The sequence below is a fragment of the Exilispira thermophila genome, from assembly GCF_055389015.1.
In genome coordinates this window covers 922742-980412 of sequence record NZ_AP042476.1, presented here as the reverse complement: position 1 = coordinate 980412, position 57671 = coordinate 922742, and the positions used below count along the sequence as shown (strand labels likewise).

General features: G+C 22.3%; 48 protein-coding genes and 2 tRNA genes (1 of these 50 cut by a window edge). 41 read left to right on the top strand and 9 right to left on the bottom strand.

The features are described 5' to 3' along the window. The 17 genes from ACZ5EC_RS04240 to ACZ5EC_RS04160 form a co-directional block, all read left to right on the top strand. Window positions 1–340, top strand: partial view of a radical SAM protein gene (locus ACZ5EC_RS04240; protein WP_464303717.1) — the 3' portion only. It extends 686 nt beyond the left edge of the window; the window shows 340 of its 1026 coding nt (coding positions 687–1026); the start codon falls outside the window, past its left edge; the stop codon is at window positions 338–340. Between the two features lie 30 nt (window positions 341–370). Next, window positions 371–1189 (top strand): glutamate racemase, encoded by an 819-nt coding sequence (murI, locus tag ACZ5EC_RS04235; RefSeq protein WP_464303716.1) that lies wholly within the window; start codon window positions 371–373, stop codon window positions 1187–1189. A gap of 71 nt (window positions 1190–1260) precedes the next feature. Further along, window positions 1261–2250, top strand: coding sequence for a SurA N-terminal domain-containing protein (locus ACZ5EC_RS04230; protein WP_464303715.1), 990 nt, complete (start codon window positions 1261–1263; stop codon window positions 2248–2250). Window positions 2251–2363: 113 nt separating this feature from the next. Continuing rightward, window positions 2364–2954, top strand: a complete 591-nt coding sequence (nusB, locus tag ACZ5EC_RS04225; RefSeq protein ID WP_464303714.1) for a transcription antitermination factor NusB — start codon at window positions 2364–2366, stop codon at window positions 2952–2954. A gap of 125 nt (window positions 2955–3079) precedes the next feature. Further along, window positions 3080–3397: a 50S ribosomal protein L21 gene (gene rplU / locus ACZ5EC_RS04220; RefSeq protein ID WP_464303713.1), complete on the top strand. Its 318-nt coding sequence runs from the start codon at window positions 3080–3082 to the stop codon at window positions 3395–3397. 12 nt (window positions 3398–3409) lie between these two features. Beyond that, complete coding sequence (locus tag ACZ5EC_RS04215) at window positions 3410–3718, top strand: ribosomal-processing cysteine protease Prp (protein WP_464303712.1); 309 nt, start codon at window positions 3410–3412, stop codon at window positions 3716–3718. Between the two features lie 2 nt (window positions 3719–3720). Beyond that, window positions 3721–3981, top strand: a complete 261-nt coding sequence (gene rpmA / locus ACZ5EC_RS04210; protein WP_464303711.1) for a 50S ribosomal protein L27 — start codon at window positions 3721–3723, stop codon at window positions 3979–3981. A 186-nt stretch (window positions 3982–4167) separates the two neighbouring features. Further along, the gene (obgE, locus tag ACZ5EC_RS04205; protein ID WP_464303710.1) at window positions 4168–5166 is read left to right on the top strand and encodes a GTPase ObgE; all 999 of its coding nucleotides are present in this window, start codon (window positions 4168–4170) and stop codon (window positions 5164–5166) included. A 499-nt stretch (window positions 5167–5665) separates the two neighbouring features. Next, window positions 5666–6739, top strand: coding sequence for an IS110 family RNA-guided transposase (locus ACZ5EC_RS04200; RefSeq protein WP_464301847.1), 1074 nt, complete (start codon window positions 5666–5668; stop codon window positions 6737–6739). A 261-nt stretch (window positions 6740–7000) separates the two neighbouring features. Beyond that, complete coding sequence (locus ACZ5EC_RS04195; protein ID WP_464303709.1) at window positions 7001–8347, top strand: radical SAM protein; 1347 nt, start codon at window positions 7001–7003, stop codon at window positions 8345–8347. Beyond that, window positions 8334–10118: an ATP-binding cassette domain-containing protein gene (locus ACZ5EC_RS04190; RefSeq protein WP_464303708.1), complete on the top strand. Its 1785-nt coding sequence runs from the start codon at window positions 8334–8336 to the stop codon at window positions 10116–10118. Before ACZ5EC_RS04195 ends, ACZ5EC_RS04190 begins: the two co-directional genes overlap by 14 nt. Window positions 10119–10419: 301 nt before the next feature. Then, window positions 10420–12204 (top strand): ATP-binding cassette domain-containing protein, encoded by a 1785-nt coding sequence (locus tag ACZ5EC_RS04185; protein WP_464303707.1) that lies wholly within the window; start codon window positions 10420–10422, stop codon window positions 12202–12204. Window positions 12205–12461: 257 nt separating this feature from the next. Continuing rightward, window positions 12462–13109: a nicotinate (nicotinamide) nucleotide adenylyltransferase gene (gene nadD, locus ACZ5EC_RS04180; RefSeq protein ID WP_464303706.1), complete on the top strand. Its 648-nt coding sequence runs from the start codon at window positions 12462–12464 to the stop codon at window positions 13107–13109. A 139-nt stretch (window positions 13110–13248) separates the two neighbouring features. Further along, a tRNA-Met gene (locus ACZ5EC_RS04175) sits at window positions 13249–13321 on the top strand. Between the two features lie 669 nt (window positions 13322–13990). Further along, entirely contained in the window at window positions 13991–15064 is a 1074-nt protein-coding gene (locus ACZ5EC_RS04170; protein ID WP_464303705.1) for an IS110 family RNA-guided transposase, read from the top strand. Between the two features lie 82 nt (window positions 15065–15146). Next, a complete protein-coding gene (locus tag ACZ5EC_RS04165; protein WP_464303704.1) occupies window positions 15147–15617 on the top strand; it encodes a flavodoxin family protein in 471 nt (156 codons plus the stop codon). 137 nt (window positions 15618–15754) lie between these two features. After that, window positions 15755–16207, top strand: a complete 453-nt coding sequence (locus ACZ5EC_RS04160; protein WP_464303703.1) for a hypothetical protein — start codon at window positions 15755–15757, stop codon at window positions 16205–16207. 3 nt (window positions 16208–16210) lie between these two features. Here ACZ5EC_RS04160 and ACZ5EC_RS04155 read toward each other — a convergent pair whose 3' ends face one another. Next, window positions 16211–17071: a tetratricopeptide repeat protein gene (locus tag ACZ5EC_RS04155; protein WP_464303702.1), complete on the bottom strand. Its 861-nt coding sequence runs from the start codon at window positions 17069–17071 to the stop codon at window positions 16211–16213. Further along, window positions 17071–17364 carry a hypothetical protein gene (locus ACZ5EC_RS04150; RefSeq protein ID WP_464303701.1) on the bottom strand — a complete coding sequence of 98 codons (294 nt, stop codon included), beginning with the start codon at window positions 17362–17364 and terminating at the stop codon, window positions 17071–17073. The genes ACZ5EC_RS04155 and ACZ5EC_RS04150 overlap by 1 nt, the downstream gene beginning before the upstream one ends. A 104-nt stretch (window positions 17365–17468) precedes the next feature. Between ACZ5EC_RS04150 and ACZ5EC_RS04145 the strand changes: the two genes are divergently transcribed. After that, window positions 17469–17861 (top strand): hypothetical protein, encoded by a 393-nt coding sequence (locus ACZ5EC_RS04145; RefSeq protein WP_464303700.1) that lies wholly within the window; start codon window positions 17469–17471, stop codon window positions 17859–17861. A gap of 293 nt (window positions 17862–18154) precedes the next feature. Beyond that, window positions 18155–20134: an ATP-dependent helicase gene (locus tag ACZ5EC_RS04140; RefSeq protein WP_464303699.1), complete on the top strand. Its 1980-nt coding sequence runs from the start codon at window positions 18155–18157 to the stop codon at window positions 20132–20134. 80 nt (window positions 20135–20214) lie between these two features. On the opposite strand, the gene ACZ5EC_RS04135 is transcribed toward ACZ5EC_RS04140, so the two are convergent. After that, a complete protein-coding gene (locus tag ACZ5EC_RS04135; protein WP_464303698.1) occupies window positions 20215–21756 on the bottom strand; it encodes a hypothetical protein in 1542 nt (513 codons plus the stop codon). Between the two features lie 71 nt (window positions 21757–21827). Between ACZ5EC_RS04135 and dinB the strand changes: the two genes are divergently transcribed. From dinB to ACZ5EC_RS04100, 7 genes are all read left to right on the top strand, one after another. Further along, the gene (dinB, locus tag ACZ5EC_RS04130; RefSeq protein WP_464303697.1) at window positions 21828–22979 is read left to right on the top strand and encodes a DNA polymerase IV; all 1152 of its coding nucleotides are present in this window, start codon (window positions 21828–21830) and stop codon (window positions 22977–22979) included. A gap of 74 nt (window positions 22980–23053) precedes the next feature. Next, entirely contained in the window at window positions 23054–25282 is a 2229-nt protein-coding gene (locus tag ACZ5EC_RS04125) for an alpha-hydroxy-acid oxidizing protein (protein ID WP_464303696.1), read from the top strand. A 230-nt stretch (window positions 25283–25512) separates the two neighbouring features. Continuing rightward, the gene (locus ACZ5EC_RS04120; protein ID WP_464303695.1) at window positions 25513–26604 is read left to right on the top strand and encodes an ABC transporter permease; all 1092 of its coding nucleotides are present in this window, start codon (window positions 25513–25515) and stop codon (window positions 26602–26604) included. Between the two features lie 12 nt (window positions 26605–26616). Then, the gene (locus ACZ5EC_RS04115; RefSeq protein WP_464303694.1) at window positions 26617–27855 is read left to right on the top strand and encodes an ABC transporter permease; all 1239 of its coding nucleotides are present in this window, start codon (window positions 26617–26619) and stop codon (window positions 27853–27855) included. Window positions 27856–27884: 29 nt separating this feature from the next. Continuing rightward, window positions 27885–28859: an ABC transporter ATP-binding protein gene (locus ACZ5EC_RS04110; protein ID WP_464303693.1), complete on the top strand. Its 975-nt coding sequence runs from the start codon at window positions 27885–27887 to the stop codon at window positions 28857–28859. A 9-nt stretch (window positions 28860–28868) separates the two neighbouring features. Further along, the gene (locus ACZ5EC_RS04105) at window positions 28869–30056 is read left to right on the top strand and encodes an ABC transporter ATP-binding protein (RefSeq protein ID WP_464303692.1); all 1188 of its coding nucleotides are present in this window, start codon (window positions 28869–28871) and stop codon (window positions 30054–30056) included. 427 nt (window positions 30057–30483) lie between these two features. Next, window positions 30484–31392, top strand: coding sequence for a lysophospholipid acyltransferase family protein (locus tag ACZ5EC_RS04100; protein WP_464303691.1), 909 nt, complete (start codon window positions 30484–30486; stop codon window positions 31390–31392). 194 nt (window positions 31393–31586) lie between these two features. Here ACZ5EC_RS04100 and ACZ5EC_RS04095 read toward each other — a convergent pair whose 3' ends face one another. After that, the gene (locus tag ACZ5EC_RS04095) at window positions 31587–33026 is read right to left on the bottom strand and encodes a sodium/glutamate symporter family protein (protein ID WP_464303690.1); all 1440 of its coding nucleotides are present in this window, start codon (window positions 33024–33026) and stop codon (window positions 31587–31589) included. Between the two features lie 233 nt (window positions 33027–33259). After that, window positions 33260–33343 (bottom strand) — tRNA-Leu (locus ACZ5EC_RS04090). Between the two features lie 158 nt (window positions 33344–33501). Between ACZ5EC_RS04090 and ACZ5EC_RS04085 the strand changes: the two genes are divergently transcribed. After that, the gene (locus tag ACZ5EC_RS04085) at window positions 33502–33852 is read left to right on the top strand and encodes an ArsR/SmtB family transcription factor (RefSeq protein ID WP_464303689.1); all 351 of its coding nucleotides are present in this window, start codon (window positions 33502–33504) and stop codon (window positions 33850–33852) included. A gap of 10 nt (window positions 33853–33862) precedes the next feature. After that, complete coding sequence (locus ACZ5EC_RS04080; RefSeq protein WP_464303688.1) at window positions 33863–35719, top strand: oxidoreductase; 1857 nt, start codon at window positions 33863–33865, stop codon at window positions 35717–35719. Window positions 35720–35739: 20 nt separating this feature from the next. On the opposite strand, the gene ACZ5EC_RS04075 is transcribed toward ACZ5EC_RS04080, so the two are convergent. Then, entirely contained in the window at window positions 35740–36534 is a 795-nt protein-coding gene (locus ACZ5EC_RS04075) for a nitrilase-related carbon-nitrogen hydrolase (RefSeq protein WP_464303687.1), read from the bottom strand. A 306-nt stretch (window positions 36535–36840) separates the two neighbouring features. On the opposite strand from ACZ5EC_RS04075, the gene prfB reads away from it, so the two are divergent. The 3 genes from prfB to ACZ5EC_RS04060 all read left to right on the top strand — a co-directional run bounded on the left by prfB (window position 36841) and on the right by ACZ5EC_RS04060 (window position 39793). Continuing rightward, complete coding sequence (gene prfB, locus ACZ5EC_RS04070; RefSeq protein ID WP_464303686.1) at window positions 36841–37968, top strand: peptide chain release factor 2; 1128 nt, start codon at window positions 36841–36843, stop codon at window positions 37966–37968. Window positions 37969–38076: 108 nt separating this feature from the next. After that, window positions 38077–38451, top strand: coding sequence for a response regulator (locus ACZ5EC_RS04065; protein WP_464303685.1), 375 nt, complete (start codon window positions 38077–38079; stop codon window positions 38449–38451). Between the two features lie 4 nt (window positions 38452–38455). Next, window positions 38456–39793, top strand: coding sequence for a PEGA domain-containing protein (locus tag ACZ5EC_RS04060; protein WP_464303684.1), 1338 nt, complete (start codon window positions 38456–38458; stop codon window positions 39791–39793). 391 nt (window positions 39794–40184) lie between these two features. On the opposite strand, the gene ACZ5EC_RS04055 is transcribed toward ACZ5EC_RS04060, so the two are convergent. The 3 genes from ACZ5EC_RS04055 to pheS form a co-directional block, all read right to left on the bottom strand. After that, complete coding sequence (locus ACZ5EC_RS04055; RefSeq protein WP_464303683.1) at window positions 40185–40721, bottom strand: hypothetical protein; 537 nt, start codon at window positions 40719–40721, stop codon at window positions 40185–40187. 95 nt (window positions 40722–40816) lie between these two features. Next, the gene (gene pheT, locus ACZ5EC_RS04050) at window positions 40817–43225 is read right to left on the bottom strand and encodes a phenylalanine--tRNA ligase subunit beta (RefSeq protein ID WP_464303682.1); all 2409 of its coding nucleotides are present in this window, start codon (window positions 43223–43225) and stop codon (window positions 40817–40819) included. A 213-nt stretch (window positions 43226–43438) separates the two neighbouring features. Continuing rightward, window positions 43439–44485: a phenylalanine--tRNA ligase subunit alpha gene (gene pheS, locus ACZ5EC_RS04045; RefSeq protein WP_464303681.1), complete on the bottom strand. Its 1047-nt coding sequence runs from the start codon at window positions 44483–44485 to the stop codon at window positions 43439–43441. A 272-nt stretch (window positions 44486–44757) separates the two neighbouring features. Between pheS and ACZ5EC_RS04040 the strand changes: the two genes are divergently transcribed. From ACZ5EC_RS04040 to ACZ5EC_RS03995, 10 genes are all read left to right on the top strand, one after another. After that, entirely contained in the window at window positions 44758–45459 is a 702-nt protein-coding gene (locus ACZ5EC_RS04040) for a hypothetical protein (RefSeq protein ID WP_464303680.1), read from the top strand. A 208-nt stretch (window positions 45460–45667) separates the two neighbouring features. Beyond that, window positions 45668–46792 (top strand): GNAT family N-acetyltransferase, encoded by a 1125-nt coding sequence (locus tag ACZ5EC_RS04035; RefSeq protein WP_464303679.1) that lies wholly within the window; start codon window positions 45668–45670, stop codon window positions 46790–46792. A 117-nt stretch (window positions 46793–46909) separates the two neighbouring features. Continuing rightward, complete coding sequence (locus ACZ5EC_RS04030) at window positions 46910–47581, top strand: fumarylacetoacetate hydrolase family protein (RefSeq protein ID WP_464303678.1); 672 nt, start codon at window positions 46910–46912, stop codon at window positions 47579–47581. Window positions 47582–47703: 122 nt separating this feature from the next. Continuing rightward, window positions 47704–50337 carry a TIM-barrel domain-containing protein gene (locus ACZ5EC_RS04025; RefSeq protein ID WP_464303677.1) on the top strand — a complete coding sequence of 878 codons (2634 nt, stop codon included), beginning with the start codon at window positions 47704–47706 and terminating at the stop codon, window positions 50335–50337. A gap of 32 nt (window positions 50338–50369) precedes the next feature. Continuing rightward, entirely contained in the window at window positions 50370–52022 is a 1653-nt protein-coding gene (locus tag ACZ5EC_RS04020) for a radical SAM/SPASM domain-containing protein (protein ID WP_464303676.1), read from the top strand. Next, window positions 51997–53025 (top strand): hypothetical protein, encoded by a 1029-nt coding sequence (locus tag ACZ5EC_RS04015; RefSeq protein WP_464303675.1) that lies wholly within the window; start codon window positions 51997–51999, stop codon window positions 53023–53025. The genes ACZ5EC_RS04020 and ACZ5EC_RS04015 overlap by 26 nt, the downstream gene beginning before the upstream one ends. Window positions 53026–53107: 82 nt before the next feature. Beyond that, complete coding sequence (locus tag ACZ5EC_RS04010) at window positions 53108–53869, top strand: cytidylyltransferase domain-containing protein (RefSeq protein WP_464303674.1); 762 nt, start codon at window positions 53108–53110, stop codon at window positions 53867–53869. Then, complete coding sequence (locus tag ACZ5EC_RS04005; RefSeq protein ID WP_464303673.1) at window positions 53838–55709, top strand: class I SAM-dependent methyltransferase; 1872 nt, start codon at window positions 53838–53840, stop codon at window positions 55707–55709. The genes ACZ5EC_RS04010 and ACZ5EC_RS04005 overlap by 32 nt, the downstream gene beginning before the upstream one ends. Next, a complete protein-coding gene (locus ACZ5EC_RS04000) occupies window positions 55693–57012 on the top strand; it encodes an N-acetylmuramoyl-L-alanine amidase family protein (RefSeq protein WP_464303672.1) in 1320 nt (439 codons plus the stop codon). Before ACZ5EC_RS04005 ends, ACZ5EC_RS04000 begins: the two co-directional genes overlap by 17 nt. Beyond that, a complete protein-coding gene (locus tag ACZ5EC_RS03995; protein WP_464303671.1) occupies window positions 56969–57460 on the top strand; it encodes a hypothetical protein in 492 nt (163 codons plus the stop codon). The genes ACZ5EC_RS04000 and ACZ5EC_RS03995 overlap by 44 nt, the downstream gene beginning before the upstream one ends. Window positions 57461–57671 lie beyond the last annotated feature (211 nt).

Genomic DNA, 57671 nt, shown 5'->3' with positions numbered 1-57671 from the left:
GGAAAATTCGCCTAAAATCTCAATTAGAAGATATAGAATACTCCAATTTTTAATAACTTTAATGAAATTAGATAACCCCATAAATATATTCAATAATATTGATTTTAATGAATCAGGATATGTTAAAAGTTTAAATGATTTTGGTTATTATTTTAATAAATACAAAAAAGATTTTGAAAAAGGTAATTTTTTAGTTACAATGGGGTGTCCATATTGTAATAGACCTTTTTATAATGATAAACCTTCTGATAAAAGATTGTTCAATTATCCGATTGCACCTTCCAAAAATGTTGTTTTTGAGGAACTTAAAGAATTAAAAACCTTTTTTCAAACTAATTGACAATTTAAAATTTCTGTATATTTTCAATGTATGAAATCAAAAGCTATTGGTGTTTTCGATTCTGGTGTAGGAGGATTAACTGTACTCAAATCTTTAATCAATGTCCTGCCAAATGAAAATTTTATTTATTTTGGGGATCTTGCAAGATTACCATATGGAACAAAATCAAAAGAAGCAATAAAAAGATTTTCTCTTCAAAACACAACTTTTCTTATTGAAAAAGGAGTTAAATCAATAGTAGTTGCTTGTAATACCTCTACTGCTACAGCAATAGATTATTTGCAAGAAATTTTTTCATTACCTATTATAGGTGTAATTGAGCCTGCTGTAACAAAAGCATTGGAAATTTCTACATCGTATAGAATAGGTGTAATTGGAACTTCTGCTACAATAAGATCAAACAAATACTATGAAAAAATAAAATCTTTTGCAATTAAAAATAATATAAAAAGTATTGAAATTTATCAAAAAGCAACCCCATTGTTTGTTCCATTGATTGAAGAGGGATGGTATAATCATAAAATAATGGATGAAGTTATTGCTGAATATCTTAATGAATTGAAAGATAAAATTGATACATTAATTTTAGGGTGTACACATTATCCAATTATAAAAGAAAAAATCAATAAATTTTTTGAAAACAAAGTAAATATTGTAGATTCTTCTATTAATACAGCTATCCATTTAAAAAAACTTTTAGAAAAAAATAATTTACTTTCAAAAAGTACAAAAAATGGAAAGATAAATATTTATGTGTCTGATGTTACTGATTCCTTTAAATTATTGAAAAATTATATTTTAGGAGATCATTTTAAATTCAAAAAGGTTGTTTTATCAGAATATTTATAAAAAAACAAATTTATTGGTATATAGCTTTATTGTATTATTATTATAAATTATTAAGTTATGAAAGGGGAAGTATGAAAATTAAAAAGTTAATACTTTTATTATCTGGTTTATTGATAATTATATTCTTTTCAATTTCATTTTATTCTTTAGAAGCTGATTTTATTATTTGTACTGTTAATGATACTCCAATTACTTATATCCAGTTTATGAGAGAATTAAATAGATATAAAATAGCTTTACAATCACAGGGCCAAAAAATTCCTGATAATGTAAAAGAAGTTGTTTTAAACAATTTAATTGAAATTAATCTTATTCTTCAAGAAGCTAAACGTCAAAATATTCAAGTAAATGATGATGAAGTAAAACTAAATATAGAATCAATTAAAAAAAGATATGGAATGAGTGATGAACAGTTTATTGAACAATTAAAAATGGAAGGCTTTAGCTATAATGAGTTTTTTAACAATTATAAAAATCAGATGATTAGATATAGATTTTTAAGTACATATATAAAAAAATTGGTTAAAGATCCAACCGAAAATGAAATAGAAAAATTTTATAATGAAAATAAAGAAAAATTTAAGGGTTCTAAAAGGTTTGATACAATTGTTTTTTATTCGGATTTGGATAAAGATGCTAAATTGTTTGACAAGTTAAATGCTAAAAAGATTTTAATTAAATTTCATGATGAGGTAACAATAGATAATTTTAAAGATTTATTGAAAAAATTTAATGAAACTAATAAGATAAAAATTAAAGATTATAATAAAATTATTTACCCTGAAATTGAAGATAAAGATTTTGTAAAAGTTTTAGAAACAAATTTAAATGATAATAAAAGTTCTGTATTTTTTTATAATAGTGATTATTATTTTTTCTTAATTAAAAATGAAAAAGAAATTGACTATATTCCCTTAGAAGCTATTAGAGAGAAAATTGTGTCCTATTTAGAACAAACAAAAATGGAAAAAGAATTTAAAAAATGGATTGATGAACAAAAAAGCAAAGCATTAATAAAGTGGTATAGAAAAGATATTATTTATGGGAATAATTCAAATTAAAAATTAATGCTAAAATTCAGAAAAATTAAGATATAATTTTAATAAATTTATAAAAAAATAAAAATTAGTAATATCAAAAATTTATTAAAGATAAAATTGTTAAGAGATAAAATATGAAAAAAAAAGAAATTGCTACTAGAAGGAAAGCAAGAGTTCTAGCATTGGAAGCTTTATTTCAATATGAATTTCGTCCTGAAGATATTGATGATATTTCTAAGTTTGATTGGAAAGAAGAAGAAGTGCCAGCTAAAAGTTTAGAATATGCACAGATTTTATTTTCTGGAACAATAAGAAATATAGATGAGATTGATTCTATTATTAAAAGGTTTAGTAAAAATTGGGATTTTGATAGACTTAATAAACTAGATAAAAATATTTTAAGATTATCAATTTACCAGCTTTTATATGAAAAAAAGTTAAATCATAAAATTATTATAGATGAAGCTGTTGAAATTTCCAAAAGTTTTTCAACTGAAAAGTCTTATAAATTTATTAATGGCATTCTTGATAATATTTATAATGATTTGAAAAAAAAGAATGAAATAACAGAAAATGATGTTGATGATATTAATATAAAAGATAAACCAAAAAAAGAATATAGCAAAGTAGAAAAGAAAAAAGAAAATAGTATAGTAAAAAATAAAGAAATTAAAAACTTTTATAAAAATACAAATGATAATAGTGTAATTGAAAAAGATGATTAACTAAAAATTTAAAATTAACAAAATTGTAATAGCTTATCTAATAAAAAATTTGACAAATTACCTAATTATGGTAATTTCTATCGAGGTTAGAAAATAAGACAATATTTAATTCTGGAGGAAAGTTAATGTATGCAATATGTGAAATAAAAGGAAAACAGTATAAAGTGGAAACTGGAAAAGAATATAGAGTAGACCTTTTAAATTTAGATGAAAATACTAACTATGAAGTAGATAAAGTATTATTAGCTAAAAATGATGATGGAGAAGTTAAGATAGGGACTCCATATATTGAAAATGCAAAAGTTATAACAAAAGTAGTTAACCCATTGATAAAAGGTGAAAAAGTTTATGCTTTTAAATATAAAAGAAGAAAAGGGTTCCATAAAAAAATTGGTCATAGACAGAAATATAGTGTAATTAAAGTTGAAAAAATTGAAATATAAAAAATTATAATTGTGATTACAATAAAAATTTTAAAAAAAGATAATACCCCTTTAAAACTTATTGCAAAAGGACATGCTAATACAGGAAAAAAGGGGGAGGATATTGTTTGTTCTGCTTTCTCTTTTCTAATTCAATCAATCTCTGCTTATTTTTTAAATAAGGGAATTAAAGTTGAATTAAGAAAAGATGATAAGATTGAGATTGATTTAAATAAAATCAGAAATTATAATAAAGAATTATATAATTATTTATTATTTTCAATAAAAATATTGGAAATAAAATTTCAAAAAAATATAAAAATTTTAGAAATTGAGGAGTAGTTATGGCACATAAAAAGGGTGGTGGTAGTTCTAAAAATGGTAGAGATTCCAAATCTAAAAGATTAGGTGTTAAAAGATTTGCAGGACAAATTGTTAATGCAGGTACTATTCTTGTAAGACAAAGAGGAACAAAATTCTATCCTGGTAAAAATGTAGGCAGAGGAAGAGATGATTCTTTATTTGCTAAAACTACTGGTGTTGTTAAATTTGAACCTGTTAAAAATAAAAGGGATAGAAGACAAATATCAGTTTATCCTGCATAATATGCAAAATTTTGATTAAATTTATAAAAATTTAAATTTAAATTGATATTATTAACTAACAATAATTAAGTTAGAATCTAATTAAATTAAAATTTTTATTAAACTACTGAAAATATAAAATGAAAAATAAAACTCTTTCTAACCTTATTGAGTTAGAAAGAGTTTTGTTTTATAGAGAGAGACAATATGAAACCATTTTTAGATGAAATACATATAAAAGTAAAATCAGGAAAAGGCGGTGATGGGAAAGTTTCTTTTCATCGTGAAAAATTTGTTCCTAAAGGTGGACCAGATGGTGGTGATGGAGGAAAAGGTGGTGATGTAATATTTGTATCTACATCACATTTAAATACTTTAAGCCACATTAATCCAAGAAAATGGTATAGAGCAAAAAATGGAGAAAATGGAAAAGGTGATAAAAAAAGTGGTAAAAAAGGTGAAGATTTAATTATTCCTGTTCCAGTGGGAACTATAGTATATGATTTGAAGAATAATAAAATTTTTGATTTTGATAAACTTGATATGAAATTTATTGCTGCAAAAGGTGGCAAGGGAGGTAAAGGAAATCAACATTTTGCAACCCCTTCTAATCAAACACCAGCAATTGCTACTAATGGACAGGAAGGTGAAGAAAAGGAATATATTCTTAAACTTAAAATAATTGCGGACATAGGTATTGTTGGGTTTCCAAACAGTGGAAAATCTACTTTTTTAAAAGCAACTACAAATGCAAATGCGAAAATAGCACCATATCCATTTACCACTTTAAATCCAAATCTGGGAACTTTTAGTTATGATGGTATAAAATACTATATAATAGCAGATATCCCTGGTATTATTGAAGGTGCGTCTTCTGGTAAAGGATTAGGAATTAGATTTTTAAAACATATTGAAAGAACCAATTTGTTGTTTATATTTTTAAATGGAGAGGAGTTTGATTATATTAAGCAATATGATACATTAATGAATGAGTTGAGTAATTATAGTAAAAATCTTTTAGAAAAAAAACAGGTTGTTGCAATTTCCAAAATTGATATTACAGAAGTAAGGGAAAATATTGAAAATAATATTAAAAAGCTTGAAAATCATATTAAAAATAAAGTATATACAGTATCCTCCTTTAGTAAAGAAGGATTAAAAGAACTATTAGAAGCATTATCCAGCAAATTAAAAGATTTGAATTAAAGAAAAATGGATAATCATTTAACCATTTTTTTAAAAATTTTCATCTTTAAAATTAGAAAGAATATCCCAAAACATTTTCACTTTTTTTTTAATTAGTTTCTTAAAAATTATAACATTTTTGAAAAATTAAAAAAAATTTTAATGTACTAAAAAAATCTTGACATTTTTTTTTTTTGTCCAATGATTTCAAATGAGGTTACTTAAACAAAACTGCAGTTTTGTTTAAAAAAATAATTATTTAGGAGATGTGATAAAAATCAATAGCAGGGGATAAAGAAACTGCTTTCAGGCAACGAAAATAAACCTGAAAGCAGATAGGCTTAGGTTCGACATTTAATTTGGTCAAAAAGACCGTTTAGGAGAATGAAGAGCCTACAGCCGAATCAACATAATAATCGGATTTTAACAATCCAGATTGAATAGGAGAATGGATTATTCTCTGTAATAAATATCGTAAAGAATCTGCTTTCAATTAAAAAAAAATAATTGGAGGAGGCAGATGAAACTATCAGTTGGAGTTGATTTACACAAGCATCAAATGACGGTATGTATAAAAAATTTAGAACAAAGGATTGCAGATATTAATTGGAAATTTTCTACAAAAAAAGAAGGATATATGGAATTTGTAAGATTGTTAAAGAAATTATCCCAACCAGAAGAAATTGAAATAGCAGTAGAATCTACAGGAAATACAAGATATTTCAAAAGAGAAATGGAAAATTATGGATTTAAAGTACATGTAGTAAATACCTTAAAGTTTAAAGTAATAAATGAATCAATAAACAAAACAGATAAACATGATGCAAGGACATTAGCAGAATTTTTATCAAAAGATATGATACCAGAAGTAAATTTATGTAAAGAAGATAGTAAAAATTTAAGAGATTTATTAAAGCATAGGTCAGTATTAAAAAAGACCAATGTAAGTTTAAAGAATCAAATACATGGAATAATGTTAGAAATGGGTATAGAAACAAAGAATGGACAGCTTAACACAAAAACAGGAAGGGTAAAAATTATAGAACAAATATCGGACCCAATAAAAAAAAGTATAGTATCAGGGATAATAAAAACAATAAATAGTATAGAAAGTTTAATATCAGAAATAGAGAAAGAGCTTTCAAAGATGACAGAAAAAGATGAAGCAGTAAGAATACTAAGGACAATACCAGGATGTGGATTGATAACTTCAATTACTTTAAGGGCTTACATAGATGACATAAATAAATTTAGTTCATATAAAAAGCTTTCTTCTTATTGTGGATTGGTACCATGGGTACAAAATTCAGCAGACAAAGAAAGATATGGGAATATAACTAAAAGAGGTTCACAAGAATTGAGAACAGCATTTGTACAGATGACAATGGGTATGATAAGGGTAAAAAGAGAAAGAGAAAATAGATATATGAAATCTTATAGAAATATGAAAAAAATAAAAGGAAGTGGAAAAGCAATAATAGCAACTTCAAGAAAGTTAAGTAAATTGGTATGGACATTATTAAAAAATGGTTGTGAATATGATCCAGTAAAATCAAATGATATATTGTTAAATAAAGATTATTCCGTTGCCTGAAAGCAATGATTTGAGGTTTTACCTCGTTTATATAAATTAGCAGATTTTTTGATATTTAATATTGATTTTTATAGGAGGGAAGTATGATTTTATTACAAAAAAAGAAAATTAGCCTTAAAGAGTTTGGAGTTAATAGTATTTTATTAGATCCAGATCATTGCGACATTTATTGTGGTATGATGCACTAAACTTTAAGGTGTCTATTAATAAAGAGGGATTTATTCCCTCTTTATTTTTAATATATTATACGAGGAGTATTTTATGAAAATAAATAAATATACAATATTAGTAAATGATAAAGAAAATAATTTTTATTTATTTAATTCATTTAATTTTTCAATTTTAAAAATTTCTAAAAAAAATATTATTGAAATGTTTCAATATAATGATATAAAAAAAATTGATACATTATCTGAACAAGAAAAAAAAATTTTAATAGATCAAGAATTTATTATTAAAGATGAAATTAATGAAAAGAAAATGTTGAATATTTTTTATAATTATAATAAATTTGATTTAAAAAGTTCAAGTATAGTCATATCTTTAACAGAAGAATGTAATTTTAATTGCTATTATTGTTATCAAAAAGATATTAATAAAAAAAGTAGTATATCTACTAAAATATTAAAAGAAAAAATTTTAAATTTTATAAAATTTCTTATCTTATCAAAATATTGTAATAAAAATTTATCTATAACCTGGTATGGAGGAGAACCTTTATTAAAAATTAATTATATAGTTGAATTAAGCAAATCATTAATAAATTTATGTGATAACAATAATATTGAATATTCTGCAAGTATTATTACTAATGGATATTTAATTGATAATTCTATAATAGAATATTTTAATAAATTAAAAATTAAATCAATTCAAATAACTATTGATGGAAATAAAAAATATCATGATTCAAGACGAGTGTTAAAAAATGGAAAAGGAACGTATGATGAGATAATGAGGAATTTAAAATTATTAGCAAAGAATTATAATGGAAAAATAACTATAAGAATAAATATAGATGAAAATAATATGAATGATATAGATGAACTTATAGATGATTTATTAAAAATTGAAAATATTAAAGATAAATTTATTATTAGTTTTGCTCCAGTTACAAAGTCATGCAAATCCAATAATAAAGATTATTATTTTCAACTTAATAATTATTATAACTTTGAATATAAAATGAAAAAAAAATATTCTAAATTATTAAATATTAATATATCAAATGATTTAAATTTTATTTATTCATGTTATTGCTCTGCTGAATTATTTAATTCTTTTTTAATTGATTCTAAAGGTAATCTATATAAATGCTATGAAGAAATAGGTAAAGAAGAATATAAAATAGGAAATTTGTTAAATATGGATAATAATTACAATTTATTTTATATTAATTCTAAATCAAAAATTTTTAATAATTTTGATATTTTTAGAGGGAATGATAAATGTTATAATTGTAAATATTTTTTATTATGTAGAGGTGGATGTCCTTACTTCTATAATTATAATAATATAAAAAATGAACCAATGTATTGTGAAGTTATTAAAGATAATATAAATAATAAAATTATTAATTTTGCAAGAGAGCTTTATGAAAATCTATAATAGAAAAGAGCTATTTAAAAATAGAAATCTAATTTTATGTTCTTTTATATTTATTTTATCATCAATCTGTATAAGTGTTGTTCCATATTTTTATAAATTAGCTGCTAACATTTTATCTATTAATAAAAATATAAACTCTTATTTTCCATATATTATTGCAATAATTTTTTTATATATTTTTAATATTATTTTAAATCATTATGGATATATATTATTAATAAAAGAATCAAGAGAGATATACCAGAAGAAAAGATTATTTATTGTTAGAAAAATATTAAATCTTAATATTGATAAAATAAAAAAAATTGAAAGTGTTTATTATTTTAATTCCCTTTTCGATGATTTGTTTAAAATAAGATTTGATATTCCATTAATATTTTATAATATACCTTACTATTTATTAAATATTGCTATTTATACAATTTTAATAATAAAAATTAACTTTATTTTTCTTATATTACTCCCTATAGTTTTTATCTCTTTATATTTAAAAACTACATTTCTATATAAAGAACTCAAAAAAAGAGATTATTCTGCTTTTGAGAGTTACAAAAAATCAAAATCTTTATTATACGATTTTATAAATTCAATAAATTATTTGCAATATAAACCAAAAAAAATAAAATATGGTATTAAAAACTATTTAAAAAAATTTTTTAAAGAAGAAAATGAAAGTACTTTGTCATTTCATAAACTCAATGAATTAAGCAATTCTTTAAAATATACTATTTATTATATCTTATTGATATTTGTTTTTATTTTTTCTGGATATTTTTTTATTAATGGAAAAATAACTTTTGGTGATTTCTTTGCACTAATTTTTATAGTTTCAGGACTAATTCAACCTGTTTCTAAAATTCTACAATTAAGAGAACAATTTATTATAAATAATTGTGCTTTTAAAAGAATAAATGATATTCTTGCAAAAGAGATTGATATTGAAGAAGGAAATATAAAATATAAATTAAAAGAAAAAAATGTTAAAGAAACAAAAATCATATTAAAAGAGGACATAATAAAACAATTGAAAAAAGGGGATAAAATTATATCTTTTGAAAATGTAGAATTTAGTTATAATAATCCTTCTAAAATTAAATTTTCATATAATTTTAAAATTTATCATGAACAGAGGATAGGAATAGTTGGAGAAATTGGTTCAGGTAAATCAACAATTATAAGATTACTTTCAGGTATGTATAAAAATTATAAAGGTTTAATAAAATTATTTGATATTGATTTAAAAAATATTGATAAAAATTATATTATTTCAAATGTAAACATTTTAACTCAACAAAAATATATATTTACTTCAACATTAAAAGAAAATTTAACTTTTTTTATGGATGAGTATGATAAAAAAAGATATGAACTTTTATTCAAATTACTTGAAATAGATAAATTATTAAGTAAAAACAATATTTCAGAAGATACATTTTTAAAAAACAATGGTTCAATTTTATCAGGAGGAGAGAAACAAAAAATATGTATTTTCAGAGAATTATTATATGAAAAACCAATCTACATATTTGATGAAGCATTTTCAGAAATGGATCAGGAAACAGAAAAAAGGTTAATAAAAAATATTATAAATAATAGTGATTTTAAAAATTCAACTTTTATATTTATAACACATAGGTTATCCATAACATCTTTTCTTGATAACATATTTGTGTTGAGGAATGGTGAAATAATTGAACAAGGGAAACATGAAGATCTTTTGAAAAATGATAATTACTATAAAACATTGTATAATAAATATTTTGAGAAATAGTACATATTATTATAGTTTATTATAATTTTTAACAAAAAATTTTAATAAAAAAATTAAATTGTTGTATTATAAAGATAATTTTTTGAAAAATTATAAAAATGTCTGGAACTATTTTAGATGTAATTTTAATATGATAAAAGAAAACTTTATTATAAAGAAGTAATTTTTATTATAGAATATTAGGTTACTAGTAAAATTATATGGTAAATTGCATTTATAATAATATAATGAATAATAAATAATTCTATTTATTTTAAAATAATTAAAAATATTTAAATAATTAATTTTTTAAGGGATTTTTATGAAAATCTATAATAGAAAAGAGCTATTTAAAAATAGAAATCTAATTTTATGTTCTTTTATATTTATTTTATCATCAATCTGTATAAGTGTTGTTCCATATTTTTATAAATTAGCTGCTAACATTTTATCTATTAACAAAAATATAAACTCTTATTTTCCATATATTATTACTATAATTTTTTTATATGCTTTTAACTTAGTTTTAAATTATTATGGAAATATTTTAATAACAAAAGAAGCAAGAGATATATATCAGAACAAAAGACTTTTTATTACTGGAAAAATATTAAATCTTAATATTGATAAAATAAAAAAAATAGAAAGTGTTTATTATTTTAATACCCTTTTTTTAGATATTTATAAAATAAGACAAGATATCCCATTATTATTTTATAATATTCCATATTATTTTTTGAATATTATAATTTATACAATTTTAATTATAAAAATTAATTATCTTTTTTTAGTATTGATTCCTATAGTTTTTATATCTTTATATTTAAAAACTACATTTCTGTATAAAGAAATTCGTAAGAGAGAAAATACTGCATTTGATTATAAAGAAAAATCAAATTCTTTACAATTCGATTTTATTAATTCAATAAATTATTTGCAATATAAACCAAAAAAAATAAAATATGGTATTAAAAACTATTTAAAAAAAGTTTTTAAAGAAGAAAATAAAAATATTGTAAATTATTATAAAATCAATCAATTAAGCAATTCTTTAAAATATACTATTTATTATATCTTATTGATATTTGTTTTTATTTTTTCTGGATATTTTTTTATTAATGGAAAAATAACTTTTGGTGATTTCTTTGCACTAATTTTTATAGTTTCAGGTCTTATTCAACCTGTTTCTGAAATTTTACAATTAAGAGAACAATTTATTATAAATAATTGTGCTTTTAAAAGAATAAATGATATTCTTGCAAAAGAGATTGATATTGAAGAAGGAAATATAAAATATAAATTAAAAGAAAAAAATGTTAAAGAAACAAAAATCATATTAAAAGAGGACATAATAAAACAATTGAAAAAAGGGGATAAAATTATATCTTTTGAAAATGTAGAATTTAGTTATAATAATCCTTCTAAAATTAAATTTTCATATAATTTTAAAATTTATCATGAACAGAGGATAGGAATAGTTGGAGAAATTGGTTCAGGTAAATCAACAATTATAAGATTACTTTCAGGTATGTATAAAAATTATAAAGGTTTAATAAAATTATTTGATATTGATTTAAAAAATATTGATAAAAATTATATTATTTCAAATGTAAACATTTTAACTCAACAAAAATATATATTTACTTCAACATTAAAAGAAAATTTAACTTTTTTTATGGATGAGTATGATAAAAAAAGATATGAACTTTTATTCAAATTACTTGAAATAGATAAATTATTAAGTAAAAACAATATTTCAGAGGATACATTTTTAAAAAACAATGGTTCAATTTTATCAGGTGGAGAGAAACAAAAAATATGCATTTTTAGAGAATTATTATATGAAAAACCAATCTATGTATTTGATGAAGCATTTTCAGAAATGGATCAAGAAACTGAAAAAAGATTGATAAAAAATATTATAAATAGTAATGATTTTAAAAATTCAACTTTTATATTTATAACACACAGGTTATCCATAACATCTTTTCTTGATAACATATTTGTGTTGAAAAATGGTGAAATAATTGAAGAAGGTAAACATGAAGAGCTTTTGAAAAATGAGAATTATTATAAAATGTTGTATAATAAGTATTTTGAGAAATAGTACATATTATTATAGTTTATTATAGTTTTTAACAAAAAATTTTAATAAAAAAAATTAAATTGTTGTATTATAAAGATAACTTTTTGAAAAATTATAAAAAATGTTTGGAAAATATTTTTATTGAATTTTTAAAAGTTTTATATACCTTTTTTCAGGAAAGTCATTAATTAAAATAATTTGATTATTTTAATTCAATTTTTTTGAATATGTTGAGTTAAAACAATTTATGTTTTAAATTATTTTTCTGGAAATAATAAATGAAAATAGCTATTTTTCCTGGGAGTTTTAATCCTCCACATATGGGGCATTTATATATTGCCCTGGATGTTTATTATGAATTTAAACTAGATCTAATATATTTTGTTCCATCAAAAAAAACTATTAATAAGAAGCATCTTTCTGATTCAACATATCATAGATTTAATATGGTTAAAATGTCCATATCTGATATCCCTTTTTTTAAAATTTCAGATTTTGAAATTAAACAAAATGGAATATCTTATACATTTAAAACCATTAAATATTTTAAAGAAAGATTTAAATTAAAAAAAGAAGATTTGTTTTTAATAATAGGACAGGATTGGATAAACCGATTTACACAATGGAAAAATTATGAATATATTCTAGAGAATTGTAATTTAATTTGTGTTTCAAGAAATGAAATAGATATATTTGATTATAATTATAAAAAATCTTTTTATAACAATTATAATAATTTAAATTCAAATGTAGTTAAAAAGGAAATAGTTGGTTGTGATAAAAAATATGATTATTTCCTTTTGAATTCCTATTATGATATCTCTTCAACGAAAATTAGAAATTTAATACACAAAAGAAAATATTTTAAGATATATTTAAAAGAAAATGTTTATTATTATATTGTAAATAATGGATTATATCTTTAAATAATTTTAAATTAATATTAAAGTGAATTAGCAGGTTTTAGAAGTATTAAAACAAAGAATAGATAATAATTAAATACAAAAAAGTTTTATATTTTAACTTGACAAAAATAAATAAATTTGGTAATTATCTAAAAGCAATGGCGGCGTAGCTCAGATGGTAGAGCAACCGGCTCATATCCGGTTTGTCAGGGGTTCAAGTCCCTTCGCCGCTAATCTAAACTTCCAGGAAATTAACCTGGAAGTTTTTTTGTATATAAACAATTCAACTCTTGCTTATTTCTTAAAAAATTTCTATGTTGAATTTATTTAAAAATTACTATATTTAATCTTTTAAAAACCGTTATATTTAATTTTTGAATATAACGATACTTGTTTAATAATTTTACTAATTACTAATTGTTTTTAATTTAAATAGAATTAAATCATTGATTATATCAATAATAGTGTGTAAATTATTTATAATTCCAGAATTATAAATAATTTCGTTGCTTGATGAAAATATTGACATTAATTATAGATAAACCAAATATTTTTAAATTTAAATTTATATTTTATTGCTAAAATATTTCAATATTATATTATTTATAAAAAATATTATTTATATAAGATTCTATTAAAAAATAGGAGATGTGATAAAAATCAATAGCAGGGGATAAAGAAACTGCTTTCAGGCAACGAAAATAAACCTGAAAGCAGATAGGCTTAGGTTCGACATTTAATTTGGTCAAAAAGACCGTTTAGGAGAATGAAGAGCCTACAGCCGAATCAACATAATAATCGGATTTTAACAATCCAGATTGAATAGGAGAATGGATTATTCTCTGTAATAAATATCGTAAAGAATCTGCTTTCAATTAAAAAAAAATAATTGGAGGAGGCAGATGAAACTATCAGTTGGAGTTGATTTACACAAGCATCAAATGACAGTATGTATAAAAAATTTAGAACAAAGGATTGCAGATATTAATTGGAAATTTTCTACAAAAAAAGAAGGATATATGGAATTTGTAAGATTGTTAAAGAAATTATCCGAACCAGAAGAAATAGAAATAGCAGTAGAATCTACGGGAAATACAAGATATTTCAAAAGAGAAATGGAAAATTATGGATTTAAAGTACATGTAGTAAATACCTTAAAGTTTAAAGTAATAAATGAATCAATAAACAAAACAGATAAACATGATGCAAGGACATTAGCAGAATTTTTATCAAAAGATATGATACCAGAAGTAAATTTATGTAAAGAAGATAGTAAAAATTTAAGAGATTTATTAAAGCATAGGTCAGTATTAAAAAAGACCAATGTAAGTTTAAAGAATCAAATACATGGAATAATGTTAGAAATGGGTATAGGAACAAAGAATGGACAGCTTAACACAAAAACAGGAAGGGTAAAAATTATAGAACAAATATCGGACCCAATAAAAAAAAGTATAGTATCAGGGATAATAAAAACAATAAATAGTATAGAAAGTTTAATATCAGAAATAGAGAAAGAGCTTTCAAAGATGACAGAAAAAGATGAAGCAGTAAGAATACTAAGGACAATACCAGGATGTGGATTGATAACTTCAATTACTTTAAGGGCTTACATAGATGACATAAATAAATTTAGTTCATATAAAAAGCTTTCTTCTTATTGTGGATTGGTACCATGGGTACAAAATTCAGCAGACAAAGAAAGATATGGGAATATAACTAAAAGAGGTTCACAAGAATTGAGAACAGCATTTGTACAGATGACAATGGGTATGATAAGGGTAAAAAGAGAAAGAGAAAATAGATATATGAAATCTTATAGAAATATGAAAAAAATAAAAGGAAGTGGAAAAGCAATAATAGCAACTTCAAGAAAGTTAAGTAAATTGGTATGGACATTATTAAAAAATGGTTGTGAATATGATCCAGTAAAATCAAATGATATATTGTTAAATAAAGATTATTCCGTTGCCTGAAAGCAATGATTTGAGGTTTTACCTCGTTTATATAAATTAGCAGATTTTTTGATATTTAATATTGATTTTTATAGGAGTATTTATGAAGGCTCTTGTAGTATGTTACTCAAGATCAGGGATAACAAAAAATATTGCTTTAAAAATTTCTCAAAATCTTAATTGTGATGTTGAAATTATCAGTGATAATAAAAAAAGAAAAGGTATATTTGGTTTTTTAATATCAGGTTATGAAGCTATGACAAAAAAGTTAGTAAAGATTAATAAAATAAAGAATGATCCAGAAAATTATAATTTAGTTGTTATAGGGTCCCCTACATGGGCTGGTAGTTTATCTTCACCTGTAAGAACTTATTTAACATATTATGGAAAAAAAATTAAAAACGTTGCTTTTTTTACAACATGTATGGATAATGGTGGAAAAATATTTGTACAGATGCAGGAGCTAACAAAATTACCACTTGAAAAAGTTGAAATTAATTCAAAAGAATACAAATCAGGAGAATATAAAACTAAAATAGAAGAATTTATAAATGCATTAAAAAATAAAATTTAATTTGCTTAGAAAAATAGCAAAATGCTTTAAGTTTATAGTTAAACCTAAATATAAAAACGAAATAAAATCCCAAAAAATATAATGTAAGATAAAAAATGATACTACAGTCATAATTTAATTCTCCGATAAAAAAATTGATGAATTTCTTAAACAAATCAATAAATGTAATTCTTTTATTTATACTTTTTGTTATAATTGTTTTTTCTTCAATTAGTTTTTATAGTTATCTATCATTGCTCGAACAAAAAAATTATTTGAAAGAAAAATTGCAGTTTTATGAAGAAAAAAAGAAATCTTATGAAAGAATAATTAACCAATTACAAAATAAAAAAGATGTTGAAAATTTAAGAATTTTTTTGTTAAAGAAAAAAGAAAATGAAAAATTTGTTTATTTTTATAATAAAGTAAATTACCCGAAATATAAAACTTTTAAAAATAAAAATTTATATGTACTAATTTATATTCTTTTTGCATCGTTTTTTTATTTATTAATTTTACAGGATTTTATAAAGAATTTTGAAAAAAATGATGATCTTTATAAATATAATTTTAAATATTTTAAAGGTGCAAAAGGAAAAAACTATTATTAATATTTATTTAAAATATTGTTCAAGTTGCATTATATGTTTGTTGTTTTTAAACTTTTCTTTAGCTTCTTCAAAAAGATTTTTTGCATAGTCATTTTCATTAATTGAAAGAAATATTTTGGTAAATTCATAAAAATAGCGGCTATTGTTCTTTTCTTTTTCTTTTAAAAGATCATTAATTTTAAATATTTCTTCATAATTTTGTAATTCTCGTAAAATCTTTGCTTTTCCAATATAAGCAAAAAAATCATAATCAATTTCTAGAGCCTTATCATAATATTCTAAAGCTTTTTCAAATTGATTTAAATTTCTATAACTATCTCCTATTCTTGTATAAAAAATTTTATTATTAGGTTGCAGTTGGTTAAGAATTAACCAATATTCTAAAGATTTTGAATAATTAAGTAAACCTCTATAAGAATCAGCTAAACCCATTAATGCAAATATATTGGTATTATCAAGTGCATATGCAACTTTATAATATTTTAAAGCTTTATTAAATTTGTTAAAATGTTTATAAATATTTCCAACAGCAGTTAATATTTTTATGTTTGTAATATCATCCAATAATGCATTTAGAAGATAATTTAAAGCTTCACTATATTTTTTATTATTATAGTAAAGAAATCCTAAATTTATCAAAAGATAGATATTATCTGGATGTTTTGCTAAACCTTCCTGATAATAATCTATAGCATTTTTTATATCAAAATTTTCATAAATTTTTCCCATTGTAACATAAAATTGAGGATTGTCTTTGTCATCAATAAAAAATTTTATAGTTTGTTCAATTGCTTCACCAAAACTTTTTGACTTTATTAGTTTTTCAATATATTCTGTAAATTCATTAAATTTTAATTGATTCATTATTTTTCCTTTAACCAAACTTTTAATAAATTAGCAATATTTTCAGCAAGTAATTCTTCTCTTTTTTTATACCCTGAAAGTTTATAGTACTTTAAAGCTTTTGCAACATCTCTTTTTTCAAATAAATAGTAGTCGCCAATTCTTATTAAACCATCTTTATAACCAGTTGTTAAAAAAATTTTTGCTGCTAATTTAATATTTCCCTTATTGAAAAGTTCATTACCTTTTCGGATTAATAAAAGTTTATCATATTTATCTATTGAACTATTTTTATTTGAACTATTTTTATTCATGTACTTAATTTAATAAAATAAAATAAAAAAAAATCAATATTGACAAATAAAAAAACGAAAATTATATTAAAGAAAAGAATAAAAAAAATATGGAGAGAATATTTATGAAAAGGATTTTGATTTTTATACTACTATTAGCCTTTATAATTCCTGTTTTTGCACAAGAAACTGGTAACCAGGATGTATGGGAAAATTATATTTTCAGGATAAAATATTGTCAACTTTCAAGATATGGAGCTAAAGTATATTATTTTTCATATACAGGATATGTAAAAACTTTATATGTGCCACAAAAATATATTAATAAGATCTTTTTTATAAAGGTTGATCACAAAGCTCCTTATAGTTTTATGCATGTTGTTTTAAAAAATAAGAAAATTTATAGAATTACAGTTTTCTTACCAAACATTATGGTTCAGGAATATTCAACATTAGATTTTAGTAAAAAGGATATTGAAATTATAAATAATACTTCTGAACTAAAAATAGAGTTTTAAATTACTTTTTTTTATTTACCTTTTAAAAAATTTACTCATATTTTTATTCTTCTTTTATTAATTTACAAATTTTTTATTAATTTGTTAGAATAGATTATTTTAGTATCTATTCAAAGAATTAATATTTTTCAATAATTTTTATGAAACTTAAAAAAAATAATACTTTTCTATTAAAAAAAATAATTTCCTAACATTTATTATTTATACCTTATATCTATATTTATAAATATTATTGTTGAAAAAATCATTAAAATCATTACCTTATTTAGACAAATAATTCTTGAGGTTATGTTTTGGAAATAATTGAAAGTTTAAATGATAAACAAAAAGAGGCAGTATTATATAATGAAGGGCCACTTCTAATTCTGGCTGCTGCTGGTTCTGGAAAAACAAGAGTTATTACTGGTAAAATATTTTATCTAATAAGTGAAAAAAAAGTTAAACCCTCAAATATTTTAGCACTAACTTTTACTAACAAAGCAGCCAGAGAAATGAAAGAAAGACTTGAAAAATTCCTTGGCAGCAGTGCAAGATATGTATTCACAGGAACATTTCATTCATTTGCAGCAAAGATACTAAGAATTGAAAGTGAAAATACAGATTACAAACAGAATTTTTCTATATATGATGAATACGATTCAATAAGTGCAATAAACAAAGTATTAAAAGATCTTAATTTATCAAATAAAGAGTATAATCCTAAACTTTTATATAAAATGTTTTCGTTATATAAAAATTCTTTGTTTCAAAGAAAAATTGATGGTGATATAATAAAAAGTATATACAAAAAATATCAGGAATTTCTTATATCCCACAATGCTATGGATTTTGATGATATTTTAATTAATTTTTTAAAACTTCTAGAGATAGAGAGTATTAAAGAAAAATATCAGGAAAAATACAAATATATTCTTGTTGATGAATATCAGGATACCAATATTTTGCAATATAAGATAGTTAAGATTTTGAGTTCTAAATATAAATTTATTACAGCTTGTGGAGATGATGATCAGGGGATATATTCATTTAGAGGAGCAACAATTGAAAATATATTAAGATTTGAAAATGATTTCCCTGGTTGTAAAACTGTAATTTTAGATAAAAATTATAGATCAACTCAAACAATCATTAATGCTGCTGCATATTTAATTCAGAATAATAAATATAGAAAATCTAAAATAATGAGAGCAGTTAATCTAAGAAAAGAAAACATCATTATCAATTCTTCAAATAATCCTGATGATGAAGCAAAATTTGTTTATGATACAGTAATGGATAATTTATTCAAAAATGGAGTTAAATATAAAGATATTGCAGTTTTGTATAGAAATAATTTTTTATCAAGAAATATTGAGGAGATATTTAGATTTAAAGGGGTACCTTATAATATTAAAGGGGGATATAATTTTTATGATAGAGAAGAGATTAAAGATATTATTTCTTATTTGATGGTATTTTTTAATCCAAAAGATGATATTTCTCTTTTAAGAATTATAAACACTCCTACAAGAGGGATAGGAATAAATTTAGTTAGAAAAATTAACGAATTTTCAAAAAAAACAGGGTTAACTATAATTGATATATTAAAATTAGCTTTTGAAACAAAAGATAAGTTTGAACCATTTAGCTCTAAAGAGATAATTAAACTGTCAGAATTATATAAAATTATAAATAATTATAGAGATAATATTACAAAAAGTAAAAATTTTCCTGATAAAATAAATGAATTTATCAGAGAAATTAATTATAAAGAATATTTACAAAAACATACAGAAGCCAATAACTTTGAAAAAAAATGGGATAATGTAGAATCATTTATAAATTCAATTTATGGATTTAAAAAAAGAGAACCTAATAAAAATTTCTATGAATTTATAGAAAAGCTAATATATTTAAAGCAAGGTATGGATCAGGATGATGAGGAAAAAAATTCAGTTAATTTATTAACAATTCATACTGCAAAAGGATTGGAATTTAAGATTGTTATTATTATTGGTGTTGAAGAAGGTATTATTCCTTCATCAAGAGCATTAGTTGAACATCAAATTGAAGAAGAAAGAAGATTATTTTATGTAGGAATGACCAGAGCAAAGGAAAAATTATATCTTTCATTTTGTGAAAATAGAGAAAAGTATGGTAAAAAATATGAAGTGTTCCCTTCAAGATTTCTGGATGAAATACCTGAAAATCTAATCGAATATGATAAAAGTAAACATGAAAATAAAATTGAAGCTAAAGACCTTGAAATGTTGAAAAATATTTTAAAAAAATAATATTATGTTTTAAAAAAAATTGTATTTGATTTATCAAATAGATGATTTTTGCATTTTAAGAAAGTTAAAATTTTAAATTATTATTGTTTTATTTCCATTAAATTTTCAATAACATCAATATAAATTTTTAATTTTTTTTCAAAAGATGATATGTTATTAAAATATAATTGATCAAGACCATTAATTATATTTCTAATTCTTGAGTTATTTTTGTTTTTGATATCTTCATAAATGATTAATAAAGTATTATAAAGAAACTTTAAAGAATTGTATATTGAAATAATGGTATTACGAGCTTTATCATTGATTTTAATTATTTCATTAGCATAATTTGCTTTTAATGATTTAGATGCTTTTATTGAATTTGGGTTTTTCATAATTATGTTAAATAATTTTTCTAAAAACACTAGTTTTTCTTCAAAATTATTAATTCTGAATAAAAGTTCATTACAATCATGTAATGTATTATTAAGTGATTCGTTTAATTCCATATCATTAAATTCAGTTTTAAAAATTAAAGAAGAAAGAACATTTTTAAATTTAGCTTCATAATATAGAATAACAAATGATTTAGTTATAGAAAATTGATAAGTGTATTTTAATTTAGGTAGATCAACCATTTGTAATTTATCCGATACAGCTTTATTATAATAAGATGATTTTAAAAGTTCATGTTCTTCAAATAATTCAGTAACTAATTTTTTAGTGCTATTTTGTTTTTTTTCTATAATCAGGTTATTTAATTTCATTTTTGCTGAATTGATTTTTTGATGAAAATAATTAAATAGGTAATTATTATCTGGATTATTTATAAGATTAACTTTATAATCAGGATCTTTTTTTAAATATTTTAGGTATTTTTCTAACTTAAAAGGGGAGAAATTAATATTAAATAATTTTTGAAGAGTTTTTATATTTTTTTTAAATTCAAGTAAACTGAAATCTATTTTTTTTGTTTTATAGTATTTTTGAAGATATAATTGAAGATATTTTGTGTATTCAATATTAAAATTAAAATTTTTTAATATAAAAACAAGGTCTTCTAAAATAACTATAAAAGAATCTGTTACTTTTACATCTACAAATATATCATTTTGTTTTTTATTAATACCTGGAGTGAAATTAGGATAAAATTTATTTATTAGAGAACCCCAATTAAAATTGGTTATTTCATAAAGATCTTTCAAAAAGTTAAAAATAGAGTTAATTTGATGATTTACCTCATTATTTAATTTTGTAGAAAGAATATTTTCTATTTTTTGATAATATTTATAAGTCTTATCAATACCATATTTTTGAGCTATTTTGTTTATATTATCATCTTCAAGCAAATTTAAGTAAACAACAATTTCTTTATCAATAAGATGATGTAAAAATAATTTAAGTGTAATTGTTTTTGTTTTATTATTTGTAAATAAAAGTACTAATGGTTTTTGAAATTTTACAAGAATTTTATATAAATAATAAATATCTTTTCCAAAATTTTTATAAAAAATCTTTTTTTTAGGATTAAAATATTTTGGATTTTCTAAAAGTATTTCTTTTGATATTTTTTTAAGTTGTATAGTTTTTGGATCAGAAGAAAATGAAAATAACGATAATATTTTTTCTAAAATTGACATTTTACCTCAAAATTATATTATTAATACAGCAATTAGAAATTTATAATAAATCTAAAAAAAATCAAATTATTATGAAGAAAATAAAGTATATTTTACATATAGATATGGATGCATTTTTTGCATCAATTGAACAAAGAGATAATCCTAACTATAGAAATAAACCAATATGTGTTGGTTCTTCACCGTCTTCAAGGGGGGTGGTTTCTACCTGTTCATATGAAGCTAGAAGATATGGGATTCATTCAGCTATGCCTTCTTCAATTGCAAAATCCCTTTGTCCTGAAGCAATTTTTATAAAACCAAGAATAAGATATTATTCACAAATTTCAAAACAGATATTCTCACTATTGGGAAAATTTTCTCCTGAAGTTTTTCAGGTTAGTATTGATGAGGCTTATATCGATATTACAGGTATGGTTCCTTATTATAAGGATTATACCACAATTGGAAAGATGATAAAAGAAGATATTAAAAGAAAGTTTGATTTAACATGTTCAATTGGAATTGCTCCATGTAAGATGCTTGCAAAGATTGCGTCAGATCTAAAAAAACCTGATGGATTTGTTTTTATAAGTAAAGAAAATGTTGAAGAATTTATAGAGAGTCTTGATATAAAAAAAATTCCTGGTATTGGAAAGAAAACTATAGAAAAATTAAATAAATATGGAATTTATAAAATGCGAGATTTTTATTCTAAAGATATTGGATTTTTAAAAGAAAAATTTGGAAATTGGGTTGAATCACTTTATTTTAAAACATTTCTTAAGGAAAATAATTTAAAAAATGAATCAAAATCTCACTCTATATCAACAGAATCAACTTTTGATCATGATATTGAAATTAACGAAACATTAATTGAATATATTAGACAAATGGTATGGGAACTATCTTTAAGATTAACAGATAAAGATTTAAAAGCTAAAGGGATAGGAGTAAAAGTAAGGGATTCTAATTTTAAAACTTATCAAAAACAGAAGAGTTTTAGCCAATATTCTATAAATGTCTTTGATTTTGAAGATGAAGTAGTAAAACTGTTTAAAAAACTGTGTGAAATGAAATTAAAAAAAGAAAAAATTAGATTAATTGGAGTAAAGTTTTTTGATATAGTTAAGACAGAGGATATTTTATTTAATAAAAATAATAAAGAAGAAATTTTGCTAAAAAAAATTAATGAAATTAATAAAAAATATAATTCTAGTATTATTAAAAAAGGATTTAGATAATATTTAAAAGGGAAAAGAAAAAAAATATGTGAATAATAAAAGAAATAAATATTATATAAGTTTAAGGTTTTAAAATGAAAAATGGAAAACAAAAAGCTTTAATAATTTTAGGGGGATCAACTTATGATTTACCATTTATTAAGGAATTAAAAAAAAAGAACTATTATCTCTTTATAGTAGATATTGATATAAATGCCCCTGGGTTGGAATATGCAGATTATCCAGTTAATCTTAGCATAAAAGATGTGGATTCTCTTGTAAGGTTTTTTAAACAGAAAAAAGAGAGTTTTAAATTTGTAGGTGTAACTTCTGTAGATACCGATGCAAATAGTGCAATTGCAGCTCTTTCGTCTTTATTACAAATAAATTCATTTAATTTTGAAGTATCTGATATATTATCTAATAAATTTAAATTGTATAATTATTTTGTTTTAAAAAAAGAAATTATAAAAGAATCAGGTTTAAATTTGATCCCATCACATATAATATGGTATTATGAAGATCTTCTGGATAAAATTAAAACTAAAAAATTATTGTTTCCCATTATATTAAAACCTACTGAAAATAGTGGTTCCACTGGAATTGTTATAGTAAAAGAAAAAAATAAAGAACATAATTTAAAAAAAGCATTTTTATATGCAAAAAATTATTCTCCAACAGGTGAAATTATAGCTCAGGAATATTTAAAAGGTTCTGTATATAAAATAGTATTTCTATCTGGAAAAAATCAAATTCAACCTATTTTAATATGGAATATTATTTATAAAGATAACAAATATCCAATAGAAATTTATAGAAATAACAAAATAAATTTATCTCTTGTAAAGAAATTAATATCTATTGGCAAAATAATAATAGAAAAAATTGGTTTAAAAAATTGTCCAGTTGAAATTAAAATAATTAAAAATGATGATATTTTTTACCTGTTAGATATTAATGTACGTTTAGAAGGTGGATTTTTTATTGATAAGCCTGTTTATAATTATCTTGAATATGATATAATTGAAAATTATTTAAAATCAACAATTGGAATAAATCCAAATAAATTTGATTATATAGAATTTCTTAAAACTAAAAGTGAAAAATTTATTTTTTTGAAAAAAATTTATGATAATGAGAATATAAATCTTCATATTAAAAATGATGATTTTAGAATTTATAAAATACATTCAAAATATATAAGAAATGATTTTGTTTCATCAAAATATTATTCAAATATTATTTATGCTTTTTCTAAAGAGGAACCAGATTTTGAAAAAATTAAATTTGAAAAATTAAAACTGGAGAATAATTTTGAACAATATTTATTAAAGGAAGCAAGAATAAATTTAAATGGCAGTTGTAAGGTATGTTCAGTTTGTGATGGAAAAGGGTGCATTGGTCAAATTCCAGGTATGGGTGGGGAAAATGAAAATGAAGTTTTTATTAAAAATTATTATGATTTAAGAAACTATAAAATTCCACAGATATTTTATACAAAAAATAAAGTAAAAAAAATTATTAATAATTTTCTTATTAAAAAGTTTGATTCAGATATTTTTGGTTACAAGGTAAAATTTCCTATTTTTATAGCTCCAATTACTGGTATTAAGTCTAATTTAGGTGGAAAACTTGATGAAAAAGAATTCTATATATCTTTATTAAAAGGTGCAATAGAAGCTGGATTTTTATCTTTTTTAGGGGATGGATCTTCAATAAATAAATATTTATATATGGATAAAATACTGAGTAAAGTTCAGTATAATGGAATTATTACTTTAAAACCTAGAGAAATAAACTTAATGTTAAAAAGAATCAAGTTTTTTAATGATAAGCCAATAAATGCAATCGCTATAGATGTTGATTCATTTAATTTAACAACTATGAATAAAAGTGATAGTTTTGTAAAAAAATATTCTTTTGAAGAACTTTTAATTTTGAAAAAAAACTCAAAAAAAACTCTAATAATAAAAGGGATAATGAATTTTTATGATATGGTAAAACTGACCAAATATGGATTTGAATCATTCATAATTTCTAATCATGGAGGAAGAGTAAATTCTTCCCTTTTAAGTACAATAGAAGTATTAAAATCTATTGATATAAAATATTTAAAAAAAATTAATAAAAATATTAAGATTGGAATTGATGGTGGATTTAGAAATGGTGAAGATATTATAAAGGCTTTTTTATTAGGTGTTGATTATGTTTTAATTGGAAGGCCTTTTGCAATTTATGCAGCAGGTGGTGGAATTGAAGGAGTCAAATTTTTATTTGATAAATATTATAAGCAGATAACAAATATAAAAAAATATTTAAACTAAATTTCTAAGCTTGCTTGTTGTTATATTAACAAATTGTAAGATAAAACTATTTATAAAATTCTTTTAACCATTAAATCAAATATAAACTGAATAATATTAGATAGTTTAGTTACTATTCTAATAAAATAAACTACACTTTAATAATTTTTACAAAAAAATAGGTTTAAAAAAAATTTTGACTTTTTGATGTTAAAATGATAAATAATATCTAAGAAATTAAAGGAGCATTTATGTCTTCACTACAAGAAGTAGGATACAAGAAAAACTTTTTTAGTTCAATGAAAGTAAAGTTCATGAATTTCCTTTTCAAATTTGTTACTAGATATCCATTAGCAAATTTTATTATTAGAAGAATATTATCAATGATTCCTATTATGTTAATTGTATCATTTATGACTTTAGGATTAATGGAACTACGACCTGGTGATATTCTTACAGAAATGAGGATGAATCCTCAAATGAAACCTGAATATGTAGATTTACTTGCAAAACAATATGGACTTGATAAATCTTTTTTACCCAAATACTGGCAATGGTTAAAAGGGGTTATTTTACATGGTGACCTTGGAGCATCTTTTGAATATAAAATGCCAGTTTTAAAATTAGTTAAAATGAATTTAAAAAATACTCTTATACTTAATATATTATCTATTATTTTAGTTTATGCCCTTGCTATCCCACTTGGGGTTGTCTGTGCAGTCAAGCAATTTCAATGGCAGGATAGATCAATTTCTTTTATTTCTTTTATATTTTTATCCACTCCAACTTATTTTTTTGCTTTCATGTTGATGTTTTTAGCTTATTTAACTCAAAGATATCACGTCCTTGGACCAATAGTATTTCCAGTTGGGGGGTTGATACCACATAATTGGGATCAACTTAATTCTTTTCAAAAATTTTTAACTTATATGCACCATATGATTTTACCTGTTTTAGCAACTTCATTGGGTGGAATAGCATCCTTCGTTAGATTTATGAGAAGTCAGATGCTTGAAGAGCTTAACAAATTATATATTACTACTGCCAGAGCAAAAGGTTTAAGAAAGAATACTATTATTTATAAACATGCTTTCAGGAATGCTATTAACCCTTTTGTTTCAAACTTTGGATTTATATTTGTTAACTTAATATCCGGTTCAACACTGGTTGAAATTGTTATGGGATTTCCAGGTATAGGTTATTTTTTATATCAGGCTGTTTTAAAAGAGGATATGTATTTAGTTATGGGTTATTTTATTATAACATCTTCACTTACATTATTAGGTATTATGTTTTCTGATATATTATTGTCTATTCTAGATCCTAGAATTAGAATTAGTTAAGGAGATTTAAAAATGAAACAATTTGATAAAGAAAAAGTATTAGAGAATAAAAAAAGACTTTATGAAAAAATTAGAAAAGAAATAAATCAAAGAGAAAAAAAGATAGAAAAATATCAGGAAGAAGATAGAGTTGAAACTCCTTCTTCACTTATGATTAAAAAATTTAAAAAACATAAACTTGCTATCTATTTTTTCTGGCTTTTAGTAAGTTTTTATATTTTTATGTTTTTTTCAGGTTTTTTTGCACCTTATGATGGACAATATAAATTTAAAAGACTACCTTCTCATCCTCCAACAGGAATTCATCTTTTTGACGAAACCGGGAAATATGTAGGACCTTATGTATATGAATATCAACTATATAATGTAATATTTAAAAGATACAGGAAAGTAATAGATAAAACTGTAATGGTAAATGGTAAGAAAATTACTATTTATAAAAAAAAGAGAGTTTATTTTTTTGCTAAAGGTCAACCATATAAACTTTTCTTTTTAATACCATCCAGAATACATCTTTTTACAACAAAAGTTGATAAAAGAGGGGATCCAGATGGAGCTGTATTTTTATTTGGTTCTGACAAATTAGGAAGGGATATTTTTTCAAGAGTTTTTATTGGAGCCTGGATCTCTTTAACAGTAGGTTTTGTTGGAACATTTCTATCACTTATTATTGCAATTGTTTTAGGTGGAATAGCAGGGTATTTTGGAGGAGCTACAGATTGGATAATAATGAGAATATGTGAAATATTTATGTTATTTCCATCATTTTATTTTTTGTTATTTTTAAGATCACTTATTCCTTCGCAACTTTCCCCTTCAGCAATGTATTTTATGATTGTTGTAATCCTTTCTTTAATTAGCTGGGCAGGTTTATCTAGAGTTTTAAGAAGTATGATACTTTCAATTAAAAATGAAGATTTTGTACTCGCTGCACAGGCTCAGGGAATAAAAAAATCAAGAATTATTTTTAAACATGTTTTACCTCAATTATCATCATATATTATAATAAATATTTCTTTGAGTATTCCTGGATACATTTTAGGTGAAACAGGTCTTTCTTTTTTAGGACTTGGAATATCTGAACCATCTATTTCATGGGGAATGTTATTAAGTGATGCAGTACAACCATATATGGTAGCTGCATTTCCATGGATTATTATCCCATCAATATTTATTATTTTAACAGTAATGTCTTTTAATATGATTGGTGATGCTTTGAGGGATGCTCTTGATCCTAGAACCAAAATATAATTTAAAAATATATAAATTAAGGAATAAATATGAGTATAGAAAAGAAATTAGTAGAGGTAAACAATTTAAAAACATATTTCTATCTTTTTGACCATGTTGCTAAAGCAGTTGATGATGTTTCGTTTTATATAAATGAAGGTGAAACATTAGGTGTTGTTGGTGAATCAGGTTGTGGTAAAACTGTAACTGGTTATTCAATTATGAGGCTAATTGATAAACCTGGTTACATAGTTAATGGTGAGATCTTATTTCAAGGGATTGATTTATTGGGGTTAACAGAAGATGAAATGCTAGAGGTTAGAGGAAAAGAAATTTCAATGATTTTTCAAGAACCTATGAATTCTTTAAACCCTCTTTACACAATTGGTAACCAATTAGTAGAGCCTATTAAAAATCATTTAAAATTAGATGATGAAGCAGCTAAAGAAAGAGCTATTAAATATCTTGACCTTGTTGGAATTCCTAATCCTGAAAAACGATTTGGAGATTATCCTCATCAGATGTCAGGTGGTATGAGACAAAGAGTTATGATTGCAATGGCTTTATCCTGTGATCCTAAACTATTGATTGCTGATGAACCAACTACAGCATTGGATGTTACTATTCAAGCTCAAATATTAAAATTAATTGAAGACCTTAAAAGTAAAGTCAATTCAGCAATTATGTTTATTACACATGATTTAGGTGTTATTGCAAATTTTGCTGATAGAGTACAGGTGATGTATGCTGGAAAAATTGTTGAGAATGGAAAGAAGCATGATATTTTTAAAAACCCTCTTCATCCTTATACTAAAGGCTTGTTAAAATCTATTCCAATATTAGGTCAAACTAAAAATGATACAAGATTATTTCAGATTGAAGGGAATGTACCTTCTCCAAAACATTTTCCAAAAGGGTGTAGATTTAATACTAGATGTCCTTATGCTAAACCAATATGTAAAGAACAAACACCAGAAATGAAAGAAATTGAAAGTGGTCATTTTGTATCATGCTGGTTATTTTAGGAGGTTATAATGAATAATAATAATAATAATAAAAGAATTGTAGATGTTAGAAATTTAGTAAAATCATTTCCTTTAAAAGCTGGGGGATTCAGTTTTTCACATTTAAGGGTTCATGCAATTAATGATATATCATTTTATATTAATGAAGGTGAGACTTTAGGATTAGTTGGAGAATCTGGCTGTGGAAAAACTACTACTGGAAGGTTATTACTCAGGATGTATGAACCAACTGAAGGTGCTTGTTATATTGATGCTGATGAAAATGAGAAAATGATGGTTGAAAAGCTAAGAGAAGAATATTATAAACTAAAAATTAAAATTAATAGTTTAAAAGCTGAAGGGTACAAGGTTGATAGAGACACATTGAAAAAATTTAATAAAATTAAAAAAGAATATTACAATGCTGCAAAAACTATTGATATTTTTAAAATGGATAAAAATCTTTTAAGGGAAAAACGAAAAGATATGCAAATAGTTTTTCAAGATCCATTTTCTTCATTAGACCCACGAATGTTGGTAAAGGATATAATTGCAGAAGCAATAATTGAACATATGGGTGTTTCATGGAATGAAGCTTATCAAGAAGTGTTTAAGTTATTAGATATTGTAGGACTTCCTAAACTTTCTGCACATAAATATCCTCATGAATTTTCAGGAGGTCAAAGACAGAGAATTTCTATTGCTAGAGCATTAGCTGTGAAACCAAGATTTGTAATTGCTGATGAAGCTACTTCTGCTTTAGATGTATCAATTCAATCACAAATTTTAAATTTATTACTTGATTTACAAAGGGAGTTTAAATTAACATATCTATTTATCTCTCATAATTTAACAGTTATTAACTATATGAGTGATAGAATTGCTGTAATGTATTTAGGAAAAATAGTTGAGATTGCAAAATCTGAAGAATTATATAAAAATCCAAGACATCCTTATACTGTAGCATTACTTTCTGCTATACCAGTTGCTGATCCCGATCATCATTTTAATGTTATTCCAATAGAAGGAGATGTACCTTCTCCTATTTATTTACCAAAAGGTTGTTATTTTAGATCTAGATGTAGATTTGCTACAGAAAAATGTGCTACTGAATATCCTGAATTAAAAGAAGTTTCTCCAGGACATTATTTAGCATGTCATAATCCTGTAACAAGAAAACAGGTAGAAGAAACTTTGATTTTAAAATCAAATAATTAAAAATTTTTTACATATTAACAATATTAGCAAAAAAGATTTACTATTTAAATTCCATTTACATGTTTTTATTTAGTGAAATATAAATAATTATAATCATAATATATTTTTTTTAAGATTAATTTTTTTATTTTTATTTTTAGATATTTTTATTATTTTATATTAAGAGATTAATTTTGGGTTATGTTAATAATAGTGTGTAAATTAGTTGTAATTCTAGAATTATAACTAAATTTGCTTATTTTGTTGTAGATATTATTTTAGTTATATAGAAAATATTAAATAATAATAACTATATTAGTTATATCTATACATGTTATATTATATAGGTTTATATATTAATCATTGTATTTTTTTAATTTAAATTAAATATTTTTTATTAAATAATTAATTTAAATATAATGTCAATTTAATTTAACAGGTTTTATTTATGAACAAAAAAAGCAGAAAAAAAGAAATTGAAAAAAATCTAACCATGTATGATGATGCCTCATATATGGGTGGTCTTTTATATTCAAAAATTATAAAAGAAGCTAAAAATCCTGTTTTAGGTGTCTATAAAGCAATAAAACAATCTCATCAATTTGGATTATTTGCTTCTATTTTTTTAAGATCTTTCGCAGCTGGATGGAGCATCCCTTTTGTTCCTATTTTAAAAAATTTAAAAATCTGGAATAAACATCTATATTCAGTTTTAAATTCATGGGGAGAATCTCTTTGTAATAAAGCAAAAATCCATTTAAATATTTTTCAAGAAGAGCCAATTTTAGATGGAACAAATTACCTTTTTGTAGCAAACCACCTTTCTCCTTATGATATACCTGTTATATATGCTACTATACCTGTTTTAGCCGCATTTATATCTAATGCTGAAGTAGCAACTTTACCTGTATTTCGTTTTTGGATGAAACAGTCAGGATCAGTTTTTATCCATCCTGAAAATAAAAATTCACAGGTTAAAGCTTTAAAAGAAATTATTAAAAAATTGCAAAATAATATCAATTTGATATTATTTCCTGAATCAACAATGAGTAGAGACGGGAAATTACAGGAATTTAAAAGAGGTGGATTGGCTGCTGCTACCTTTACTAATACCAAAATATTACCAATTTATTTAAAAGGTACTCGTGAGGTAATGAAACCAGGTGATATTTATATTAACCAGAATAAACCAGTTGTTATTGCATATGGGAAAAAACTGGAAACAAAAGATCTATCAAGAACCGAAAAAAAGAATATTAATAAAATTGTTTATGAGATGTTATATAATATGTCACAAAAATATGATCCAATTTATGAAGAATTAACAAATTCAAATGAATACATTTACAGTGTATAAAAATATATAAATTAGTTTTAATCCAAGAATTACAAATTCACTTTATATTTATTTTATTATTTATCTATTTTTAAACTATCTAAATTTTTATAGTTACTATTGTTTTTATAAATAAATTTGAATGAAAAAATTCTAAAAATTTAAATAATTTTTGTAAATTAATAATTTAATAAAGTATTTAATAAAAATTTATTTTAACTTTTAGTTTTTTTATGTAAAATATTTTCTATGAAATACCATATTTTAGTAGGATTTTTAAAGCTTTTACTTTTAGCAATAACAACATGAGATATAATTACAAATATTAAATAACCAACACTTATTAGAAAAGCAATCCAGAAATAAATAGGATTGCCAGTTGTATAACTATAAGCTGGTAAATTAATTATTAAAATAAATGGGATTGCAAATATAAATGTTAAACCACTTGAAAACATATAATCTGATGCAACAGGAGTTTCATATTCAGCATCTATAACTCTTAATAAAGCAAGCCCTGTTGGCATTGTACCTGTACTTGCTCCATAGACAATAAGAGTTCTATGAAATCTATGATCCTTGAAAAGTCTTGATGATAACCATGGTACAGTTAATAAAGTTAAAGAACCTCCAACAGTACTAACAACTAAAATTGGTAACCAATATTTTGCAACAACTACTAGAGAAATTGCAGCAATTGAAGCTGAAACCATAAAATCTACAGATGTTCCAGAAATTCTTGTTAATGTAGCATTATCAAAAACATGATGAATTTTACTCTTTTTTAAAAATTCTCTTACAATTATAGCGATTAATGCAGCGAATATAAAACTTATACCCCATAAATTAACTGCTAAATCATGTCCCATATTTCCAGCAAATGATAACGCCCATGTAAGAAATTTTAAAAACCAAAAAGTTAAAAAATAAATTCCAAATACTATTGCAATATTAAAGGACATTGAATCAATAGCTTCTGTTTCTGTTGTTAAATGAGCACCAACTTTTGGTTTAGCTCCTTCTGGATAAATACCTGTTTTAACTTTAGCCGTATTCAAGTTGTCTAATTTATCAACACAAATCCATTTTTTCTTAATTCCATAATTAATCAAAAAAACTCCACCAAAACAAGCCCATAAAAATCCTATAGCTGCAAATGTTAATCCAATACTTCCTGCACCACTAAATCCAAACTGTTCCCATCCATTTCCTATTGCAAAAGCTTGACCAGGACCTAAAGCAAACCCTAATGGTAATAAAAATCCAAATGAAGGGAAAAGATCAGGAAATAAAGTTTTAATAAAAATATATGTTAGTAATAGACCTGTAATTGCCTGTAATGCATATTGAGAAAGTATGCCAATCGACATTGAATAAACATTAATACCTTTTGTCCTTTTTTTTGTTTTACGCAATGTCATAGCAATAAAAGATATGCTTAAAAGATGGTAAACAAGTTCTCCAAGTTGGGTAGAGGTTAATCCAAATTTAGGTAAAACATAATTATAAAATGGTAATAATAAAAATCCTGCTGTTAAAGCATTGGGAATTAAATATTTTTGAAAGAATTTGACTCTGTATCTTATAACGGTAGCTAATAGAAGTCCAAATCCAATTACACCTAAATTAAGTAATAATGTCCATGAAAAATTCATATTAACTCCTATAAAAGTAAATGTTAAATGTAACTAAAATTTAATAATAAATGTTATATAAAGTTTTGATTTTCTAATAATTTATATAAATATTAAATATAATTTTTAAGATGTCAAATATTATTAATAATTTATAAAAGATATTGTTGATTGAAGATAAATAAAGTTTATTTTACTTGTTTTTTTTAATTGAAGTAATTTCTGATAAAAAAATTGATTTACATATAATGAAATGTCGGTAGGGGGAGTTGAACCCCCATGGACAATTGTCCACTAGAACCTGAATCTAGCGTGTCTACCAATTCCACCATACCGACATTATTAAATGTGATTTATAACTCAAAGTTAATATATTAAAAAAAAATTTAATTTCAATTATTAAAAAGTTTAACTTGAAAATAATAATTTAAAAAATTAAAAAAATGTTGACACAAAAAGATAATATATGCTATATTATGCATATAAGGAGAAAAATATGTTTAAAAGTACAAAAATTATAAAATCAATTGCTTGTGATTTTCGACTTAGAATACTATTTCTATTATTGAATTATAGTGATGGGCTTTGTGTTGGTTCTATTGAAAATATTTTAGAAGAAAAGCAATATAATGTTTCAAAGCATCTTAGAATTCTTTTAGAATCTGGATTGGTTGAGAATTATAAAATAGGTAAATCAATTATTTATAAATTAAATAACAAAAATGATAATAAAGTATATTTTAATTTTATAAAAAATCTAGAATTAGATAAAATGGATGTATTTAAAAATGATTTAAAAAAATTAAATAAATTTGTTCTGAATAAAAAATTAATAAAAAATAAATAGGAGAACATAGATGTATGAGAATATTTTTAAAAAAATTAAGATTGGAAATGTTGAACTTAGGAATAGAACATTATTCCCACCTATCTCTACAAATTTTGCTTCAAGATCAGGACACTTAACAGAGAGATTTATTAAACATTATGCTAGAAGAGCTAAAGGTGGAGTGGGGCTGGTTATAATAGAAAATTCTGCTATAGATTTTCAATCAGGGAAAAAAGGAGCATTTCAACCACGAATAGATGATTATATGTTTTTAAATGGTTGGAAAACTCTTGTTAAAGAGGTACACAAATATGGTGCAAAAATATCTGTTGAGCTAACTCATCCTGGTTTTAAAGAAAATAATGTTAATAATTTAGATGAAAAAATAATTTTGGATTTAATTGATAAATTTGGTTTTTCTGCAAAAATAGCAAAAGAAGCTGGATTTGATATGGTAGAAGTCCAGGGGGCACATGGTTTGTTAGTAAGTCAATTTTTATCTCCCCTAAGCAATAAAAGAGAGGATAAATGGGGTGAAAGGACATTATTTGCTAAAGAGATTTTAAAATCAATTAAAAAAAATTGTGGAAAAGATTTTCCTGTAACTATTAGGCTTGCAGTATGGGATCCACAAGAAGGTGGTATTGATTTAGAAGAGGGTAAAAGAATTTCACATGAATTGGCTAATGCTGGTTATGATATGATACAAGCAGATATTGGTATAGGAAGAAAAGAATTAAGATTGGAACCAATTGAATTTGAAGAAGGGTGGAGGTCTTACCTTGCTGAAAAAATACGACCATTAAATATTCCAGTAGTAGCTGTTGGAGTTATTAGAACACCTGAAATAGCAGAAGAAATTTTGAATGATAAAGCTGATATGATTGCTTTAGGAAGAACTTTACTTGCTGATCCTGATTGGGTAAATAAAGTTAAAAATGGTGATATAAATGATATTAGAAAATGTATAGGTTGTAGTGAATGTATCCATGCAAGACATGATAATGATGTACCAATTAGGTGTGGTGTGAATCCTAATGTTGGTAATGAGGAAGAAATAGAAGTTTCTAAAATCAAAAAAAATATTGTAATAATTGGTGGAGGTCCTGCAGGGTTGGAAGCTGCTAAAATTAGTGCACAAAAAGGGCATAATGTTTATATTTTTACTGATAAATTTGGAGGACAACTTCAAATTGCAGCAGTTCCTGATGGAAAAGCTAAAATTAAATGGTTAATTGATTATTTTAAAAATGATTTTAAAAAATTTAACAATATAACAATTTTTAACAAAATTGCTAATGAAAATGATGTTTTAAATTTAAATCCTGATGCAGTAATTTTTGCTACTGGAGTTAAACCTATAAATCCTTTTAAAGATTTAAATGATAAATTTGATAAAAAACGAATTTTTGATTATAAAGAGGTTCTGGAAAATAAAATAAGTTTCAATAATGATACTATATTAGTTGGTGGAGGTGGTTTAGTTGGATGTGAAACTGGTTTATTTTTAGCGAACAAGAATAAAATTTATATTGTCGAGATGTTGGAAAAACTAGCATCTGGAATGGAAACACTTTCAAGAAAAGTATTACTTGAAGAGTTATCAGAAAAAAATGTTGAAACCATTTTAAAACATAAAATTGTTGATATTTCATACAATAATAATAAATTGGAAATAATATTGGAAAACTTAGATGCAGGTAATAAAGATTCAAATAGAAATTTAAAGTTAACAGTTGATTATTTTGTTGCAGCATTTGGAAGCAAACCATATATTCCTTTCAAGATAAAAGGTGTAGATTCATATGTTATTGGAGATGCAAAAGAAGTAAGAAAAATTGTTGATGCTATACATGAGGGGTATGAAATTGCGAAAATATTATAGAATTTAAATTTTACAATGTTCTATTTTTGCTTATAAAATTCAGGTCTTAAATCACTAAAAATATTATTTAAATCTGTGATGTTTTTGTTATTTGCATCATCTGGATTAATTTCAATTGTTTTAAATGTTTCTTCAGTATTGGTAAATGTTAATATGTATTCCCCTTTAGGATTAACTATTTGTGATTGACCTGTAAAATTATTTTGATAATCTCCATTCTTTTCTTCCCCAATTCTATTTGCAGTAGCAATAAAAACTCTGTTTTCAATGGTTCTTGCAAACATCGCTTTTTGGCAATATGGTAAAACTAGATTAGCAGGATGCAAAATGACCTGAGCACCTTTTAATGCAAGAGTTCTAGCAGCTTCAGGAAAAATCCAATCAAAACAAATCATCATTCCAAATTTATAATTTTTGTATTCAAAGACATTAAATCCAGTATTTCCTGGAGAAAAAAAATCTTTTTCATGAAAAAAAAGATGTGTTTTTCTGTAATTATTTAACACTTTACCATTTGCAATAAAAAAAGAAGAATTATAAAATTTATCATTAAATTGTTCAGCATATCCACCACATATTGCTATATCTTTTTTCATGGTTGTTCTAAAGAAAGGTTCAAGTAATTTAGAATTTAAATTCAAAGAATTTGATTTCACTTCTTTTTTTGAACTAAATGTGTAACCACTTAAAAAAAGTTCAGGAAATAAGATTATACCTTCATCTATCTTGTTGATTATTGATAATGCTTTTTCTATATTTTTTTCTAAATTTAAAAAGATAGGTTTAAACTGTACTAAAGTTATTTTTATCCCCATTTAAATTTCCTCCTTAATAATACAAAATCTTTAATAATATAAATTCTGTTGTATCTAATTTTAAAAGAATTTTTTAGTATATTACAAATTATAATTCTATTTTTTAAATTTTAATATATTTTATTAATTTAATATCATATTTAGTTTAATAATAAAGAAAAAATTCAATTAATGTTAATTTTAAAAAATGTAATAACTTTTTTTAGATTGATTTGAAATTATATTTTTATTTAAATAAAAAAAATTATCATGATTAATGAATTCTTTTTTATTGAAATTTTAATAAAAAATTATAGTCTATTTTAGATGAAAAATGAAACTAATATTGATTTATATACTTTAAAAAAAGATTTTAACTTTATAAAGTCTCAATATGAAGATATACAGAAAGTTTTTAATCTTAATTCTCTTAATAAAAGAAAAGAAGAAATTGAAGCCAGTATTAATAATCCTGATTTCTGGAATGATAAAAAAAGTGCTAAAGAAGCAATGCAAAACCTAAAAAAGATTAATGGTACTATTGAGACTTATGAAAAATTGGAACAAGATATTGAAGAAATGAACAATTTGTTTGAGATAGTAGATGATAATTCTATAAGCGAAATTACTGAAATTAGAGATATTTTAAATGATTTAAAAGAAAAATTTCAAAATTTCATATATTTTCAAGTTTTTGATACAATAGATGAAAAAAATGCTATTTTTTCAATTCATCCTGGTGCAGGTGGATTAGAATCTACAGATTGGGCATTAATGCTATTTAGAATGTATATAAAATATTTTGAGAAAAAAAAGTTTAAAATAACTTTATTAGAATATACCCCTTATGAAGGAGGAGGTGTTAAGTCAGCTTCTATTTTAGTAAAGGGGAAATTTGCTTATGGATATTTGAAACATGAAGTAGGAATTCATAGGCTTGTAAGAATTTCTCCATTTGATTCAAATAAACGAAGACATACATCATTTTGTTCAATATATTGTTACCCTGAAATAGATGATGATATTCAAATTACTTTAGATCCTTCAGAATTAAAAATTGATACATACAGAGCTTCTGGTGCAGGTGGGCAACATGTAAATACAACTGATTCAGCTGTTAGAATAACTCATATCCCTTCTGGAATTGTTGTTAGTTGCCAGGATGAAAGATCACAACATAAAAATAAAGAAATTGCATTAAAAGTTTTAAAATCAAGACTTTATCAATACTATAAAGAGAAAAATGAAGAAGAGAACAAGAAAAATTTAAAAGAAAAAAAAGAGATTTCATGGGGTAATCAAATAAGATCTTATATTCTTCATCCTTATAACCTTGTTAAAGATCATAGAACAGGTTATGAATCAGTTCAACCAGAAGATGTTTTTGAAGGAAATTTAGATCCTTTTATATTTGAAATGATAAAATATGATTTTAAAAAGAAGTTTTCTGTTTAAATTTATTAAAAAATGATAGAAAAAAAATTAAAAGATGTTAATATTTATTTGATTTACAAAAAATAATTAAAAAAATTAGATAAGTGATTATATTAAATAGGATAATTTATGAAAGGCAAGATTTTAATTGTTGACGATTTAGCTTTTGTTCGTTTAATGCTTTCAGAAATAGTTAAGAAATATGGTTTTGAATATATTGAAGCTGCTAATGGTGTTGAAGCAATTAAAAAATACAAAGAACATAGACCAGATATAGTTTTACTTGATATAACAATGCCATTTATGAATGGTATTGAAGCTTTAAAAAATATTATGGCAATTGATTCTAAAGCTAATGTAATTATGTGTTCTGCTTTGGGTCAACAAAAAATGATAATAACTTCTATAAGACTTGGAGCTAGAGATTTTGTAGTTAAACCTTTTAAAGAGCAAAGATTAATGTCAGCTATTTTTAAAATAATGAATCATAAAAAGATAAATTAATTTTATGTTTAAGAAAAACAATAAATCACTAATAAATCAATTGTTATCAATAAATACCTATATTTTTATTTTAATCATTTTTTTTAATATAAATGTTTTTTCTCAACAAAATTCTTATTATAATTCAATTCAATATTATATTGGGGATATAAAAAATATTAATCCAGATTTTGAATATAATTATCTTTCAAATATGATTACTGATATAATAAAAAAAACTCTTACTGAAAAAAAAATTAAATTGGATAAAAAATTAAAAGAAGATTATTATAAAGGATTACTCTATTATTATACCTATTTATCAAATAACGAAACTGATTATTATGTACCTGTAAAAATTATTGAAAAAAATATTTTAGATAGTGAGATATTTAATTTAAATTATTCTGAAAATTACTTTATTTTAATAAATATTGATTATGAAGTTGTAACTGATAATAACATAAAATATCTGGTTATAAAAATAAAAGAAAAATATAAAAATTATAATGAAACAAAAAATTTTGTGGACAATAATTTCAATCTAATTACATATAGAACTTTTGATTATAAGATAGAATATAATTCATTTTCTATTTATGATGATTTAAATAAATTGTTTCAAAAAAAATTTTTAAATGATTTTTTAAATATCTCATATTTCAAATTAGTTGTTAAATCAAAAAAGAATTATTATTTAAAAGTTAATGATATTATAGTAGGTCCTACTAATAAAGAGTATTACCTTGAAGAAGGAAACAAAGAAATAGAAGTATTTTTACCAGGGTATAAATCAAAAAAAATCAACCTTAATTTAATAAAAGATTCAACATTAGATATTGAACTTGAAAAAAAAATTGGTAATGTAACTTTACTTATTAATACATTTCCACAGAATTCAGAAGTCTGGATTGATAATAAATTTATTGGTTATTCACCTATAAAAGTTGAAAATTTAGATCCTGGTACCCATTTTATTTCAATTATAAAAGAAGGTTTTATTGTTAGGGAAAAGGTTGTAAATGTTGAAAAAGGACAAATAAGTAATTTAGAAATTTATCTTTTTCCTTTAAATTCAATTAAATATTATAACAATTATGCTAATTATTATTTAAATTCAGGTTATAAAAAGGCTTTTATAAGTGGGGTATTTGCAGGATTAGGAATTGCAAGCGGAATCCTGTACAATGAGTTTTATCTTAATTACAAATATAACAATAATAAATTATATTATTATCTATCAAATGGGATGGTATTTACAACTTTTGTTTTTACAACTATTTCATTATACAAATTATATGATGCAATTATAACATTAAATAAATATACTTCTATTAAAGAAAATTATAATCCTATAAAGTAAAAAATATCAATGTTAATAATAAAATTGAAATTATTGATATATTTAAAAAATAGAATAGATAATATCCTAATTAAAATTTCTCTCCTTAGTACAGTTATATAATTTTTAAAATTAATCTTTTTTAAATATTAAACTAAAGTATTTTATTTTTTCCTCTTCAGCCTTTGGCAACTGTAATCCAGTCGAGAAATTTTAATTAGGATATATTTATTTACTTAATTTATTTAATCAAATGTAATAATTTCAATTTTTATTATTAACTGTACCTGCCACGAAAAAATATATTCTCTTTTGTGTTTGACGACTACAATCCAGTCGAAAAATTTTAATAATGATAGATACAGTTTTTGAAAAGTTAATAGATATAAATAATAAAATTAAATTAATAAATTTATTTGTTTAACTTTTTTAATATTTTATCTGTTTTTTTTATAGAAAATAAATCATCTGATTCCAATATTTTAATTAATTCATCTATATCTATTTCATTTAGAGAAGAAATATAATCATTTATTTCCTTTTGTGAAGGTATAGAAGAAATATATTCGTTTATTTCTTCTTCTGAAGGGATATAATCGATTTTAGATAGTGATTTTTCTATATTTTTAAAATTAGCGGCTTCAATATTTTCTAATAAAGATTGAATTTCATCAATATTTAATACTGGTTCATTTTCTAAAAAACCTTCAATTTCTTCATAAGTTTTTTTATTTAATAAATCATTGTTATTAATTATGGAAATAATTTCCTCAATTTTTTCATTTGAAAGATATATTGGATTTATTTCATTATTAACAGTTATTGAATTAGTGGTAGATAAAATTATATTAATAATTTTCTTTTTAATAGATGAGGATAATGTAATATTTAATTTTTTTAATTTTTTAAAGAATGATTTGATAAACCTTTTTAAAATAAATTTTATCATTATACCTCCCATATATTTTATTATTTAATAAAATTTTTTAAATAGTAAATAAAAAATTAAATTCAAAAATAATTAATTTAGAAGATATTGTTTCTTTATTTTCTCAAATAGTATCCTTTATTCTCACAATTTTTAATAATACTTTCAAGAATATTATTAATTTCATCTCTTGATAATGTTCTATTTTGGCTTCCGATTTCAATTTCAAAAGCAATTGATTTTTTCCCTTTTCCAATTTTTTCACCTGTAAAAATATCAAATGGTTTAACATTTAGGATTAATTCTTTATTTGTTTCTCTAATTACATCTATTATATCCTGAACATATGTATTATGATTAACTACCAACGCAAGGTCAAAAACTGTTTTAGGAAATCTAGAAATAGGGTTAAAAGGAAGAAAATCTCTCTCAAATTCTTTAATAAACTTTACATTTGTCCAGAAAATTGCAAATGGCGATGAAATATCAAGTTTATTTTGTATTTCAGGATGAATTTGTCCGAAGAATGCAATTTCTTTATTATTATAATAAATTTTACCACTTTTGTATGGATGCAAAAATTTTATAGAGCTATCAGGTTTTATTTTTAAATCCTTAATATTAAAGTGATTAAAAAGGTTTATTAATGCATCGCGGGCTTCAAAAACAGAATCATCAGAGCTATTTAATAAAACAATACCAGCAATTTCTCTTTGTTCATCAATTGAATTATCTTTGTTTAATTTAAAAGTATGTTCAATTTCAAAAAATTTAAAATTTTTAGAGAATTTAAGATTTTCTTTAGTTTTATTAACAAGATCAGGAATAAGCGATCTTTTTAAAATATCTTTTTTCTTGTCTGGTGGATTTTTAACTTCAACATAATCACCAATATATCCAAATAGACTTTCAGTATCTTTATCAGAAAAAGGATATGTATTTATTTCAGTAAAATTTTCATTATAAACTAAAAATTCCCTAATTTTTCTTTCCAATTCAGGTTCCCACATTTTATGTGGAATGTTTAATTTAACAAAAGGGGATTTTGGTTCTATGTTTATATAACCATAAACTCTACCAATTTCTTCAACTATATCTTCCTTTATTGAAATATCTTTTGTAGCTCTAAATGAAGGGACTATTATTTTAAAAATTCCATTGTTTTCTGAAATTTGAAAATTTAAAGATGAAAGGATAGAAATTACCTTTTCTTTTGTTAATTCAACACCCAATCTTTTATTAATAAAATCTAATGTTATTTCAATTATTTTTTGTTTTCTTTCAGAGTAATCAACATATCCAATTTTAGTAACTTTGATTTGTGGTTGTAATTTTTTTAAAATCTCAACAAATCTTATAGCAGCATCATTTATTAATAGCGGATCAAGAGATTTTTCAAATCTATTAGATGCTTCAGTTCTTAAACCAAGTTTTATTGATGACCTTCTTATTATAGCTGCATCAAAATTGGCAAGCTCAAGTAAAATCGATGAAGTGTTTTCATCTACTTCTGAATTTGCAAGTCCCATAATTCCAGCTATTGCAATTGGGGTATTATCTTTTTTACAGATTAATAATGTATTTTCTGGTAATTTTCGTTCCTTATCATCAAGTGTTATAACTTTTTCTTCAGGATAAGATTTTCTAACTATAATAGTATCAGTATTATTTATTTTATCCCAATCAAATGTATGTGTAGGTTCTCCTGTCTCAAACATGATTAAATTGGATAGATCTACAAGTAAGGAAATAGGTCTTTGCCCTACAGCTAATAATTTTTTTTGTAACCATTGAGGAGATTTGGTATTCTTTATATTTTCAATTAAAACTGCTAAATATGCAGGTGATGCTTTTTTATCATCAATTTTTATTTTAATATCATCTTTTAAAATAGGTAAATTTTTATCATTAAAATTGAAAATATTTTTAATTTCAGAGTCATTAGAAATAGGTAAAAGTTTCTTATTGTAAATTGCTGAGAATTCTCGTGCTATACCATAATGTCCCCAGAGATCAGGTCTGTTAGTTAAAGATTTATTATCAATTTCAAAAATGATATCATTAAAATCAAGAACTTCTGCAATATTTAAACCCACTTTAGTATTTTTATCAAGAATTAAGATACCTGTTGCATCATCATTGTATTTAAGTTCATAACCTGAACATAACATCCCTTCAGAAATAATCCCTCTAAATTTTACTTCTTCTATTTTTTTCCCATTTTCTGGAATAATACTTCCTATTTTTGCCAAAGGAACAATATCACCTTCTTTTATATTTGTTGCACCTGTTACAATTGTATATTGATTTTTACCATCAGTTACTTTGCAAATCTGTAATTTATCAGCATCAGGATGTTTTTCAAGTTTTTCAATTTTAACAGTGATAATGTTTTTATATAAATCCTTTTCAGATATAACATCTTCAACTTCAGCACATCTCAAAGTAAAGTCCTGCCCAAGCTTAGCTGGATTGCTTAAATCAATTTCTGTAAATTCATTTATCCATTTTAGTGAAATATACATGCTTTTACCTCTTTATTGTGTATTTTTATTTAATAATTTTAAAGTATGTTCAAAAAATAGTTTTATTTATTTTAACAATATTTTTAATTATAATAATATTAAATTAGATGTTAAATAATTTGTAATTTAATTTGCAATATTTATAAATATCTTAATTAAATAAAATAAAAAATTAAATAATATGATAATTAATTTAATAATCTAAAAAAACAATTAAAATTGGGTATTAAATCTTAAATCACCTGATTCAAACCATCTAATATCATTTATTTCATATTTCATCATAGCAAGTCTATTTAAACCAAGACCAAAAGCAAATCCTGACCATTTGTCAGGGTCTATTCCACTTTGCTTTAATACATTGGGATGAATAAGTCCACATGGCAAAAGTTCAACCCAACCAACATTTTTACAAACAGGGCACCCTTTTCCCCCACATATTAAACATTGAATATCTAATTCAAATCCAGGTTCTACAAATGGGAAAAATCCTGGTCTTAATCTAATGTTTATATCTTTTTTAAATATTTCAGATAACAAAGTTTTCATAAAATAAATTAGATGAGCAACTGATATATCTTTGTCTATCATAATACCTTCTACTTGATAGAATGTATTTTCATGGGAAGCATCAATAGCTTCATATCTAAAAACTCTTCCTGGAGAAATTCCTTTTAAAGGGGGTGTAAATTTTTCCATTGCTCTAATTTGAACAGCTGAAGTATGAGTTCTTAAAAGCATATTATTTTTGAGCCAGATAGTATCCTGCATATCCCTTGCAGGATGTGTTTCAGGAATATTTAATGCTGTAAAATTATGATATTCATCTTCTGCTTGTGGTCCATCAAAAACAGAAAAACCAAGTTTATGAAAAATATCAACAATTTCATAAGCTGTTTTATATATTAAAGACATATGGCCTTTAAAGTTGCTTTTTTTATTATATGGCATTGTTATGTCTAGCCATTCTGATTTAAGTTTTTGATTTATTTTTTCTGTTATTAAAATTTTTTGTTGTGCTTTAATAAATGTATCAATATCATTTTTTAATTCATTTATAAGTTTTCCAAACAATTTTTTTTCTTCTGCAGAAACTGATTTTAATTGTTTATAAAGATCAGCAATAACACCTTTTTTCCCTAAAAAAGTTATTTTTAAGTTATTTAAATTTGTTTCATTTAATAATTTTTCTTTTTCATTTAAAAACTTTTCTTTTTCTTTTAGAAATTTTTCTTTGATTTGATTAATCTTTTTTTCCATAAGAGTTTTCCTGTTTTTTGAGTAATATAATTATATTATAAAAAAAATCAATTATGATTATAGTAAAATAATTTATATTTCTTTAAGAGATAAGCAAAAATAATTAAATTTAATTTGATGTGTTTTAAAATTAAATATTTTTTTAAAAATTTAAATTATAACTATTTTATTTTTTTTAAAAAGTGTTAAAATACATTTAGTAAAAAAAATAGAATGTACTTATTCTTGTGTAATTTTATAATATTATATACTTATACAGTAGGGAATATTTAATGAAATTTAAATTTAAAAAGTATATTTCAGTTTTCATTATTACAATAATTTTTATTTTTGTTTTAAATATTGTTATTCAAGCTCAAGAAATAAAATATTTTCAATTAAGGGATAAACGAGATCCATTTAAATTTTATAATCAAATAAATGAATACGATTTATATAATTATTTTTTTTATTATAAAGTTTTTTATGATGATTCAAATAGAATAACCAGATTTGAATACTATTCAGAGGATCAATTAAAATTTTACAGTGAATATATATGGACAGATTTAAACCACTGTACTGTTAAATTTTATAAGTTTAAAATTAGTCCAGCTAATGGAAAAGGTTTTTTTGCACTAATTTATTCATATGAAGTTGAGTTACTTGATGGAAAAATAAAACAATATATTTTATATAAAGCTGATGAATTTGGAACAGTTGTAAAAATAGGAAAATCTGTATTTAGTTATCCTAATCCAGTTACTGTAGTAATAGAAAATTATTTCAATAATATGTTTATAGGTAAAATAGTGATCTTTTTTAAGGAAAATGAGAGAATTCAAGAAAGATTGTATAATAGTAATAATAAAATGATAAGAGTTAATATTTTTAAAAATAATTTACTATACCAGTATAAAATATACAAATATTCTTCTGATGGAAGTTTACTTGAGGTTAAAACATTTGATAATAAAGGGAAACCTGTAAATTAAATTAATAAATAAATATCTATAATTAGTTATAGATATAAAATAAATAAATTAAATAAATAGAAAAAATAATAGAAAAAAATAAATAGAAATTAAAAAGACAAAATATATAATATTAATAAAAATCTATAAAAGATAAATTTAAAAGTATCAATTTAATAAAAAATAGAAAATTAAACTTATTTAAGAATATGTTATAAGGGGTATATTTATGTCTATTATAATTAAAAAAGTTGAAACTTTAAAAGATTTGAAAAAATTTATAAAATTCCCATTTGAACTTTATAAAGATCATCCTTATTGGGTTCCACCTCTAATTAGTGATGAATTGAATACTTTGAGAAAAGATAAAAACCCAGCATTTAAATATTGTGAAGCAGAATATTTTTTAGCATATAAAAATGGGAAAATTGCTGGTAGAATTGCTGGCATAATAAATCATAAATATATAGAAAAATGGAAAAACAAATATGCAAGATTTGGATGGATAGATTTTATAAATGATTTAGAAGTAGTTAAAGCTCTAATTGGTGCTGTTGAACGATGGGCTAAAGAAAAAGGGATGGAAGGTATTCATGGTCCATTAGGATTTACTGATTTAGATTATGAAGGAATGTTAGTAGAAGGTTATAATGAATTAGCTACTATTGCAACTATATATAACTACGATTACTATCCAAAATTAATTGAAAAACTTGATTTTGTTAAAGATGTTGATTGGGTTGAATATAATATTAAAACTCCAGAAAAAATTCCCGAAAGAATTGAAAGAGTTGCAAAGGTTGTTGAACACAGAACAAAAGTAAGAGTTTTTACTGCTAAAAACCCAAAAGAACTGTTAAAATATGCAAAAGAATTATTTGAAGTTATAGATATTGCTTATCATGATCTGTATGGTACAGTGCCATTAACTCCTAAACAGGTAGATATGTATGTAAAAGCATATTTTCCAAATGTTGATCCTGATTTTGTAAAATTAGCTCTAGATGAAAATGATCGTGTAATTGGTTTTATAATAGCAATACCTTCTCTTTCAAGAGCTTTTCAAAAAGCTAAAGGTAAATTATTTCCTTTTGGTTTTATTCATATTTTAAAAGCATTAAAAAAACCAAGATATATAGATCTTCTTTTAGGAGCTGTAAGACCTGAATATATGGGTAAAGGGGTTGATGTACTAATGATGTATGATATCGCAAGAACAGCAATTAAAAGAAATATTATTTCTGCTGAATCTAATCCTGAATTAGAAACAAATGCAAGAGTACAGGGACACTGGAAATATTTTAATGCAAGACAACATAAAAGAAGAAGAGTATATTTAAAAAAATTTATATAAACTATTTTTATTTAATTTAGCTTATTTATTTTATTGTTTTTAACCTGTGTATTTAATTTTATTTATATATTTATTTTACCAGTATATTTACTTTTGATTAATTAAAAAGGGAATAATATGAAAGATATATTTTCTAAGAAAATAATTTTTACTGATTCTTTAGAAAAAATTCCTGTAGGGAACATTTATTGTATAGGAAGAAATTATGCTAAACATATAGAAGAGTTGCATTCAGAAAATTTAGGAGAACCTGTTGTATTTTCTAAATATGATAATTGTGTAGTTCAGGGAGACAGCCAAATTGAATATCCATCTTTTACAAAAAATTTACACCATGAAGTAGAATTGGTTGTTGTTATAGGGAAAATGGGAAAAAATATTAGACAGGAAGATGCTAATAAATACATTTATGGCGCTGCTATTGGACTAGATTTAACTTTAAGAGATGTACAACAAAATGCAAAGAAAAATGGAACTCCATGGTTAATATGTAAAGCTTTTGATAATTCCTTTCCCATATCTAAAATTTATAAAATAAGTGATCTTAACAAATTACATAATATTGAGTTATTTTTAGAAAAAAATGGGAAGATTGTTCAAAAAGGAAATACCAAAAATATGATATTCAAAATTCAATATTTAATTTCATATCTTTCTAAATATTTTACTCTTAATTTTGGTGATATGATAATGACAGGAACACCCGAGGGGGTTGGACCTATTAATAAAGGTGATAAATTAGTGTTTGGGGGTTCTTTTACTGAAAAAGTTACTGTTAATATAATTTAATCCTTTTATATTTGTTAATTAAAATCAAAATAATTACTTATATAATATAAGTTTATGTATATTTTAAATTGTAATATTTTTTATACTAATAAGGTAATTCAAGAAAGAAAAAACATAAAAAAATGAGAAATTATAAAGAAATACTAACTGGAATCTGGAATATTATAAAATCACATACTCCTGATTTAATTGAACATACTCAAAAAAGAGTCTCCAAAAAAAAGTTTAAGTTTAATTTTAATAATATTGTTGTTTCTATAAAAAATAAGAAACAGGACAATTTAAATATTTTCAGATATGATATTAAAAAAGATGATTTTGAATACAATGATATAGTATTAAACATTCATAAAAATTATTATGATAAATTTAATTATGTTAATTCTGATAATCTAAATCTTCCTTTTAAAATACTACTTGGATCTAAAGAGGATTCTATTGGTATTTTCATTAATAATGTTAAACATTCAAAAATTATTGGACTTGGAGAAAAATTTTCAGGGATAATTAGAGATAATAAGGTTTTTGAAAATTATACTCAGGATCAATATTTCCATACTTTTTATACTGATAAATTGTATTCAGCACAGAATATTTTTTATATAGTTGGAAAAAACTATTTTTCTTTAATTTACCTGAATTTTCCCGGTAAAGTTATATATGATTTTAAAAAAACTGATAAAAATCTTATTGCAATAGAATGTTTTGGTAAAAATATCATAATGGATGTAATTATTTCAAACAATTTTCAAAATCTGGTTCAATATCTCTATAAAATAATTGAAATAAAAGATATCTTTCCTTTATTTATATTTGGTAATTCTTTTTCAAGATGGGGAATTGAAAATATTAAAGAGTTAGAAAATATTATTAAAAACTTTAATGAAAGTGATATCCCAATTGATAATATTTTTTTAGATATTGATTATATGGATAATTATAAATTGTTCACTATTGATAATGATAGATTTAAAAATCTTGATCAATTTATATTAGAAAAAAATAAAGATAATTTATATTTTATTCCGATTATGGATGTTGGAATCAAGATTGAAGAGGGATATCATATTTATAACGAATTTAAAAATGAAAACTTATTGGTAAAGAAAGAAAATGGAGAAATTTTTAAAGGTAGTGTTTGGCCTGGATCTAGCGTTTTTCCAGATTTTTTAAATAAAAAAGCTTTTAATAAATGGAAAGAGGTTTATAAAAGTTTTCTTTTAAATAACAATTTTTCAGGATTCTGGAATGATATGAATGAACCATCTGTTTTCGATACGAATACAGGTACTTTTACTAATGATGTTGTTTTTTGTTTAAACGAAGGTAATAAAAAGAATTTAGAACATATTAATAATATAGATAACAACAATAATTTAAATAACAATGTAAATAATAAAAATAGTTTAGATAAAAATAATATCGTAAATAATAATAATTTAAATAAGAATGACAATACAGATAATATTAAAAATAATCGTAACAACTTAAATAATACAAATTTAACAATTAATAATATATGCTATAAAGATATAGAAATACACAATATATATTCCTATTTACAGAATAAAGCTTCATATCAAGCTTTTATTGAAGCTAAAAAAAGACCTTTAATAATTTCCAGAGCAGATTATACATTTTCTGGAAAATATTCAGGAACATGGACTGGAGATAATACAGCTAACTATAAAAATTTAAAAATAGGATATTCACAAATTATTAACTACAATATTATTGGGATGCCTTTTTGTGGGACTGATATAGGTGGGTTTATAGGTGATCCTGATGATAAATTGATTGTAAAATGGTATAAAAATTCAATTTTTCATCCTTTGTTTAGAAATCATTCTTCAAAATTTTCAAAAAGAAGGGAACCTTATCTATTTAAAGAAAAAACAAAAAAACAATTAAGAATTTTGAGTTTAATTAGAACAAAGTTTAGTTTATTAATATATAATCAATTCTTTAAAATGATTGAAGAAAATATCCCCCCAATAAAACCTGTTTTTTATTATTATCAGGATTATGATCTATTTTCTAATGATTATCAATTGTTTATTGACAAAAATGTAATGCATATTCTTGATTACAAAAAGAAAGAATTAGGGAAAATTAAAGCTTATTTTCCTGAAGGTTTATGGGTAAATTATTTTACAACTGAAAAAATAAATTCAAAAGGGGAATACATTAACATTTATTCTAATTGGGGATTACCTGATATCTGGGTAAAAATACCTTCTATATTTGTTACTTCAAATTTTAGAAATAGAGTTATGAAAAATATTTTTCCAATAATTGAAATTTTTCCAGATGAAAAAATATTTTCTTATGAATTTTTTGAAGATGATTTTATTAGTCTTGAATATAAAAATGGAATTTTCAATAGATATAAAGTTGATGCAAAGATAAACATATATATAGATAAATCTTTATTAAATATTTATTTAAATTTGAATAAAAATATCAAATTTAATTCAAATTTTAATTATCTAACTTTTAAAATAAATTTAAATCATATTGAATGGATTTTAGAAAATAAATTTTATGATAACATTGATCTGATTTTAAAATTTTTAGAAAATTATAAAATTAAAATTATATTAAATGGGAAAGAAATCCATTTAAATAAAACCATTCCTCAAAAAGAATTTAATGATTTTATTGAACCTGATTTTGAAAATATAAAAGTAGAAGATACATTTTATTTTGCTAATAAAGAAAAAGATTGTATTTATGTTTTCATGAAAAATGATTAATAAAATTCTTGGTTTAAATAATGGAGCAAAAAATGGAAAAAATACATGCTATATTATTATTAAAAGAGGATTATTTAGATAATTATATCAAGTATCTGGATAAACGATTTGAGAATTTTGATTCTTTAATAAATTTCAATAAAAAAATTATTTTTTATTTTAAAAAAACTGAAGCTATTTTAGAAAATTCAACTTATCTTAAAAATATCGAAAATTCATTTGAAATAGAAAATGTAAATGATTTTTTTGTGAAATTGGAGAAGTATTTTAAAGAGAATAATTATAATGAGGACAAACTTGAATCAACTTTTATTTTTCTTAATTATTATGAAGATATATTTTTAGATTTTAATTTAAATAAAAAGATATTATTAGAATCTTTGAAATATGATATTGAATATTATTATGGTGAAGGTTTTCCTGATGGTATAATTGGACAGGTTTTAAGAGCAAACACAATTTCTGAAATTATCCCTTTAATAAAATCTAATGATAATTTTGAAAAAAATTTTATCTTTTCTATTCTTCTTAGAAATATAAGTTTTTTTGATATTGATTTAATAGAGGGGGAGCAAGAACCAGAGATATTCAGATATTCATTAAAACTAAATAAAAAAGAAGATATAGATTTAATCGATAATGTTATTAAAATTAGTGTATTTTCAAATATCAATGAATTAGTGAAGAATAAAGATTCAAAGACTGATTTAGATAAACAGAAAAATAATTCTATAAAAAAAATTGATACTAGGATAATTAGCAAAAAGGTAGATAAAAATTTTATAAATGAAAATTTAGATAAAATATTAAATATTGATTATAAAATAATTAATGTAATTTTAAAAAATAATCCTGAATTAATTAGAACATATCCTAAAACTATTTTTCTTGAAATCTCTTCACAATATTCATCAGATTTAATATACTTACCTTCTAGAGATATGATAGAAAGAAGTAAAAAATATTTAACTTTAAATGATATAACTCAATTGTATGATAGTAATAATTATTTTTTTAAAGATTCAATTATTATACTAGAAGGGTTTGGAGAACCATTTGCAAATAGTGAAATAATAGATATTATTAATTTTCTGAGTGAAAAAAATAAAGTCATTATTAAAACGACAGGTAGTTTTTTTAATAGCGATTTTACAAAAAAATTAAATAATTTTAAAAATGTAACTGTAATTATTTTGCTGGATGCTTCAAATGAAGAAACTTATAAAATTGTAGGTCATAATGAAAATTTTAAAAAAGTTGAAACTTTTACAAAATACTTTTTAGAAAAATATCCTGATAATTTTTTTATAGAATTTACAAGAATGAAAGAAAATGATACTGATATTGAACAATTTTATGAAAAGTGGAAAAAATATGAATCAAATATTATTTTCAGAAAATACAATGACTATTCAGGAATTCTTAAAGATAGAGAAGTAGCTGACCTCACTCCTGTTAATCGTTTTCCATGTTTTCATTTAAGAAGAGATTTTTATATACTATCAGATGGAAAAGTTGCAATTTGTAAATCAGATTTTAATGGTCAAATGTTAAAAGAAAATGTTTTTGAAAAAGATTGCTATGAAATATTTAAAAATTATAATAATTTATATTTAGATCATATAAATAAAAAATATCCTGAAATATGTAAGAAATGTAATGAGTTCTATACCTTCAATTTTTAAAAAAATACATTTTTCTAAAATTAACATTATAAACAAAAAAAATGATGAAAAAGTTTTTTTAGCAATTATACTTGTAAATTATAAACAAATAGATTTTAAAACTTATATAAGTAATTTATATAAGTTTTTAAACAACCTTTCCAGTCAATCTTTTAAAATATATTTTATAGATTTTAGTAATAAAATTGATTATGATTCTTATTTTAGAGATGAATTTAAAAACCTTGAAATTTTTTTATTTAAAGAAAAAGTTGATCTTTTAAATCTTTTATTTTTTATTTCAAATGAAATTGACTCAGATTTTATATTTTATATTAATACAGATTATACTCTTGAAAATATAGATGTACTTGAGATTTTAAAACTTTTTACAGATAAAAATGTTGGTGGAATAACTTTTGGAGTTTATAGGGGAGAAAATTATTTACAAAATTATAGATATATATTTAAAAAGTATAATAATAGTGAAAATTCTAACAAAAAAAAATTTTCAAAAAAAATAGATACAATTATAGAACTGGAAATAGCTAAAGAATTTTCTATAACTTTATTTCCTCTTGATGAGATTTTTATTATTAAAAGTGATTTAATAAAACTTTTAACAAGAAATTATTATAAAATTTATAATTTATTATTAAAGAGGAATGATAATGATATTATATCAAAATTAGAACTTGGACTTGTTTTTATCTTAAATAATTTTTATTTTATTGTTAATCCTTACTATCATGCAAAATATAATGGAAAAATACAATTAATTAATAAAATTAATATAAAAAGTAAAGAATATTTACTTAATATATTAAATTATATTTATTTCGAAAAACCTGATTTTTTAAATTTGTTTAGTTTAATGTTAAGAATGTTATTTGTTGGATTTTCGATAAAAGATATTTTTAGATTTAAAAAGCTTTTTTTGAATAGCAAAATAATAGAATCATCAAAAAATATTGAAAAAACTGAATTTTTAAATAAACTTATCAATATTTTTGAAAATTATTAACCTCCTGAATTGCAAATTAATTATTTATTTAGATTCTATTTATTTTTCCGATTATTAATAAAAAATAGGAAAATATTAAATAATGAAGATTTTATTAGTCCTTCAAGCTAGAGTTAATTCAAAAAGGTATAAAGCAAAAATATTTAAAGAGTTTGGTTCTCAAACTCTTGTAGAGTATATACAAAAAAGATTTTTATTATTAACAAACTATATAGATCATTTTGTTTTAGCAATCCCTTATAATGAATCAAAGTATTTTGAAGATAAAATTATAAACCCTTTTAAAATTATTGAAGGTCCTGAATATAATTTATTGCAGAGATTTTATATTGCCTTTTCAAAATATAATCCTGATATAATAATAAGAGCAACTTCAGATAATCCCTATTTTTCAATTTTTCATATTAAACAGGGTTTAAAACTTTATAAAAAATTCAAATATGATTATCTATATGCTAAAAATCTTCCTCTTGGAACACAGGTTGAGATAATAAAAAGAGAAGCTTTTATTAAATGTTATAAAGAAAGTTTTAAAAATTATCATTTTGAGCATGTTACTCCTTACATTTATGAAAATCCTGACTTATTTAATATTCTAAAAATTGATTATCCTGAATATTCAGAAATTAAAGATTTAAGACTAACATTTGATGAAAAAAAAGATTATATATTATTAAAAAAAATTGGTGAAATAACAAATTATTCTTTAAATGTTGACCTTAAAACAATTAAAGAAATATATACCAAAAATAAAAAATTGTTCGAAATTAATAAAAATGTAAAACAAAAATCATATTTTGAAGTTGAAAAAGATGAAGATAGCATTTATCACAGGATTTGGTAAAAGATATGGCTCTGGTCATCTTGTAAGAATTAAAAATTTTAAAAAAAAATTAGAATTAAATGGATATAAAAGCAACATCTTTATAATTAATAAAAATAAAGATATTCTTGATTTAGATTTAGAAAATTATGATTTAATAATCAAAGATTCAAGAGATTCTAGTAAAAAGATATTTAAAAAGCTCCAAAATTATCCATTAATTGTATTAGATGACTATTTCAAATTTAAAGAAAAAAAATATTTGTACATTTTAAATGCTATCCCATCACTAAAGAGGTATGGAAATACAAATAATATAAAATATTTGATTTCAAATAAAGAATCAAACAATAATGAAAAAGATAACATTAATTTTAATAAAAGAAATAATGAAAAAATACTTATAACTTTTGGTTTATTGGACCCTTATAATTTATCAATTAAATTTGCTAATTTTATCAATTCATGCTCTGAAAAAGATATTTTCAAGATATTTAATATTAATTCTTTTAAACAAATTGTATTTATACTTCCAGAACGAATTTATAACAACTATCAAATTAAAGAAAATTTAAAAAAAATTCAAATATTTAATAAATTTACAGTAAAAAAAAATATTGAAAACTTTTCCAAATATTTAGAAACATTTGAATTTATAATTACTCATTTTGGTTTAACTTTGTTTGAATCTTTATCAATTGGGAAAAAAATAATATTAGTTAATCCTACAAGATATCATAACAGGTTAGCAATCAAATATTTTAATGATATTAATGCAGGGCTAATAAAAAAAATTAAAGTAGAATATTTTTACAAAATTGTTAATTTTTACAAAACAAAAAATTTTAAAGATAAGATAGATGATAAAAATCAAGAAAAGGAAAATTTTAGAAAAATATATTTTACAGGAGATAATTTGGTGACCTCTTTAATCAAAACTTTTGAAAAAAAATATATTAATAAATCTGAAATTATTTGCCCAATTTGTTTAAGTAATAAAATAGCAACATTAGAAAGAAAGGAAAAATTTAACCTTTATAAATGTAAGAAATGTGGAGTAATATTTAAATATGATTTCATAGAAGAAAGTGAAAAATTAAAAGAAAGGTATAGCAACCCATCTTATTTTAAAAGTGAATATGAAAAAAATTATGGTAAAACATATATAGATGATAGAAAAAATATTCTAAAAATAAATAATAAACGAATTGAAATTTTAGATAAAATATTTTTAAAAAAGTTTTTAAATCAAAAGAATATTATTCAAATACTTGATATTGGAAGTGCATATGGATTTTTTTTAGAAGATATTGAAAATTATATCAATTATAATTATATTAATAAAAAATTTAATGATAAAAGAATTGTTTGTGAAGGAATAGAACTTAATGTTGAAGGAAAATCAATTTCTAATAAAAAAGGGTTCCATATTTATAATAATGATTTTTTAATAGCTAATTTAAACAAAAAATATGATTTAATAACTTCCTGGTTTACAATTGAACATATAGAAAATATAAATGCTGTTTTTTCCAAAGTTCATAAATTACTTAATAAAAATGGAATTTTTTCTTTTTCTATTCCTTCAATAAATGGACCGACTTACAAATTTAATAAGAATAAATATTTAGAAACAAGACCTGAAGATCACTATTTTGATTTTACAAAAAAATCTATAAAAATGCTTCTTAAGAAACATGGATTTAAATTACTAAAATTAGAAATTCAAAATCCTCATTTTGAACGTTTTAAAAAAAATAAAAAAATTCTTTCTTTTATTATTGGTAAAAAAGTATATACTTTTCTTGCAAAGAAATTAAAATTTTCAGACACTATTGAAGTTTATGCAAAAAAAATTTAACTTTTGTAGATTAATAACAAGGTCATTTGCTTCTAAAAGTTTAAAATCAATAATTATAATATCACTTTTTATATTTTTGTTTTTTTATTCAAACCTGTTTACTGTTATTTATGCAGAAAATAATGATGATATGGTAGATCATTATTTTTCATTATCAAAAATACAAAGTGATTTTCAAATTAGTTTAAATTTTAATATTTTTGAAAATATTTTAGAACTAAATAGAAAAAGTACTATATTAAAAATTTATATTAATAAGAATATTGCAATCTATAATTACAAAATATTTAATAGTAAAGTGCCAATAATTAAAACTTATAATAACAAAATATATATTCTGGATTATTTTATTTATAAATTTTATAATTCTTTTTTTATTGCAAGTAAGAATAGTGATTTTTATAAAAATTATTTTACGAATTTTAATTTTAAATATGATGCAAATATAATTCTTGGTCAAGAATATGAAAATAAGAATACATTAGAAAATAATCTTATAAAAACAGATAAAGGTAGTTCTGGGAATATTGAAGTTTCAGATAAGAATAATAATACTACAAATCTTATTGGTTATGCTAAAAAAGAAATCATTGAATATAGAAAGATTAAATATATAATTTTAGATCCAGGACATGGTGGTAAAGATCCAGGTGCAATATATAATGGAATTAAAGAAAAAGATGTTAATTTATATGTTGCTAAAAAATTACAAAATTACCTTTCTCATAGATTTCCTGGATTAAATGTTGTTATGACAAGATCTGAGGATAAATATATTTCTTTAGAACAAAGAGTAAAAATTGCAAATAAATATAATACTCAAAATTATACTGGGCTATTTATTTCAATACATGCAAATGCATCTCCATTTTCAAAAAAAGCTAATGGATTAGAAATTTATTACCTTGATTATAATCTGGTTGATGAAAAAATTAAAAATCTTGTAAAATATGAAAATAAAGATATCGATAATTCTACAATTGGGACAATAATAAACAGATTGTTAAATGAAGAGCTAATATATGAATCAAAAAAAATTGCTTCATATATTTTTCAAAATTATAAAAAACAAAAAAATCCAATAAATGCAAAATCTATTTATGGTGCTCCATTTTATGTTTTAGCTTATACTTCAATACCTTCAATATTGATAGAATTAGGGTATTTATCAAATGAAAAAGATGCAAAAAATATTCTTTCAAAATATTTTTTAGATAGTTTATTTAAAGCAATAGAAAAAGGGATAAAGGAATATATAAATGAATATAATAAAACGAAAGGTTTTAAAGATATTAAAAAATAAAAATATTATATATATTATTTTAGTTGTTGTTTTAATTATTGGACTTTTATTATTATTAAAACATGAATCTAATTTTATAACACTACCTTTTTATTATGTTAACTATGATAAAAAGATTGATTATGAATATCAATCTGTACCTAAAAGTTATAATTTCGATAAATTATTTTATTATTATTTTTCAGGTGGTAGAAATAGAAAAAAATTTCCTCTTTATTTTATTGATTCAAAATTTATAAATAATTATTATATAAAAAATAAAACTCTATGCATAAGTTTAAATGATTCTGGATATGAAGAGTTTAAAAAAATACCTGAAGATATTAAAAACAAAATTTGTGAAGCAATATTGATGACTTTTAATAAAAGTAAAAAAATTTCTCTTGACAATTTAAGCATAATATATAATACTTATATGGAATTGTATAATTTTAGTTTAAAAAAGTAAAGAAATTATTAAATTATTTGAATAAAAAGGATTTATTTTTAACAATTTAATTAACGATATAAAAAATATATTATATATACATAAGTTAAATCTTAATAATTTAAAATTACTACAAAAAAAGTATAGATTTAAATAAAAAAAGTTGTAAATATATATATGAATTTATTATATTTTAATAAATTTCATAATATTAAAAACCGATAAAAAAAAA

Coding starts and splice junctions, on each gene's coding strand:
- murI (WP_464303716.1), top strand. CDS start 371: ATGAAATCAAAAGCTATTGGTGTTTTCGATTCTGGTGTAGGAGGATTA.
- ACZ5EC_RS04230 (WP_464303715.1), top strand. CDS start 1,261: ATGAAAATTAAAAAGTTAATACTTTTATTATCTGGTTTATTGATAATT.
- nusB (WP_464303714.1), top strand. CDS start 2,364: ATGAAAAAAAAAGAAATTGCTACTAGAAGGAAAGCAAGAGTTCTAGCA.
- rplU (WP_464303713.1), top strand. CDS start 3,080: ATGTATGCAATATGTGAAATAAAAGGAAAACAGTATAAAGTGGAAACT.
- rpmA (WP_464303711.1), top strand. CDS start 3,721: ATGGCACATAAAAAGGGTGGTGGTAGTTCTAAAAATGGTAGAGATTCC.
- obgE (WP_464303710.1), top strand. CDS start 4,168: ATGAAACCATTTTTAGATGAAATACATATAAAAGTAAAATCAGGAAAA.
- ACZ5EC_RS04200 (WP_464301847.1), top strand. CDS start 5,666: ATGAAACTATCAGTTGGAGTTGATTTACACAAGCATCAAATGACGGTA.
- ACZ5EC_RS04195 (WP_464303709.1), top strand. CDS start 7,001: ATGAAAATAAATAAATATACAATATTAGTAAATGATAAAGAAAATAAT.
- ACZ5EC_RS04190 (WP_464303708.1), top strand. CDS start 8,334: ATGAAAATCTATAATAGAAAAGAGCTATTTAAAAATAGAAATCTAATT.
- ACZ5EC_RS04185 (WP_464303707.1), top strand. CDS start 10,420: ATGAAAATCTATAATAGAAAAGAGCTATTTAAAAATAGAAATCTAATT.
- nadD (WP_464303706.1), top strand. CDS start 12,462: ATGAAAATAGCTATTTTTCCTGGGAGTTTTAATCCTCCACATATGGGG.
- ACZ5EC_RS04170 (WP_464303705.1), top strand. CDS start 13,991: ATGAAACTATCAGTTGGAGTTGATTTACACAAGCATCAAATGACAGTA.
- ACZ5EC_RS04165 (WP_464303704.1), top strand. CDS start 15,147: ATGAAGGCTCTTGTAGTATGTTACTCAAGATCAGGGATAACAAAAAAT.
- ACZ5EC_RS04160 (WP_464303703.1), top strand. CDS start 15,755: ATGAATTTCTTAAACAAATCAATAAATGTAATTCTTTTATTTATACTT.
- ACZ5EC_RS04155 (WP_464303702.1), bottom strand. CDS start 17,071: ATGAATCAATTAAAATTTAATGAATTTACAGAATATATTGAAAAACTA.
- ACZ5EC_RS04150 (WP_464303701.1), bottom strand. CDS start 17,364: ATGAATAAAAATAGTTCAAATAAAAATAGTTCAATAGATAAATATGAT.
- ACZ5EC_RS04145 (WP_464303700.1), top strand. CDS start 17,469: ATGAAAAGGATTTTGATTTTTATACTACTATTAGCCTTTATAATTCCT.
- ACZ5EC_RS04135 (WP_464303698.1), bottom strand. CDS start 21,756: ATGTCAATTTTAGAAAAAATATTATCGTTATTTTCATTTTCTTCTGAT.
- dinB (WP_464303697.1), top strand. CDS start 21,828: ATGAAGAAAATAAAGTATATTTTACATATAGATATGGATGCATTTTTT.
- ACZ5EC_RS04125 (WP_464303696.1), top strand. CDS start 23,054: ATGAAAAATGGAAAACAAAAAGCTTTAATAATTTTAGGGGGATCAACT.
- ACZ5EC_RS04120 (WP_464303695.1), top strand. CDS start 25,513: ATGTCTTCACTACAAGAAGTAGGATACAAGAAAAACTTTTTTAGTTCA.
- ACZ5EC_RS04115 (WP_464303694.1), top strand. CDS start 26,617: ATGAAACAATTTGATAAAGAAAAAGTATTAGAGAATAAAAAAAGACTT.
- ACZ5EC_RS04110 (WP_464303693.1), top strand. CDS start 27,885: ATGAGTATAGAAAAGAAATTAGTAGAGGTAAACAATTTAAAAACATAT.
- ACZ5EC_RS04105 (WP_464303692.1), top strand. CDS start 28,869: ATGAATAATAATAATAATAATAAAAGAATTGTAGATGTTAGAAATTTA.
- ACZ5EC_RS04100 (WP_464303691.1), top strand. CDS start 30,484: ATGAACAAAAAAAGCAGAAAAAAAGAAATTGAAAAAAATCTAACCATG.
- ACZ5EC_RS04095 (WP_464303690.1), bottom strand. CDS start 33,026: ATGAATTTTTCATGGACATTATTACTTAATTTAGGTGTAATTGGATTT.
- ACZ5EC_RS04085 (WP_464303689.1), top strand. CDS start 33,502: ATGTTTAAAAGTACAAAAATTATAAAATCAATTGCTTGTGATTTTCGA.
- ACZ5EC_RS04080 (WP_464303688.1), top strand. CDS start 33,863: ATGTATGAGAATATTTTTAAAAAAATTAAGATTGGAAATGTTGAACTT.
- ACZ5EC_RS04075 (WP_464303687.1), bottom strand. CDS start 36,534: ATGGGGATAAAAATAACTTTAGTACAGTTTAAACCTATCTTTTTAAAT.
- prfB (WP_464303686.1), top strand. CDS start 36,841: ATGAAAAATGAAACTAATATTGATTTATATACTTTAAAAAAAGATTTT.
- ACZ5EC_RS04065 (WP_464303685.1), top strand. CDS start 38,077: ATGAAAGGCAAGATTTTAATTGTTGACGATTTAGCTTTTGTTCGTTTA.
- ACZ5EC_RS04060 (WP_464303684.1), top strand. CDS start 38,456: ATGTTTAAGAAAAACAATAAATCACTAATAAATCAATTGTTATCAATA.
- ACZ5EC_RS04055 (WP_464303683.1), bottom strand. CDS start 40,721: ATGATAAAATTTATTTTAAAAAGGTTTATCAAATCATTCTTTAAAAAA.
- pheT (WP_464303682.1), bottom strand. CDS start 43,225: ATGTATATTTCACTAAAATGGATAAATGAATTTACAGAAATTGATTTA.
- pheS (WP_464303681.1), bottom strand. CDS start 44,485: ATGGAAAAAAAGATTAATCAAATCAAAGAAAAATTTCTAAAAGAAAAA.
- ACZ5EC_RS04040 (WP_464303680.1), top strand. CDS start 44,758: ATGAAATTTAAATTTAAAAAGTATATTTCAGTTTTCATTATTACAATA.
- ACZ5EC_RS04035 (WP_464303679.1), top strand. CDS start 45,668: ATGTCTATTATAATTAAAAAAGTTGAAACTTTAAAAGATTTGAAAAAA.
- ACZ5EC_RS04030 (WP_464303678.1), top strand. CDS start 46,910: ATGAAAGATATATTTTCTAAGAAAATAATTTTTACTGATTCTTTAGAA.
- ACZ5EC_RS04025 (WP_464303677.1), top strand. CDS start 47,704: ATGAGAAATTATAAAGAAATACTAACTGGAATCTGGAATATTATAAAA.
- ACZ5EC_RS04020 (WP_464303676.1), top strand. CDS start 50,370: ATGGAAAAAATACATGCTATATTATTATTAAAAGAGGATTATTTAGAT.
- ACZ5EC_RS04015 (WP_464303675.1), top strand. CDS start 51,997: ATGAGTTCTATACCTTCAATTTTTAAAAAAATACATTTTTCTAAAATT.
- ACZ5EC_RS04010 (WP_464303674.1), top strand. CDS start 53,108: ATGAAGATTTTATTAGTCCTTCAAGCTAGAGTTAATTCAAAAAGGTAT.
- ACZ5EC_RS04005 (WP_464303673.1), top strand. CDS start 53,838: ATGAAGATAGCATTTATCACAGGATTTGGTAAAAGATATGGCTCTGGT.
- ACZ5EC_RS04000 (WP_464303672.1), top strand. CDS start 55,693: ATGCAAAAAAAATTTAACTTTTGTAGATTAATAACAAGGTCATTTGCT.
- ACZ5EC_RS03995 (WP_464303671.1), top strand. CDS start 56,969: ATGAATATAATAAAACGAAAGGTTTTAAAGATATTAAAAAATAAAAAT.